The following is a 41,427-nucleotide window of genomic DNA, read 5'->3' as shown; positions in this document are numbered from 1 at the left end:
TGGATAAGAGCAGGGCGGCCTACTGGGACGGCAGGAACGAACAGGGAGAGAGGGTGGCGAGTGGCGTGTACATCTATCAGATGACGGCCGGTAAGGAGAGGTTCACCAAAAGGCTCGTGATATTGAAGTGAAAATAGAGGGCCGAACATGAGATGAATCTCACGCGGGGCGCAAAGGCAAGGATTTGCGCCCCGCTCATAAACCGTCTCCGAGTCTGCTTTATCTCCGTCTTAACGCCTCGGTCGGGTCGAGCTTCGCCGCCCTGTTGGCCGGATAGAGCCCGAAGAACAGCCCTATAAAGGCGGATGTGAGAAAGGCCGCTGCCACGGCCCGCATGGAGAGAACGGATGGATAGTTGCTCCCCTTGAAGACGAAGATCGAGACGAGCTTCGCCGCCCCGATCCCAAAAAGTGCCCCGGCCAGTATCCCGATCATACCGCCTGATATGCTCAAAACGGCCGATTCTATCAGAAATTGGAGCAGTATGTCCCTTCTTTTCGCCCCCACCGCCTTACGAAGCCCTATCTCCCAGGTCCGCTCGACGACCGAGACGAGCATTATGTTCATCACCCCTATACCGCCTACGATGAGGGCGATGCTGGCGATTCCACCCAGGAGCCCCTTGATTATGAGCGTAACCTTGCCCACCTCCTTGAGGGCGTCCTTGGCGGTCTCATATTTGAAGGCCACATCGGCGTTCTTATGCCTCCACTTGAGAACCCGCCTCACCTCCTCCAGAGCCTTTTCCACCGTCTCGAAGCTCTCGGCCTGGATGAACATGACCCCGACGTATGGAAAGCCGAACATCCTCTTCTGAACGGTCGTGATCGGCATCAGCACCCATTTGTCCCATCCCTGAGTCGCCATCGTATCCCCTTTCTCCTCCATAACCCCCACGATGGTGAACCTCTTTCCGTTTATCCTGATCTGAGCTCCCATCACATCTCCCCCCCTACAGAGCTCCTCCCACAGCTTGTATCCTATGACGCACACCATCGAGGTGTCCTCAACATCCCTCTCCGTGATAAACCTGCCCAACTGCACCGTCCATCTATGTCCCGGCTGATAGGCGGGGGTCACACCTACCCCTTTGGTTCGCATCGACTCTCCATGGTACTCCACCGTGATGGGGATATCGGTCAATTCAGGCGAGACGTTTATCACGTGGGGGCAGGTGGCCTGAATGAGCCGCGCATCCTCATACTCCAGGAAATCGGGAAGCCTGTTGGGTACGTATTTCCCATCCGGCTGCCTTATCCTATCCCTCCGATAGGCCCATAGCATGTTTGAACCGCCGATCCGCTCGAACTCATAGAGCACGAGCTTTTTGGCGCCGCTGCCGACCGAGACGATCCCCACCACGCCCGCTATGCCGATGATTATGCCGAGCATCGTCAGAAAGGTTCGGAGCCTGTTTTTTCTGAGCGACGAAAAGCCTATGAGTACGGCCTCCGAGATGTTCATTCGTACCTCAAAGCCTCCGCAGGCTCAAGCCTTGAAGCCTTATATGCCGGGTAGAGCCCGAAGAGAAGACCGACGAAAGCCGAAAACCCAACTCCCAGCATGACGGACTGGGGCGAGACTGTCGACGGCCAGCCTGAACCCTTGAATACGAAGAGGTTTATAACCCCTGACATCCCCATCCCTATGAAGACGCCGACCAGTATCCCGATCCCCCCGCCCACCAAACACATGACGAGGGATTCGATCAGGAACTGGAACATGATGTCCCTTCTCTTTGCCCCCACCGCCTTACGTAACCCGATCTCCCTGGTTCGCTCGGTGACCGAGACGAGCATTATGTTCATTATCCCCACGCCGCCCACGATCAGGGCTATGGCGGCGATCCCGCCGAGCATCGACTTTATGATGAGGCTCACCTTTTCGACCGCCTGGAGGAACTGTTTGGCGGAGTTGATCCGGAAGAACTCCTCGCCCTTATGTCTTCTCATCAGAAGCACCCGTGTCTCCTGAACCGCCTGATCCACGAGATCATAGCTTTTCGCCTTACACCAGAAGATATCGACCTGTCTGCCTCCCCTGAACCGCCTTTGAGCTGTGGTGAGCGGGATGAGGATCTCCTCGTCCCTGTCCCATCCGCCTCCGAAGAGCTTGCCCTTCTCTTCCATAACGCCCACCACTGTGAACCTCTGGAAGTTGACCTTTATCTCTCGACCGATCGGGTTGGACTCGCCGAAAAGGTCATGCCACACCTTAACCCCTATGACACAGATCCTCGCCCAGTTGTCCAGGTCGCCCATCGAGATGAAGCGTCCGAAGGCGGTATACCAGTCCTGGGCGGCGGTGAACATCGGGGTAGTCGCCTCGTAGAGCGAGACCCTGGATTTATCCCGATGGGCCAGATACGCACCGTCCATCACCTCCGGGTTAACGCTTTCGACTGAGGGGCAGTTCGCCAGCACGGCCCAGGCATCCTCGAGGGTGAGGTATTCGGTGCTGGGGTTGCGTATCCATCTCCCATCTTTCTGAATCCATCTGGGTTTCTGGACGATGAAGAGGTTCGTTCCGCCGAGCTTTTCTAGCTCGCGGATTATGAGCGTTCTGGCGCCCTCTCCCACCGCTATCATCCCTATCACGGCGGCTACACCTATGATTATCCCCAACATCGTTAGGAAGGATCGGAGCTTATTTCGGAATATTGAGCTTATACCCGCCGATAACCCCTCTGCGATCTTCATCTTCACCCCGAAAGCGCCGCATAATAGGCGGCGGCTACCGCTTGGCCCAGCTCCGCGTTCGTCTCGCCATCCATCCCCTCAGGTGTCCCCATGGGAAACCCCAGCTCAACCTCATCGGCGATCTCCGGCCTTCGCTTTTTCAATATCTCACGGGCTCTCCCGATTATGATCTGACCGAATCGGCCGCTGACGACCCTGCCGTATAGGACGATATGTCTTATGTCGGAGTCGCTGTAGATGTCCAGAAACTCCGGTACGCTTAAACCCAGATACTCGCCGATCTTAAGTGGTATCTCCCTAAAGCCCCGCTCACCCTTCGCCGCCTTGTCCTTGATCTCCTCGAGGAAGATCGCCCTTCGTGCCGGCTCATCGAGCCTCATCCCGAGCTCCTCGGCCATCCTGAAGGCCGCATTTTGTGAGAGGTAGAATATGGCCGCTCCTCTGAACCTATAGTTTCGATGAATGGGGGCGTTCGGATTGAGGTCCAGGACGGCCTTGCCGGTTTCATTCAGTCCTTCGAGTTCCCCTTTTGAGTTCACGCATCCGAACCCCACCCCCGATCCCATGGATATCCCCAGGATTCCCCCTCTATATCTTCCGTCAACCCTGGCCTGCAACATCGCCGCATCGCCGTCATGTATCACGTGAACGGGTTTTCCTCTCAATCTCATCGAGAGTATCTCGCCGAAGAGGGGTATCTTCTCCACGTCCGTAATCCCGCTGAACAGACCGCTTATCCTGATCCTACCTTCATATACCACGCCGGCCGTGCTGAGTCCCACACCGGCCAGAGGCGGCTCGCCGAGCCAGCTCATCAGCTCCTCGGCGGCGGTCAGGACGAAGTTCAGATGCATTTCGATCGATGAGAACTTCTCCGGAGCCCATCGTTTCTTGAACCCCTCCACGAACCGGCCGTTTCTGATATATGCCACCTTGACGTCGGATCTGCCCAGATCTATACCCAGAAATCCGCCCTTCCTAAGCTTCGTTCTGAGCTTAGGCAATGAGGGATCGGGCAGAGAATTGATCTCCTCCCTGTGGCTCATCATCAGGATGAAGGGCTCACCGTAAATCGACTCCATGAATTCGGGTAGATACCCAAATCCGCCTGAGGATGTTCCACCCTCGAACATATCCTTCAGCTTCCGGAAGATCTCTCTCGGACAATCGATCCACACCTGACCGGCTCCGAGGGCTACGGCACGGTTGTTTATGAACGTGGCAAGAGCGAAAGAGGGATCTATCTCCAGGTTCATAAACCTGAAAGACTTGAGGGGGATGGGAATCCTCCTTTTATAAGCTCCAACGCCGGGTTTGTGAAAGGCGAGGTTGACCTCATAGAAATCCGATGGATTCTCACTCGCCATTCGCCGAAAGGTCTCCCAGAGGTCGTAAACCGGAACGATCTGCCATTTCCTCCCCGCAGAAATCTGGCGGCGGAGGCTGTCGCATTCGGGCAACAAGGGAAACCGCCTCCTAACTGCGTTATAGGGCTTATTGCGCGCTCGGGTTTAACGCAACGAACGCTCAACGCGAGTAACACAATAAACTCAAGTAACTGGAACTGGGAGTCAGGAGAGAGCGTGGTCTCTCACTCCTGGCTCCAAATTTATAACGAAGGCTCACCTCTTTATCTCACCCCACGTGATGGGGAGTTTAGATCCCGGATCGACAGCGGCGGATTTCACCAGTGTCGCGCAGTAATATAGGCCATTTTCCAGTAGAGGCTTAGCGGCCTCGAGCTTTCCGGCATCTCTCGTGTCGTAGCATACCTCAACGTAAGCGCCTTTGCCGTAGTGGAGCACGAAAGCGGCAGGCTGATTGTTATCGGTTCTGGTTGCCAGGATCACGAAATCCTTGTCCACGCTGGCGAAGTTGTCGTCAAGCGTGATGGCGTTCATGTCCACCTTATTCGGCTTGGAGAACAGTCCTGACGAGTCACCATCGGAGGTGATCTTGACGGGAGCATCGCCCGTATCCATGATCGTAACGGGATGTTCATCGATCGGGAACCATCCTCCGACCTGATTGCCGTCGGGGTCCTTGAAGTTATTGTCGAAGGCTCCCATCCACACCACGCCGCCGTTTTTGACGAACTCCTTCACGGCGTCCTCTGCCCCTTCCATGAAGTAGCCGTTATCATGCCCCGGCCCGTTCCAGGTGAACCAGATTATCTGATAGTCGGAGAGCTTGATGTTCCCTTTCTCGATCTCCTTGCCGAAGTTCACCGCATCCTTGGTGCCTCTGTTGCCGGGATCTGAGTTGATATGCACCACCTCTAAGGTCACCTCCTCAATGTAGTAAGGGACGATCCCTATCGGACCGCCCCTTCCTGATCCGATCACCTCTTGATCTCCCCCCACGTGGTGGAGAGCTTATCGTTCGGATCGACGGCCGTCACCGCCGATGCCTTCAACGCCGCGCAGTAGTAGAGGGCGTTTTCGATCAGGGGCTTTGCGGGCTCAAGCTTTCCGGCATCCCTCGTGTCTATACACATCCCCACGTAGTATCCGGAGCCGTAGGGAAGCTGCATCGCCGCAGCACCCTTTCCATCCGCCCTGTTGGCCAGAATCTTGTATCCCTTGAGATCTCCGGCGAAGTTGTCGTCGAGCGTGATGGCGTTGACGTCAACCTTGTTGGGCTTGGAGAACAACCCTGAAGCCTCTCCCTCGGGGGTTATCTCCACGTCAGAATCGCCCGTGTTGGCGATCTGGGCCGGAAATTCGTCTACGGGGAACCACAACCCGATCTGATTGCCTTGATCATCCTTGAAGTTGTCGTCGAAGGCGTCCATCCAGATGACGCCTCCGTTTTTCACCCATTCCCTGACGGCGTTTTCCGCTCCCTTCATGAAATAGCCCTCGTCATGGCCCGGACCGTTCCAGGTGAAGTAAATGATATCGGTCTTAGAGAGCGTGTCCTTGATCTCAGCCTCGCTGAGCGTGGAAAGGTCCGTCGCATCCGCCCATCCGCGGTTTCCCTCATCCGTGTTGATCTTGAGCACATCATAAGAGAAGGTGTACCCCTCGATCTTGGTGAGGCTGGTGATGTAGTCGATCTCACCACCCGACTCCACGTAGTTATCGCTGGCTATCACCAGCACCTTATACTCGGCCGATGCAAGGCTCGCAAGGGCGAAGAACACGGCCAAAGCTAATATCAGCACACATCTCTTCATGGTGCCAAACCTCCTTATCGTTGGGACTGTGATTTACCTTAAAGTATAAGTTAAAACCAGTTCGGTTTCAAGTTGATACGAAATTAATAAAGTTGCCCGGAGCTGCCATTGCTGGTATAATAGCATTTAGGAAATTCGGAGGTACCTCAGTATGAGGCAAGGATACCAGGTGGAGTGAGATGGCAAGAAACCTGATTCTAGTCGTGGATGACGATGAGGCACAGAGGAATATTCTGGGTAAGATCCTCGTCAAAGCCGGATATGACGTGGAAAAAGCCTCATCCGCATATGAGGCCCTCGAGATCTTCAGATCCAAACCGATCGATCTGGTGATAACAGACATACGGATGCCGCGGATGACAGGGAGGGAGCTTTTGAGGAAGGCGAAGGAGATCGATCCGGACGTGCCGATCATCCTCATCACCGCCTACGCGGAGCTGGAGGACGCCATAGAGATGATCACGCGCGAAGGGGCCTTCTATTATCTCGTGAAACCCCTTGACGTGGGGAAAATGCTTGAGGAGATTGGCAGGGCCTTAAGCTTGAGAAACATAGAGAAGGGGGAGGAGAGGAAACAGGGGGAGACCCCTCGCTTTGAGGGGATAATCGGCGAAAGCCCGAGGATGGTGAAGCTATATCGCGAGATGGCAAAGGTCATCCTGCGCGGCCCCGATACCGTCCTCATAACGGGGGAAAGCGGCACGGGTAAAGAACTCGTCGCCAGAGCTATCCATCGCTACGGCAGGAGAAAATCGGGAAGGTTTGTTCCGGTAAATATCAGCGCCATCCCGGCCACCCTGCTTGAGAACGAATTGTTCGGGCATGAAAGGGGAGCCTTCACCGACGCCAAAACCAGAAAGATCGGCCTCTTCGAGGAGGCAAACGGCGGAACCATATTCCTGGACGAGATAGGCGAACTGGATGCCAACCTGCAGGTGAAATTGCTCAGGGTGATCGAAGAACGGGAGTTCCAAAGGGTGGGCGGCACAAAGCCGATAAAGGTCGATCTATGTGTGATAGCTGCTACAAACAAAAACCTCGAGCTGGAGGTCAAAGCCGGTAGGTTCAGAGAAGATCTCTACTATAGGCTGAACGTCATTCCCTTACATGTGCCCCCTCTGAGGGAGAGAAAAGAGGATATACCGCTCCTGGTCAACTATTTCCTCGATAGGTTCGCTAAGCAATACAAGGTGGAGCCCAAAACGTTCTCACCCAAGGCGATCTCAGTTCTGAGAAGGTATAACTGGCCGGGGAACGTCAGACAACTCGAAAACGTCGTACATCGCACCTTCATCATGGTCGATTCAAATATGATAGATGTGGACGACCTTCCGGAGGAAATCAAGTCCGAATCGCCATCCTTCAGGTTTGAAACCCAAATTGAGATACCTGAAGAGGGGATATCGCTTGAGGAGGTCGAAAGGCAGCTGATCCTCTCGGCCCTGAAAAAGGCAAAGGGAAACCAGGTGGAAGCCGCAAGACTCCTCGGGATATCACGGAGAAGGCTCCAGTATAGGATGGAGAAATACGGGATCAACGGCAAGCTCTTTAAAAGAGATAATCAGGACGGACGGTAGATCAACATCACCTTCCCCTCTTTCCCCTCCATCCATCCCATGATGAAATCCAACCGTGCCTCAATAAGATAGCTCAACACCCCCTCTCTGAAGGCCGATTCGAAGAATCTCCTCCTCGAGGGGGAAGAGGGAGACAGACTCAGGATATCCTGATAGGTCAGATCCTTTTTCAGTTTCACCCTCGCTCGAACGCCGCTCGCAAGGTAATTGATCGAGCCCAGCTTGCCGTGTCCGGATACGATCAGATCGCTCAGATCATAAGGTGAATCGTTCACAAGTTCCACCTCATCTCCGGCGATCCTTACGCTTATCCCACTGAACTCCCCAGTTGATTCGGCATGAAGCGAGACGCTTGAAAATGGATCAAGGCTCATCTCGATGATGTCCTCATCCGGGCGCAGGAGGAAGGAAGTTTGAGAACCCGCCGTCGGTGCGATCGCCCTACCCTTCAGCTTTAATCTCACCCTGGACTTGAAGCTCGACGAGAGGTTGATCCACTCCGATTTAAAGGCCACCTCTTCCCCCTTATACGCCCTGAGAAGCGCGAACCTTCGAAGTTCAACCCTGTTTCCGAAAATTATCTGGATTGCAAGGACGAGGGAGGTAAGAAGTGAGAGGATCAGGAAAGACCTTAATCCCCTGCCGAACAAGGCCAGAAGTGAGAGGATCACGACATACGCTCCCAGATACAATGAGAGGATCAGGAGAATACCTCGCCCTTTTCGACGGCTCAGGGTTGAGGTCACCTTCCGCTGGAACCTATGCTGTGGATCGTATACCCTGTAAAGTTTAACAGGTGGTCGGCCATATGCGATCAGCCTCTTCCAGAACCTCTCCCCCTCTTGGGGTGAAACGAAGGATGAGGAGAACGGGTCGAAGGCGACATACATAAGCACCCCGTCGCCGAACCCCTTTGAGATTATGAGGGGGTAAGGGCTCGGATGCAACGTCCTCAAAAGAGTCCCGCCTTTTGGCTCCACGTCGGCGATCTCCAATTCCCCGATGAAAAGGGACGGCATCCTTATAGTTATGGGTTTCGAGTCTCTCTTAACCCGTGCCGGCGTCAACCCTTCCGTTTCAAACCCCTTACATGTTATCAAAGTGCCGCCTGAGGCAACCCATCTTCTGAGTTCCCTGATCTTATCCTCGTCGGAAAGATAGGAATGGAGGAAGATCAGATCGACGTTGGCGAGCCCCATCGTCCCATCGATCCGTTCAGGCGGGATGGTCGCCGCCCTGACGATCTGATTCCTGGCGAGCGGCGATCTATCTATCGATATGACCTTACCATCTATGAAGCTCAGATCCTCACGCACATCCGAGACCAGGAGGATGATCAGATCCTGCTCCCTCAGCGGATAAAGATCGGCCTTACGGGTGATGAGCACCTCGCCGCTTTCATCCTCGATCTCCACCTGAAGCCGAGAGGGGAAGTTAGGGGACGGCAGGTTCAATCTGAGAGCGCGCCTGGCATAAGGTGGGATACGCACCTCGGTCAAAGCCGCTACGTTCTCCCCCTCGATCCTCGCCCTAATTCTCCCGTTAAGCGGTTCGTCGCCCGTTTCCACCAAGATCAGCGTTTCAACCCATCCACCCCGCTTGCACAGCCCATCGATCCCCGCCTCCAACTGAAGGTTCAGCTTCGACGGGGCACAGAGGATGCCCAGGAGCAGCATCCAAATCATCCCATCTCACCGATGAGTATCCTCTCCAGTATCTCTATATCCTCCTCTGCCTCCTCCTCATTCATGAACCCTATAACCGTCCCACAGACGCCCTTTTGTGAATACGTCCACCTGAGCCACTCCTCTATCCTGTTCTCATCAAATCTCCCCGAGGCAAGGGGTTTTATGGCGATAACCGGCTTTGTGCTCTGGGCCACCGCCTCCAGCACGACCTCCTTAGAGGGGTTCATCAGAAATCCCATCCTGTTGACCGGTATGACGAACAGTTGGAAGTCGTAACCGAGCTCCTGGGCCAGCCTCATCCTCTCCCCGTTGTGGCAGGCTGTTCCGGGGATCATTCCGGCATCTCGGATCACCTTGGGGTAATCCTCCAGCCCTTTGAACTTCCCCTCCTCGATCGGCCATCTGTCCAGCCATCCGCCGTGGAGACAACAGATGGGTGTGTTGACCTCCTAGGCCATCTTAAGCTGCTGAGCCGTTTCATCTTTAGGACCGATGGTGGTCGACACAAAGAGCATCCCCTCGCCCGATAGGTCCTCGGCGGCCTTTATGGCGTCGACCAATTTGCGCTGTATCGGTCCGAGCACCCCCTTCATCCCCCGCTCCATGCAGAAGGCGAAGAGCTTTCCGATCTTGACGGGCGTGTCGTAGTATCTGCGTATCCAGGCGTCTCTACCCCGGCTCGTGTGGGAATATCCTAACAGGCTGTTTATACCTATCAGAGCTTTGGGGATATGAGCGCCTTCAACCTGGAACGTCGGAAATGTCGAGCCCCCCATGATATCAACCCCTCTTCCAGAGATCTATCGGTTTCTCGGCGTCGGTGGTGAACGGGAATTCGACCTTCTCGCCGGTCCCCGCCGACTGATATGCCGCGAAGATCACCTCCAACACCGCCCTGCCGTCCTCGCCGGTCACGAGCGGCTCTTTATCGTTCAGCACGCAGTCCACGAAATGCTCCATCTCCTGAGGAAATCCGTAGTTCCACGCCTCCTCGTATATCGTGAAGGACCACCCTACCGTGGTCGACGCCTTTTCGACGGCGTAGCCGTAACCCCGTTCGCTGAAGGTTACGATGGAGTTGCCTCTCAACAGATCGGCGTAGGCCACCCCTTCCGATCCATAGACCTCGGCTTTATCGTCCATCCCTCCCTTTTTGGCCCAGCTCTCCTCCGCGAGACAGGTCACCACGCCCCAATCGGTTTCATAGTTGACTATCACAAGGCTGTTGTCGTCCCCCCGTGTTTTGTCCTTGTGGACATATATGTCCATCTCGGCGTAGACGCTGAGGGGCTTGGGGTTACCTCCGAGCATCCACCTGAAGAACTGTATCGCGTGACACCCCATATCCATCGTCACCCCGCCGCCTGAGAGGTCCACGTTCCAGAACCAGGGGGAATGCGGGCCGTCGTGTTTCTCGCTCTGCTTGATATGGTAGATTTTCCCCAAGGCGCCCTCATCCACGAGCTCTTTCAGGCGCACGTATTTCGGCGTGAAACACAGTTCCTCGGCGTACATCAGTTTGACGCCCGCCTTCTTGCAGGCATCTATCATCCGATCGGCCTCTTTCAAGTTCATACAGAGCGGCTTTTCGCACACGACATGCTTCCCGGCGGCCGCGGCGTCCTGGGTTATCTGCGCGTGGACGTAATTGGGGGCTCCTATGACGATCATATCCAGCTCGTCCATCTCCAGCATCTTGCGGTAATCGGTGAACCAGTTCGGTATGTTATGTCTTCGGGCGAAGGTTTTAACGTGTTCCTCTGTCGGTGAGGCGACCGCTATCACCTCGGCCGCGGCCACCCGCTTCAGAGATTCGATATGTATCTCGGAGACGAACCGTGAGCCCACAAGACCCACTTTAACCTTCCTCATGGATTCACCTCCTGAGAATTCGGCCTTCAACGGTCAGCCTTCGATATATAGACCGTTGACGGCGGACGTTATTGATCCATCGGCTGATATCTATCGTAGATCTCCTCCGGGCCGAACGTGCCCGGGAAGAAGGGTCTCAGGTATTTTCTGACCTCCCAACAGAGATTGCATTTTTGAGGATATCCCTTTCTGGGCTTATAGCCGAATTTGACGGCCAGCTTGAGCAGGCCGAAAGGGCCCTCCTCATATACGATCCTGATGATCTCGTTGTCGGTGAATCCCCTTTCCATCATATCGGGCAGCGGGATCTGATTGGCGTTGCCTATGATGATCCCGCAGCAGGTTTGGATGTTGCCGTAAGGATCGATATGTATCTCCCACATCTCCTGAGGGTCGAACTCTTTCCAACAACTTTTCTCACCTGAGGTTCCCCCATGCCATAGGGTGTCCTTCACGAGCTCTTCGATCGGCCTATCGGGGAGAAACCTAGCCAGCTCCTCGCCCGCCCTGCCGACAAGCCTTGGCGTGTGTTTGCGCGTGTATTCGGCGAGCAGAGCCTCGCTTCGCCCTATCTCAGCCATCCTCTCAAGCTCCTTTCTGGAGGGGGAGGCCACTATGACGTTCTCCTCGCCGAATATCTCCACCGCCCACCGATATGCCCTCTCAAATCGGTCGGGGAGCACGAAAGCCTGATGATACGGACTGCAGCTTATATACATCCCTCTTACCCCGGCCTCTTTCAGCTCCTCATATCGTTTTCTGGCCATATCATCGTTTACGCACCATGATGCGTTCGTCTCGATGAAATGCGGCGATACGCTCTCCTTTTGAGCTATCTGACATATCTTGAGCACCTCATCGTAATATATCATCGGCTCGCCCCCCGATATGTGAACCACCCTGTCCGTGGCGCGCAGCTGTCTTAGAAACTCAACGCCATCCTCAAGTGAGACCCGAATGGAGGGTTGATCCGGCGAGCAGTTGAAAAGACAATGCTTGCAGGAGATCGTGCATTTGTACGTGAAAAGCAGGCTCGCCACATGTTTTATCCCTATGGCGCGGGCGACTCCTACCTTCGAGATTACCTCATCAACGGGCAAACTCTTAAGCTCTTCCATCTGTTAAATCCCTCACTCTTGGCGGAATTCTTCGAAGAGATCTGCGAAACGGTCGGGGTCGGCCTTGCCCGAGTGGACGAAGATCCTGTATTTGACCTTAAGGCTTTCCTTCGTTCCGAGCTTCATGCCCTTCCTCAGGAAATGAGATGGGCACATCCATCCGTCGTTCCGAACGTGCCAGTGTGGAGGGTGATCGGGGTTGTCCGGGTGGTCGAACAGCGCCAGTCCGTTCCATTCATCGGGCGATATCGGCCCCGAATAATCGCACCACTCGGCCCGTTTCCAGAAGATCTCCTCCTCGTTTCTCATACCCTCAGAGTTGATTATCATCCCTCCGCCGTCGTTGACCGTCATGGTCTTGGCAACTCTGACCCCTAGAAACCCAAAGGGGGTTTCCCCGAAGGTCAACTCGACGGACGGTATAAACTCGTGCTCTAAATCGATAAAGAACTCCCGCGTGTCGGCCATGAACTCCACACCAACCGTCCGTGTTTCCCTCAAGACCACATCCCCGTCCGGATTCACCCAATCCACGTGAGCTGTGAGAAAGCTCATCAGACCCCCATCGAATATCTCTGAGACGTATCTGTGAACCTGTTTCCCGGCATCGGGCGAGTTCTGCTCCCAGAAGTTCACCCCGTTCACCTTCTGGTGTCCGAGCCAGATAGAGAGATGATGGTTGTGGCCGTGTGGGTCATGCGGATGGCCTATCCGGGTGACATATCTGCCTGAAGGACCCACGACGGGAAACAGAAACGGCCTTGAGCCAAATGGGTTGAAGACATATCCGACCAGCTCCTCGCCGTTAAAGGTGAATAAAACCTTATCCGGATGTGGAACAGCCTGTATCAGGGGAAAACCCTTCATATCATCACCTCTCCAGAACGGCCTTCTTCAGGCCCTTTGATCTCCCATCCACCTGAAGCGAATAGAAGTAAACCCCACAGGGCAGTTGCTCACCTCTATCGTCCCTCCCATCCCACATCGGTGCTCTGGACTTCTCGATATACCTCCCCGGCTCCAGGTACCCCATATCTATGTGCCTGATAGCTCTGCCGTTCAGATCATAGATGGTGATCGTCACCTTTCCGAACTCGCCGAGCGTAAACGGAAGCCATGTTTCGGGGTTAAACGGGTTGGGATAACATTGCAGAAGCTCCGTCAGCTCGACGACCGGCTTTGCCGGAGCGGCCTGTTCCGTTTGTTCGCCGAAATGTCTCCCCACGAGAACCAGATCCAGCACGTCCACCCTGCCGTCCCCGTTCAGATCGGCCTGAGCCGAAGCCCCGCCGAAATTCCTGGCGACCAACACCAAATCGAATATGTCCACCGTCCCATCGCCGTTGACATCCCACGGAACGACCTTTGGCGACTCAAAATCGGGCGAATAGCTCCATCCGCTCGAAAGCCCCGCTCCGTTCACCGCCCTGACGCGGGCGCGATATGTATGGCCCGGAGCGAGATCAAATTCCGCCTCAGTCCCGTTCACCCTCTCGTTCAGCACAAGTCCCCGCGAAAAATCGGTCGAATCAACTTCAACCTGCACGTCATAGCCGGATATGCCGCTCAGATCCTCGACCGGTTTCCAGGTGATCATTCCTCTCATCTCGCCCTTAACGGGTTGTATGCCGATCCCATCCGGAGACGGGGGAGGAGAGGAATCCACCCTGAAGCTGAAATGCGACGCTCCGCTCCAGTATCCCAAAGCGGAATACGCCCTGGCGTGAAACCACCATATGCCGTCCGGGAGGTTCAAATAGGCGATCGTATCCCTGTAGATATCCGCCTTCTCATCCGGCGTTGTATCGGGTGATCTGTCCAGCACGATGCTGAAGGTCTGAGAACGGGATTCCAGCTTCAACGTCACATTTCCCGTCGGATACCATCTGTCCCGATCCGGATGGGTTGGGGAGGTTATGAGAGGAGGTGGGAGCGGAGACCTATCGACTATGATCGGGATCGGCCCATATGATTGAGCTTTGGCTCCCTTCGGATCGGCGGCGACGGCATAGATGTAATACCTGCCATCGGGCAACCCCATCTTCACGGGCTTCCAATCGTAGCCTTCCCCGGTCAACCCTGATGCTATCAGCGTCCCGGGCGGCGTCCGGTCGGTATCATAGTAGAGAGCTACAGAGACGGGGTCTCCGTCCGGATCGGAAACCTCCCAGGAGATGTGAACCCCATCGGATGTCACGGTCAGCTGGGATGGGGAGGTTATTCGGATGGATGGAGGTTGATTTAGATCGAGCTGAACCCCGTTTGAGGCGAATATCTCGACCAGAGCGTCGTAGTTCTCAAACCCGTATTTACGCCATCCCTCGACTATATCCAGTATGCTTTTGGGATGATCCGCGGTGAATATCTGCCAGAGCTGCCCGAACATATCGCTTATCCGGTCGTCGTCCACACCGGGCGTGGTATCAATGCTTTGAGGTGTGTCGAAGATATCCCAGAGGATACTGGCCACCGATCCCTCAACTATCGCCCCGTTATCGTTGATCCCCTTGCCGTCAACCGCCCCTGTCCACCATCTGTTGGTCTCGATATTCGGGAGATCCGCGTTCACATATCCCCTGAGGTTAAAGGCGCTATCTTCGACGGCCGACTCCACGAACTCCGCCCATCCCTCGTTCATGGCAAATCGCTCGTCTGAGACGGTGTAAACCCAGTGTGGTCTATCGGCAAACCGCTCGGATATCGGAAGCTCGTAGAAGTTAAACCCATAGGCGGCGCTCATGACCGAATGGCCGTATTCGTGAAATAAACCCACCTTATGCCACTCCTCGCCGTAGGGGATGTTCATCCTCTCGGAAACTATCTGACCCGATAGCTGATTGTAGGAATACGAGTAGAAAAGGGTATCCCCCTCAGACGGATAAAGCACGGGCAGCTTCCTGCGCGACCATCCCACCTTCTCCAGGAAGAAGTCATGGACTTTTTGAACCTCATTGAATATCGCCCCTAGCCCTCTGTTGGGGTGGTTTTCGTCCAGGATGAGATTTATCTCCACATCGCCGTCGGGGGCGTTCCGAACCACCTCGGAGATGATCTGATAGATCTTGCCGGATCCGTCCTCGATCGAGAGGATCGCGTTGTCGAAGGTGGCGAGGATATAGACGTCAAGATGCGTCCCGTCCGCCTCGCGGTTGGAGACGGGTGGGAATTCAAACCTCCCATCCTTATCGGTGACGGTTTCACCCAGTTTCGTGTCGAGGAGCATGTTCGAATCGAAAAGCTCCAGTGGAAGCCCTTTTATCGGCATAAATTTGCGCTCGTTGTCGTCGTAATATGTCACCCTGCCGAATACCTTCAACGTGTCGGGCTGCTGGGGGGTGACGGAGGCCAGCTCGCTTCGCACGAGCGCCCTTTCGGGAAGATGTACGACGCGTGAGACGCTTGACCCCGAATCGTCAACGTGTAGAGATATCGAGAAATGCTGTCCGGATGGGTAGACGATCGCCTGAATGGGGTATTCGCCGGGACGCGATACGGCGATGACGGCGTTCAGCGAGGTTTCACCCCTAGGCGGGAGGTAAACCCGATCAAAACGGCTCCGCGAGAGGAACTTCACGCCGTCGGGAGCCACGAGGATCACCTCGGCGAAGATAGGATCGCTCAGGCTAGACCTCAGCTCAAGCGAGAGCGTCCCCTCTCCGCCGAGACGGGGCAGACGTGAGACGGTAAGCTCACCGTTAAAAGGCTTATGATAGACCCGGGTGGCGAACGACGTAGCCGACAGGATGAAAACCAGAAGGAGAAGAAGGGATAAAAATCGAAAATTTCGCATCTCATGGATTCCTTAAACCTTTTATATTCGCCCATACCGTCGCCACTTTGTCGCCCAATTGAACGGCAACCTCCTTGTTCAGGATTACGTATTTGACGAGCCGGAACTCGTCCGAACCGCCCTTTTCCATAACGATCCCGACCTCCGGGGCGAGCCACATATAACCGGTTGATATCTTGAGGAGGTTGATGTAGTAATCCTGTTTGATCCTCAGACAATCCCTGAAAAAGCCGGCCGGAACCTCGATGTTCTCCACCCCCTCAACCGTTGCCCTGCTGACGGAGTTTATCGCCAGATCGCCGAGTTTCGTCGTTCCGGAAATCATCCATGTCTGTCCCGGGAAGAGCTCCTTAGGGAAGAAGATCTGAGGCGGATCGTAGTTGAAATCCACATCGCCGAAGAAGGTCTTGACGTGGGATTCAAGGAGCTCTATTCCGGATTCCGCCTCTCTTATCACGAACGTGTCGGCCTCGTCGTTGGTCTGGCGGGTTAGAAGGTAGACCCCCTCCTCCTCTCCGTAGCGCTCCAGCTTGATCAACCTCGTCTTGGGGTTATCCGGATCGGTGTTTTTCAAAACCCAGCGGTTGCCATCGGCCAGGGGGTAATAGTCGTGCGATAGAGCGGGGACGGAGGGGAGGAGGATAACAAAGGTCATGAGGGTGAAGGACATGGCATATCGCATACATCACCTCACATGAAGATGGCGAGCAAATAGCCTATCAAAACGCCTATCGCTATGGACGTGATGAGGCCGCTCACCACCAGAACGATAACCCCTATCCCTGACCTATCCTCCCTCTCATCCTCCTCCTGCCAGAACTCCCTCTCGGACTTGGATCTTCTCTTCCTAACCGGTCTCGTCACAAGCGGTTCCGCCGGGGATTCACCCTCCTTTCCGAGGATCCTCCTTTTTATCTCCTTCTCCTTCCGGAGCCTTGCGTCGGCTACTTCGCCGAGCCATATCTTACGACGATGTTCCCTTATCTTCTCCAGAAGTTCCCTCTTTTCCTCATCTTCCAGCGGCATACCCCTCTCACCCCTCCGCTTTCTCAATTACGACTTTGGTGCCGCTTTTAACCTTTCTGAACTCGTCGGGATCTCCCAAGAGTTTGCCGATTATGTTAACCGGGCTGGCTGCCCTTATCTCATTCCCCCGGCTCGCAGGCGTTCTGCCGAAGAAGATGCAGAAGGCCGTTCCAGGAGGCCAATATCCGAGGGTTCCCTTTGAGACCACGTCGTTGGCGTCAGGCTCTAACCCGGCCTCAACCGGTATTGAGAAGTAGATCTCGTCACCCCATCTGCTCCCCCTGCCCTCTATCGGCAGAGCCTTCAGGATCTTCTGAGCGGTGGGGGAATCGTTCAGTTCGGCCTCCATCGACACGTCGCCGGCTTTTATCCTTACCCTGGCCATCTCTCATCCTCCCTCGGTTTTGTAATAGCAAGTATATCACAATGATATCCTCGATGCAAGTTGACTCGGGGAGGTTTTGATGCTAAACTTTTCACGTCCGAAAAACGATATGGAGGAACGATATGCCTTTCTGTCCGAAATGCAGATCTGAATACGTGGAGGGAATCAAGATCTGCCCCGAATGTAACGTGGAACTCGTGGAGAAGCTGCCCGAGGAGAAAATCGAATACATCCACTGGAAGGTCGTCAGAAAAGTGCCCAACGAGATGGTGGGGAATATGCTCAAGGCGCTTCTCGAACAGGAGGGGATAAGGGCCGAGGTGAAAGGACTGACGATCCCTTGGTTCGACGGCATAGAGGGATCATCATGGTCTGAATACCAGTGGGGGGAGCTCATCGTTCCCGAAGAGCAGCTCGAAAGAGCGAGGGAGATCGTGGAGGAATACATGCGAGGGGTAGAGGAAGGTTGATCATGCGTAGGGATCTCGCCCCCATCCTTTCATGTCTTATTATCCTCATGATGAGCTCAGCCGCGTTTGATGGTTTCGCCGAGGAGTATAGGATCAAAGCCGGGGACACCCTCTCCATCTTCGTGCTCGGCCATGAAGGATATAACCTGACCATACCCGTCAGGGCCGATGGGAAGATCTCCTATTTTTATGGCGATCTCCAGGCCGCCGGTCTAACGGTGGAGGAGCTTTCGGAGAGGATAAAGGGGAGACTGAGGTTCCTCAAAAACCCGGAGGTTCTGATCAGCGTTCAACCTGTGGGAAACGAGATCTTCGTCTTCGGGGCCGTGCGAGTGCCGAACAGATATATCCTCCGATCGGAGAGGATCTCCGCACTCAAAGCGATCGCCATGGCTGGGGGATATGATGAGGAGAAGGCTGAGCTCGAGTCGGCGCTGATCATAAGATCGAACGGCGATATTGAGAGGATCGACCTCAAAAGGATGCTCGCCGGGAAGGGTATGATGGCCTATCTCTCCCCCGGCGACAGCCTATATGTGCCCGAGATGAAACAGGTTAAGGTGAGCGGATATGTCATACAGCCCGGCTCGTATAGGGTCAAAGGCCCCATCCCACTAGCGTCGGCTCTCGCCATGGCGGGCGGACCGATCCAGGGCGAGGCGAACCTCAGAAAGGTGATCATCTTCAAACCGGATGGGAGCGAGGAGGAGGTGAGGATAACGGACGAGTTCTGGTCGAGCTCAAGCCCTAAACTTCACCCCGGCGAGACGCTATATGTGCCCAGCGCTTACAGATATGATGAGGTGAACATCCTGGGATACGTCAGAAATCCCGGATCATACAGGGTGAAGAGGGAGGTCACCCTCTTCGAGGCGCTCGCCCTCGCCGGCGGCGCCTTGGATAAGGCCGACCTCGGCGGCGCACGGATAATCCATCCCGACGGGAGGATAACCGAGGTGAACATCAAAAAACTCTACGAAAACCCCGACACATCGATCAAGCTGTATCCGGGCGATACGCTGTATATCCCAAGGGGGTTCGAGATCAACTGGGCTATGATCTTGACCCTTCTTTCGGTCATATCCACGACCATCACTCTTCTGAAAAGGTAAACTCATCACATCGAGAGGGCGTTACACGATTTTGGCTGTGGCCCTCGAAGAGGCCCACCGGATGAAAAAGGGTAAAAAGGAGAAACTTCTTCATATCGAGGAATTCCCGGAGGACGGGGAGCTCGTCGAGAGAATCAAGCAGGGCGATGAGAGGGCTTTTGAGATCCTGATGATGAAGCACAAGCGAAGGGTGTTCATGATCGCGTTTCACAGCACCAAAAACTACGAGGACGCAGAGGATATAACTCAGGAGGTTTTCTTCCGGGCCTACAGATCGATACCCAACTGGGAACCCAGAGCCAACTTCTCGACCTGGCTCTATAAGGTCACGACCAATCTGTGTATAGACTATCATAGGGCCAGGATACGACGGAGGATGGAGTCGGTGGATGATGAGGAGTCGAGGTTGCCCGAGCTGAGGGCTGAGGATCTGGCGAGCGATCCGGAAAGGGTGGCCGAGGAGAATGAGATCAGGAGGCTCATAAACAAGGCGATCGAGGAGAACCTGTCGGGCAGACAAAGGGACGCCTTCATCCTATACCACTACGGCGGGCTTCAGGTTAAAGAGGTGGCCGAGGTGCTCGGCGTCGCCGAGGGCACGGTTAAAATGCACCTCTTCAGGGCCATGACAAAACTGAGAAAAGCCCTTAAACCCCTGAGGGATAAGGGCGAGATTTGAAGGCGGGGGCCGAAATGAGCGATTGTCGAAGGATCAAGCCGCTCCTCATGCTTTACATATATGACGATCTCTCCCAGGAGGAGAGAAGAAGGGTCGAGGAGCATGTGAGGATATGTCCCAGATGCGCAGGGGAGCTTGAGGAGATGGAGGAAACCGCCTCTTTGATTCAACGGGCCGTCTCGATCGAGATGGACCTCGCATCGGATCGGCTTGAGGATCTGGAGATGAAGGTCTATCGAAAGGCGGCGTGGCAGGCGGTGAGGGAAAATGATAGGGTGAGCCGGTGGCGGGCGATATGGCGTCCATGGGCTCAGATCGCCTCCGCCGCTGCCGCTTTAGTGCTGGGGATCTACATCGGTTCCTCATATATCTCATCCTTACATCCGCCTCGAAATCGACCTCAGATCGTTCAGAGGCTTAACCCCGATGAGTGTATCCGCAGGAGGCTCCAGAGGTTCGCAGATGAAAGCGCGATGAGAAAACTCGAAAACGCGAGGGTGATAAACTACATCCGCGGCGACTCTTGGTCGGCATGGGGGGAATATCAACAGGTCATACATGAAAATCCCGATAGCTACCTCGCAACGGTGGCTATGGAGGAGTTGGCCCAGGCGGGATATAAGCCATGATACGTAGAACGACCTTGGCGCTGATCCTCATCTTGGCCGTTGGTTCCATCGCACGCTCAAGCGATGATACCTCTTTCGATGAGGGGATCGCCAACCTCATAGATTCCGGCCGATATGACGAGGCGATCTCCAGGCTCCAATCCCGCCTCAAATCGATCAAGGATAAGGAACTGGCCGCCGATACCCTGTTTCAGATCGGCGATATATACTATAAATACCTTCACGATTACCCCAAAGCTCTTGAGGTATATCGCAAAATCGAGAGGTTGAATGATGGGAAACCGGGGGAAACCTATGTGGCACTCGCCAGAATGCTCGAGGCGGAGGTTCTCTGCAGAACCGGCAGGTTTGAAGGGGCGATCAGCATCTATAGGGATATAGCACGAAGCTATCCCTCCGGAACCCTCTATCACAGGGTGGCCCGCCAGAAATATCTCAACATACAAAACGCCCTTAAAAACCTGAGGGAACAGCAGAAGATGATAGGGAAGGTTCAAGGCACACCCCTCGAGGTGCAGCTGCATCTCCAGATGGCGGAGCTGTTCAAATCCGACCTAAATCGTCCCGAGAGGGCAATCCAGGAATACAAGCTGATAGCCGAGAGATTCCCCACGAGCCCTGCCGCTCCGGAATCGCTGTGGTGGATCGGTTACCTCTACGCCTCGCTGAACATGCCCGATAAGGCGATCTCGGCCTACAGGGAGGTGACGAAGCGATATCCTGCCAGCAAGTTCGACGCTGAGGCCATCTTCCAGATGGGCAGGCTCTATATGTCCCTCGGCGACTACAGGGACGCAGCAGACGCCTTCGAGAGGCTTATAACGACCCGACCGGCCTTCTGGAAATTACCGGCAGCCTTCTATTGGCTCGGCCTGTGTTATGAGAAGATGGATGAATACGACGAGGCCATCGATTCGCTTAAGACCTTCACGAACGTCTACCTCAGCCGGCGGGAACATATCATCTGGGCCGGAGATATAGGCAAACACAGCGAACCCAAGCTCAAGATAGAGACCGAGGTGACGGCTAAGATCCGACAACTTGAGCTTAAGCTGCCGGAGTCCCTCTGGAGAAGGGCATCCACCGCCATGAAGGAGGGGAGGTTCTCACAGGCGGCGGAGCTGTTCAGAAGGCTGATCAGCCTCTTCCCGGATAGCTCCTACTCCGCCAATGCCCTCTCGATGCTGCCCAAAGCTGAGATGATGGCTGAGGTTCAGGAGTGCCGCAGGATAATAGATCGAAACCCGGATTCAATCGCCTCGGCCATAGCACATTTCAGGATAGCCGAGCTCTATGAAAACGACCTCTCGGATTACAAACAGGCTTTGAGGGAATACCAGGCGGTAACCCAAAGCGGGGATGACCTGTGGAGGGCAAAGGCGTTTTACAGGATGGGGATGATCTATCAGGAGAGGCTGAAGAGATACGAGGAGGCGGTCAAGATCTTCAAGAGGATCACGGATGAGTTCCCAAAGACCGAATACGCCATGATGGCTTACTACCAGATGGGAGAGCTCTATCGCAAACACCTCAACAGACACAGGGACGCTCTGGTGGCATACTCGGAGATAGCATCATATCCGCCGCATACCAGATACCTCGGAGACGGTTTCGTAGATAGCCTTGTGGACGCGGCCAACTTCAGGATCGGAAGAACCTACTTCGAGAACCTACATGATGTGAAGGACGCCCTCAAGGTCTTCCAGGAGCTTATCAGGTCCAACCCCAGATCCCCCAGGCTCGCCGCCGCATATGTGTTCATCGGGATGATATACGAACAGCAGGGGAAGATATCCGAGGCGATCGACGCCTATCAGAAGGCGGTCGATAAGATCCTGGAAAGCCCTATACAGGCGAGAATGCTCAGAGAGGAGACAACTGGGCTTAACCTCCAGACGGAGGATCAGGCCGAAATCGCCAGAAAGATCATGGACAGGATAAACACCCTCAAGGCAAAGCTCAATCGAAGAGAGCCTCCACGAACTCACGGGCGTTGAAATCCCTCAGATCCTCTATCCCTTCCCCCACGCCGATCAGCTTGACCGGTATCCCAAGCGTGTCCCTGACGGCCAGGACTATCCCCCCTTTGGCCGTTCCGTCCAGCTTCGTTAAGGCGATGCCTGTGACGGGAACCGCCTCGTTGAAGGTCTTGGCCTGCATGATGGCGTTCTGACCTGTGGTGGCGTCCAACACCAACAGAACCTCATGGGGCGCGCCGGGAAGCTCCCTTCCCATCACGCGCGCTATCTTCTGAAGCTCCATCATCAGCGGCTTTTTGGTGTGCAGCCTTCCGGCCGTATCGACGATCAGAACATCGGCGTTCCTCGCCTTTGCCGCCTGAATCGAATCGAAGACCACAGCGGCCGGATCGCCACCCTCGGCGCCCTTGATCAGCTCCACGCCGGCCCTCTGACACCATATCTCAAGCTGGTCGCTCGCCGCCGCCCTGAAGGTATCGCCGGCGGCGACCAGCGTCTTTAAACCCTGGCCCTTGAACCTTGCCGCCAGCTTGCCTATCGTGGTGGTCTTACCAACCCCGTTGACGCCGAGTATCATTATGGAGTAGGGTTTGGCCCCGCCGACGTCCAACGGCCTGTCCTCTCCGAATATCCGGAGCATCTCCTCCTTCAAAATCCCTATCAGCTGCGATGGCTCCTGGACACCTCTCTCCTGGACCGTCTCCCTGACCCTCTCCATCAGCTTCAACGTGGTCTCGACTCCGACATCGGCCTGGATGAGAACCTCCTCTATCTCCTCCATCAGCTCCTCATCTATCCTGGTCCTGCCCTGAATTATGGAGCTCATCCTGCCCAGTATGTTCTGCCTGGTTTTGGAAAGACCATCCCGAAGCCGATCGAAAAGCCCTTTTCTCCTTTCAGCCGCCTTCCGATCATCCCGTTCCCTCTTTCTGCCGAAAATTCCCCTTAACATGAAGGTCAACCTCCGGATTTTGACTTAGGATAATCTTATCGAGAACACCCTGTATCTTCCCGAATAGGGAAGCATCTTAACCTTCACATCCTCCACCCTGGCGGAGGAGGGACCGATCCTACACCAATCTACGAACTCCATAACCGCCCCCTTGTCGCCCTCCACCACCGCTTCGACGCTTCCATCGGGAAGGTTCCTCACCCATCCCTTAAGGCCGAGGAGATGGGCTTTGTTTCTCAGAAACCACCTGAACCCAACCCCCTGGACGATCCCTTTGATCGTTATATGTGCGCCGATCTTACCGGCGAAGGAGCTCATCGATCCCCCTCCCACATCCTTTCAGCCTCCTGAGGGGTCAGTCGAGGCAGCCTAGGCAACTTTCACCTCTACAAAGGTGGTTAGAATATCCCTGCTTAGGGTCTCTCTTATCTCCTCCTCAGATAGCGTCTCCAGATAAAGTTCTATAGCTTCCTTTATGTTATCCAGCACCTCTTCCAAGGAGTCCCCCTGGGAGTGACATCCTTCAAGTTCAGGGCAAAAGGCGTAATATCCATGTTCATCCCTTTCTATAACAACGGTAACTTTATAAGGCATAATCAAACCTCCCGGCAAACCTACAGCTCAATCCTCGATCACTCCCCAGTAGCTGAAGCTATCTCGCTCAGCGATAAAGCGGGATGGATTATACCATTTTCACCTCAGCTCGTCTATGTTATCCACCACCTTTTCAACCGCCCCGGCGATATCATCCATATCCTCTTTGCTCCCCAAAAGGACGCTCTGGAAGATCCATACCACATCCCTGCAGGCCCTTTCGACGTTGGGGAGATATACCTTCGAGTAATCCATCTCCTTCCCGTAATACGGACATCCCACCGGGCAGCGTCGGATATCGGATTGGAACATCTTCTCCCTGTAGAGCGGGTTATATCCGGATGAGCAAGGGATCCCCTCCGCCCTCAGGGCAGCTATGAACCTCTCGCGGGGCAGGTTGAAAAGCTCGGAGTCGAACTTAAATATGAAGAGATGACATCCATGTCTCGTTACCCTCTCATCCCGTTTCTGGGGCTTTATGCCCTCGATATTGGAGAGCTTCTCGGCGAGATAAAGGGCGTTTCGATTCCTGGTCTCGGTCTGTTCCTCCAGCTTCGGCAGTTGTGCCAGCAACACGGCGGCCTGCCACTCGGTCATCCTGTAGTTGCCGCCCATGACGTTATGTTCATACCATGCCCCCTCCTTACGTCTGCCGCAATTGTGGATCGACCAGACCTTCTCCTCCAGCTTCTTGTCGTTGGTTGTGATCAGGCCGCCCTCGCCTGCGGGCAGGTTTTTGCTCGACTGGAAGCTGAAACAGCCCATATCGCCTATCGAACCGACCCTTTTCCCCCTCCACTCAGCCCCATGTGCCTGGGCGCAATCCTCTATAACCACAAGGCCGTGTTTTCGGGCGATGGCGTTTATCGCGTCCATATCGGCCGGACATCCGCCTATGTGTACGGGGATCACCCCCTTCGTCCTCCCCGTTATGACGGCCTCAACGCTTGAGGGATCGATGTTGAAGGTGTCGGGATCTATGTCGGCGAACACAGGTATGGCGTTTGCCGCTATGACCGAACTGGCGGTGGCTATGAAGGTGTAGGGCGGGACGATCACCTCGTCGCCCGCTCCTATCCCGGCGGCCTGGACGGCCAGCTGGAGCGCTATCGTGCCGCTCGTAACCGCCACGCCGTACTGTGCCCCGACATATCGGGCGAACTCCCGTTCGAACTGCGGCACCTTGCTCCCCCCGATGCCCCAGACGCCGCTCTCCCATACCTCCCTGAGCGCCTGCAGCACCGCCTCATCCTTGGAAGGCCATCCCGGAAAGGGTTTCGTCCTCACCGGCATTCCACCGTTTATCGCCAATTTCGCCATGTTAACCTCCATAAATTTACCGATCTTTCTTGTTCTTCTCCTCCTTAAGGTGTAGCTCTGCCTCCTTGATGTCGGCTATCAGATAGGGATCTTTGGTGAGCTCATATGCCTTTTTGTAGGCCTTGAGAGCCCCTTCGTAATCGTTCAGGTAGTATCGGTTGATCTTACCGATCCACTCCCATGCGTCGGCGTCATTCGGATCGATCGATACGACCTTCTCGTAACACTGAAGGGATTTCGAGTAATCCCGATGTCCCGTCTGATAGGTCTGGGCTTTGACCTTGAGATAATCGACCAGCTGCGATTTGAGCTCCTGATAGTTCGGATCCAGCATGTAGCCCTCTTCGAGGACCGCCAGGGCTCCGTCGAGGTCGCCCTTGTTGTATAGGAGCCTTCCGAGCTGAAGCCTCGCCTTCAGACCGAAAGGGTGATCCTCCAGGATATGGGGCTTCAGAGTCGGATCGCATTCGATCGCCCTTCTCAGCTCCCTCTCCGCCGTTTTGGGATCAGAAGCCTGGAAGTTAACCCCCAGATAGTAATGCGCCTCAGCGTTATCGGGACCTATGTCGATCACGTTGAGATAGATCCCGTTCGCCTTTTCCACTTCGCCGTGCTCGCCCAGTATCCTGGCCTTCAAAAGCAGCGCATCGACGTTATTCGGATCGCGCCTTATTATCTCATTCAGATCGTCCATGGCCTCAAATGTCCACTGGTTTCTGTAGTAGATCACCGCTATATCGTATCTCGCCTTCAACAGATCGGGGTCCTTCAGTCTGGCATACCAACTCGCCACCATGGCGTCGGCCATTCGCCCCTGGGCGAGGAACCTATCGGCCCTCGTGAGATACTCCTCGCCGCTTAGCGGCAGCTCCCCTCCCGTTCTCCTCACCCATGAGCTGAGCGAGAGGAGAGCGATCATGATGAAAACAGCTATCAGGCCGAACTCAACCCAAAATCCCTTTCCGATCTTCGGCGGTCTCATCGGGCACCCCTAAAATTTGGGCTTCGGTTTCCGACAGTACCATAAACCGGCTATCAGGGCGGTCAACGGTATGGTTATGACCATCCCGATGCTTCCGGCCAGCATCCTGATCACCTCGGCCGAGATGACATCCACGCTCAGAAGCTGCATGCCCGTCTGTGCGAAGATCTTGGTGCCGAGGGAGGCCATCACCAGGAGAAGCCTCAGGCCGAAATAGGCGAAGACGAGCGTATTGGACATCGTCCCCAGAACGTCCGTCCCGACGTTCATCCCGGCTCTGATCAACCTCGGCGCCGTGATGTCAGGATCGGCCCGTTTGATCTCATCCATAGCGGAGGCCACATCTATCGAGGCATCCATTGCCACCCCTAAAACGCCGATGATCATGCCGCCTAGAAGCAGCTTCTCGAAATTGAAACCCATCTCCTTCACCCCGCTTGAGCCCAACGCCTCGATGATGGAAGCCACGTTGGCCGTGGCCATACCGGTCAGATGAAGCCTGTGCTGTGCGTAAGCAACCAGGCCGGTTGCTATTATCACTCCGCCTATCGTCCCAAGCACCGCCGAAAAGGTCTTTCGGTTGAACCCGACGATCGACATGAGCGAGAGTATAGCTATGATGGCGGAGACCAAACAGACGGAGAGAATCGGGTCGTGTCCGCCCCTCAAAAGCGGCATCATCACCAGATATATCGCCATCCCGGAAAGGATGAGGGCGAGGGCGTTCCGAACTCCCTGCACCCTTCCCACGACCACTATGAGAATTAGAAGCAAACCCACCAGGAAGATGATGAAGCTGTCCCTATCGTATTCCTGGATCAACCCTACGGCGTCCAGGTTATCGCCCGTGCCGGTCACACGACAGAGTATCGTATCCCCCACGGAGATATACCTGCTTATAAGCGGGAGAGCCAGAGGCTTGATGACGTTCCTCAACACGATATGCCTGCCCCTGTATCTGCCGCCGAGAAGCTCAACCTCGAGCACGTGGTTGACGCTCCCCCTCTCCTCGAACACCTTGGTGTCCAGAAGCCTGACCACCTTCCCCTTCACGTATTCGGTGATCGACGAGTCAGGTCCTTCGCCGGATCGGCTTATGACGGCGTTGTTATGCAGGTTCAGGTTGTAAGAGACATATGTGAGGAGCGTTATGAGGAATATCGCTATGGGGATCAGCCAGCGCCCTCTCATCTCAGATCTCCTCTTTCCGATAGACGATTCTGCCGCCCACTATGGTCGCCCATATAGAGAGATCGGGATCCAGTATAACCAGATCTCCATCCTTGCCTACTTCTATGCTTCCTTTTCTATCCTCCATTCCAATCGCCCTCGCTGGATTTTCCGTAACGGTCCTGATCGCCACATCGAGCGGACAGCCGGTGAACTCCATGAGCCGCTCGATCATCCGATTCAATCCCATCGAGGTACCGATCAGGGTGCCGTCGGCATATCTGGCCGTCCCATCCCTGGATTCGTATTCGATCCCGTTGTAGATATATCTTCCCTCCGGAAGACCCATCGCCTGCATTCCGTCCGTGATCGTTATGCTCCGTCGAGGGCCTATGAGGTTAAACGCCCACCTCAACACCTTGGGATGAAGGTGAACGCCGTCCGTTATGATCTGAACGTCTAGATCCTCCGACTCGAAGATAGCTAGCAGGGGGCCGGGGTTCCGATGATGAAATGAGGCCATGGCGTTGAAGAGATGCGTCACATGTGATATCCCGGCCTTTATGCCCTCCAGCGTCTCCTCATACGAGGCGCTGGTATGGCCGAGCGAGGGGACTATCCCCCGATCGCGAAGCTCCTCTATTATCCCCAGACTTCCCTTCAGCTCCGGCGCTATCGTCATGATCCTCAACGTTCCACCTGTCAGTTCCAATATCTCCCCAAGGATCTCCTTCGATGGCGAACATATACAATCGGGCCGGATCATCCCCCTCTTTTCGGGCGATATGAAGGGGCCTTCCAGATGGATCCCCAGGAGATCCGCGCCTCCCAGGTCCCTGCCGACGTTTTCCGCGGCGACGCCGATATGGCGGTTATCCCCTTTCGGGCGAAACACGGTGGTAGCGAGGAAAGAGGTGGTGCCGAACCGCGCGCAGGTTCGGGAGATGGCCTGAAGGGCTTCCGGGCTTCCATCCAGCACATCACCGCCTCCCGCGCCCTGAATGTGCACGTCTATAAAACCGGGGGCGACGACGCGACCTTCGGCGTCCAGGCTCCTGACCGAGCTCACCTCAGGATCGGGTTCGCCTATTCGGATTATAACCCCATCCCTGATCGATATCGAGACGAGCTCATCCCCGGATGAGTTGAAAAGCCTGCAGTTCCTCACGATCAATTCTTTACGATCCATCGCCCGGTATCCTCCACCCCGGCGATTCGGCCGTATTATCGCCGGTCGAAGATCAGATCGCCCTTTGGCCTATTTTATACTTAAAACCATATCGTGTCAAGAATTTCAGGAGGGGGGGCAGGGTATAACCCTGCCCATGGCGATAAGGTCAGAACGTCTTGACGGCGCCCCAGAAGGTGGCGAGACAGTTTTTGCCCGTCACGGCGGAGGGGATGGGGGGCCCGTTCTCCATGAGGCTCTTTATCTCATCCTGGGAAAGGGCCTTGCCGAACAGGACGAAATCGTCCATCAATCCGGTGAAGGGTCTAGCGTTATCTATGTTATATCCGACCCGTGCGCCCAATCCCCAGTCGCCGGCGATGTCCACATCCGCCATGGCGTCGACCGCCTGGAGCACCTCGCCGTTGATGTAGAGGATCGCCTTCTTGGCGGATCTATCGTAGGTTCCGGCATAGTGTATCCACTCGCCCCATGTCACCGTTCCGGCCTTGATATCGCAGATCTTGTTGGAGCCGTAGCCGCGGAGACAGAACCTGAATCTCCCGTCGCTGCGTAGTTCGGGGTGGATGAGCCAGGTTTCGTCAGACGCCCTCGCGTTAAATATGGCGTGGCTATCGCCGGTGTTCTCGCAGTTCACCCATGCGGCGATCGTGAAGGCGGAGGTTGGGATATCCTCTTTGGGGAAATTGGCCCCGTCCAGGTCGATATAGCTTCCCTTCTCGAACTTGGCCGCCTTCCCCCTTTTGCCGTCAACCTGCGTGATGTTGCCGACGATCTTGCCGTCATGGCCGTTGCCCGATTCGTCGACCACCGTATCGCCGACGATCTTATCGTAGCTGTAGTAGATCACTATCTCCGGGGCGGCCAGACTCCAAACGGCCATCCCGAGGGCGAAGGCCCAGATAAGCGCCAGCATCCCTAATCGCTTCATCTTTACCCTCCTCTTAGGTTAAGATTCGGGCGGTTGGACCGCCCGCGTTACACCTTAAAACCTCTTCAGATCTCCCCAGACTGTCGCTAATTTATCCTGAGCTGAGACGGCTTTGGGCAGAGGCCCGTTCTCCATCAAGTTCTTTATCTCGTCGGGCGTCAGCGCTTTAGCCCAGATGCAGAGATCATCCATTATGCCCGTGAAAGGTCTGGCGTTGTCTATGTTATATCCCACACGGGCTCCCTGGGTCCAATCCTTCATCAGCTTAAGCTTGGAGGTGTTCTGCTTTGCGACCTCCTTGCCGTTTATATAGAGGGCCGCATAACCCTGGATGGAACTGTATACCCCCGCATAATGGAGCCAGGTGTCCCATTCCACCGTCCCCGCTCTGATGTCGAATATGGTTGATCCTCCCTTCGTCCTCAACAGCCATCTGAACTGGCCGTTGCTGCGCAGCTCCGGATGAACTATCCATGTCCCATCGCCGCCTCGGACGTTGAAAATGGCGTGGTGATCTCCCGTCTTCTGACATTTCACCCATGCACAGACCGACATCTCGTCCTCGGGTATGTCATCGGCGGGGAAGTTAGCTCCATCCAGATCCAAATAGCTGCCCCTCTCGAATTGCGCTCCCATTCCCCGCTTGCCCGGAACCTGCGTGATGTTGCCGACGATCTTGCCGTCATGGCCATGTCCAGATTTGTCGATGACGAACCCGTTCTGGAAATCCTCGTAGTCGTAGTAGATTATAAGCTCTGGAACCGGTATAGCCGCCCAGGATAGAATTGCGCCGCTGAATACCAGGGCCAAAGCCACAACAAGCCTCCCCATCTTCCACCTTCCTCCTTCTCAGGTCTTCGAGTTCAAAGGGATCTTCGATAAGAAACCGGTTTCTATCTCTTATTATAAATTTAGGAGGGGCCTGTTGTCAATCGATCTATCACGTTCAACAGCTTTTTCAGCTTTACCGGATCACGCTTGCCCGGTCTGATCTCGACCCCGCTACAGAGATCTATCCCATAGGGATCGACAAGGCGAACGGCCTCTGACACGTTTTCAGGCGTTATACCACCTGATAGGAAGATAGGTGCTTCCACCCTTTTTATCAGCTCGGCGGTGATCCTCCAATCATGCCGTTTACCCGTCCCCCCGCGCCTCGTGGAAGTGGATGTGTCGATCAGGAAGGCCCTAACCCCCACCTTTATATATCTTAGCATAACCCCCGTCATTCTTTCAACTGCCTCATGAATAACGTCCGCTGTCGGCCGTCCGCAGTCCGCCGTTACGATGGGCGGCAGGAAGAGGGTTTTCCATATCTCTGCCCTTATCAGTCCCGCCAGAACACGTATCCTCCCAGGTGGAGAATCATCCATCAGCTGGACGGCATGTGGCCGAAGTTTACGATCGAGATCGATGATCCGATAGATCGGCATCCCATAGAGAACGGCGACGACGGGTGTATGAAGCCCTGCCGCGATATGCACCGCCTCTTCCAGAGATAGGGACCTCTCCGAAAAGGGAACATCGACCAATATCCCGATGAAATCAGCCCCGGCGCTTTGCGCCATAAGGGCATCCTCCAGGTTGGTCGTCCCGCATATCTTCACCTTCAACGCATTCCCCTCAGTTTCATCTCAGCCCAGGTGGTGGGAAGCTTCCACAACGGATGAACCGCCTTTGGAAGACCGCTCACCACAACGGATTGATCGACGACGTTGACCGGTTCCAGATAATCGCTTGTCCTGGCCACGTCTGTCCCCCCGTTTATGGGCACCTTGGGCTGATCTATGTAGATGTCAAGCAGCCTGTGCTCGCCGTCCGTTATCTGGATGTTATCGACGAAGAAGGAGACCTTCCCCGACGAGGGGTTATCTATGATCGAGCCGAGCATAACCCTCTTCAATGTCTCGCCCGCAAGCAGATCGAGCGATATCTTCCTATGATACCACCTGTTAAGCGCCGCATGCTTGAGATTTTCCACAGGCTGACTTAGATCCGTCGAGACATCGGCCTCCAATCCATACTGATCCTTCGCCGTCTTATCGCCCGAACGGACCATTCCCAGGGTGATCCCATCCGATGTCAGGAGATCAACCCCGCCGTTATAAGCCGCTCCCCCCGACAGGAAGATTATCTGATACTCCAGGAACTGGCCGCTTTTTATCTCGTATTCACCCTCCCATATGTCCACGAAACAGTGGGCGTGCTCGCCGGATTTAACCACCTTGAAGTTCATCATAAGGGAGGGGCTGTGTGCCTTGTGTTCCCTTATCGCCGGCTCCAACTTGGCCGAGATTCGGATCTCCCGAACGGTCTGTGCCGAAAGGCCCGCATCATCCTTGACGACGAGCTTAACCAGGTATTGCCCCGGCGAGAGGTAGGAATGAACCACGCGCTGGCCCGATAAGGTAACGCCGTCGCCGAAATCCCATTCGTATAAGACGATCTGCCCGTCGGGATCCGAAGAGCTCGAGGCGTCGAAGACGATCTCCTCGCCAGCCACAAGGCTCCCCTCGATCTTGAAGGAAGCGGTTGGAGGCCGCTTCGGTTTGCCGGATATGACGAGATCTTTACGCGCCGTGACCGAGCTCCCTTTGTCATCCGTGACGGTAAGCTTAACCGTATAGGTGCCCTCCGATGTATAGATATGGCTTATGACCTTCTTATCCGAGCTACCGCCGTCGCCGAAATCCCATTCGTATAAGACGATCTGCCCGTCGGGATCCGAGGAGCTCGAGGCGTCGAAATTAATCGACTCCCCAACAACCTGGTTGCCCGCTATAACCATGACCGGTATGGGAGGAAGGTTCTGTACCTCGACCTTTTCGATCTCGATCGTCCTGGACAAAGGGGATGAGGCGCCCTTATCATCCGTTACGGTCAAAAGAACTGTATAGGTTCCGCCCTTGGAATATACATGTTGAACCACCACCCCATCACCCTTTTCCCCGTCGCCGAAATCCCATTCGTATGAGACGATTTGACCGTCAGGATCGGTCGAGGCTGAGGCGTCAAAGGTGATGGACCGGTTCGCCTTGAGATCACCCGATATCTGAAACGAGGGTTGAGGAGGTTGATTGGCCGCGGGAGGGATCAGGGTGGCGTTTTGGACGATCATGGAGATCTCGTTAGCGTTCGGATCGGAGGCCAGCACATTGGCCAGCTCGATCGAGGATCGGAGATGGGATTTGACCTTAAACGTCACTTTGGCTATCGTTCCCTCACCGGAAAGGCCTGATACGTTTCCAAGCCTGGAGACGGCCAGCCCTGAAGCCGTCCCCATCCCATCATCGGCCGGAGGGTTGAAAAAGGTCGGGGCACCATCGGAGGATAGAAAATCACCCTCCTCGGCGGAGACGAAACTCAATACCTTCGGATCATACCGCACGTCGAGCTGGATGCCGAAGAGGTTCTGGACATCCTTCACCTTGATCTCGACCGTGACGAGCTCACCTATGGAAGGAAGCTGGATCTCGTCCGGCGATATATACAGAACTTCGCAGAACGCGGGAGACGATATGATGAGAAATAGAAACAAACATATCTCTCTCTTCATCTTCTCACCTCATCAGGCGTTTAAAGGCAAAAGAGGTATGAGGCACAGGACGCCGATCCACGCCCACTCCACGCCTATCGGCGAAAATCCGAGAAGATTTGCCAGGGGGGTGAGATATATGGAGGTGATATGCGCCGCCATGGCTAAAAGCACAAGGGCGAGCAAAGGCCTGTTGGCCACAATCCTTTCGAGCAGCCCCTCCCTTCGACCGCGATGACACTGAAAGATGAAGAGAAGCTGGGCCAAAAGCAGGATCGTCACTACGGTCGTGCGAAACCTGAGCTCTAGGGATTCGTCATATCTCGAGAATTCAAGCGTCAAAACCCCGCCTAACAGAGCCATGAGCGCCAATACAACCCCGCGAAGCAAGATGTCAACCTTATATCCCTCGTTGATCCTCACCTTCCTGATCGAGGACACACACCGGTCGGAGGATAGCCCGACCTCGGCCATCAGGCCGATCGAGGGAAGCATCACGGCCCAAAAATTGAGCCACAGTATCTGTCTCAGTCTCATCGGCAGTGGGAAACCATCCGCCCAAAAGGTCAAGAGCAGAAATGAGATCAGAAGGGTCAACCCCTGACCGAGGTGTGATGAGAGAAGCCACTTGATGGCGTTGTAAACCGAGAGGAAGGTCGATCTGACGAGGTTGAACGCCTTTGCAAACCCATCCAGCCCCCCCTGACTTAAGGCGATATCCGATTCCTCCACCAGCAGATCGCTCCCACGATGTAAGGATGTGATCTTCACGTCCGAGGCCTTGAAAGGCGACCAATCCTCATGTCTGATACTCATAAATCCCACTTTATGTTTCTTGGACTGCGAAACCCTTATCACCTTCTCCTTGTTCCGCGGCGAAAGGGAGAGGTATAACGAAACGCGATCTATCTGCTCCTCCAACTGCTGATCGGTCATCTCCCCTATCTCCTCATCCGCCAGCATGGAGGTTCTTGAGTCGATCAGACCTATATCTCTCGCGAGGTCACACGCGAACTCCGGATCATCATCGCTCATTATTACCACCCTCATTCCCGACTCCCTGCAGGATGAGATCGCGCCCGCGATCCCATCCCTTACCGGATTCTTCAACCCCAACAGACCGACCAGCGTGAGGCCGAATTCGGCCTTCTCGGGGTTATACTCCCCCTCCTCCACCTCCTCGGGCTGACCGTATGCCAGGGCGATGACCTTCAGCCCCTCCCTCTCCATATGCGCCGCCACATTTCTGAGCGCCTCTTTTCTCTCGCCGTCCATCCCACCCTGTGAACCGAACACGAGGATGTGGGAGCATTTGCTGAGCATCTCCCCGACGTATCCGGCCATGAAGGTGAAACAGGTTCCACCGGGATCTCGCATGACAACCGCCCGAAAGGAACCGTCCTCGCCATTCCGCTCCGATATCTTTTCCAGCGTGGCCAGATACTCCGTCAACGGGAGATCAAGCTCCCTGCAAAATCCCTCCAGCTCCTCATCGAACGAGTATTCGTCCAACAGCCGTAGTGCTCTGCCCTCGTTCCAACGGGAATTCAACGAGAAATAGGCCGTCGTAGCGAGCAGTTTCAGATCATCCGCGAGCTCCTTCTCATCCTCCTCATCACCCTTCTCCTCCTCGCCTTCCTCTCCCCCCTGGTCGTTCTCCTTTTTCGCATCTCCCAAGGATATGATCTCCCTCATCTCCTCCCTCGTCATTAGCCTGCCATCCAGGAAGACCATATCCACCAGATATCTGTCCTCGGTTATCCCCCACTCCCTTTCCACACATAGGATCGATAGATCGTCGATATCATCCATTCCGATCAGACGCTTCATCAGCGCATATCGCTGATTTATCATCCCGAAGGAACGCAGGATCATGCCCGATGTCAGCAGTGAGAGCGTCCACGGGAAGGAGGCGACGATAAAGCCCGAGCCGAAGCTCAAGCTATAGGCGAAATTCCTCCTAAACGCCCATAGGGTGACGAAGGTTATCAATCCGAATATCAGCGATGCTAGGAGCGCCCTGACGGATATATCATTGGCGATCAACTGCGGCTCGGTCTCCTCATAATGTCGCCCGATCCTCCGTCTCCCCGGGAGGGAAACCTCGTCGTCCACCGCCACCACCACCCCCATCCCTTTCCCCTCCAGGACGAATGAACCTCTATAGATCATGTTGTGCCTCTCAGGAGGGGAGACGTCCGGCTGACAGACATCCGCTCTCTTCTCGGCGATAGGGTTATCGGGCCAGATCCGGTTTTGATCGACCTTTAACCCCTCGGATTTCACGATCCTCACATCGGCGGGGACCCTATCGCCGGCTTCAAAGACGATCAGATCCCCGGGCACGATCGCCGTCTCTCTCGCCTCTATGAGCTCGCCTTCCCTGACAACCTTGACCTTGCCTTCGGGAATAGGGACCTTATCCATTGCCCTGGAGGAGATACGGCGGGCGAGAAGGAGGATGAGGGACCCCAGAGCGGCGAACGAGAGAAGGGCTATCGCCTCGCCCCTTTCACCCGTGAGCATCAGGGCGATGAAGGAAAGGATTAAAATCGCGAGGTAGATCACAAGATATCGCTGAATCGGAGGGGTATACCGGAAGACCTCCGCGCGAGGAGGGGCGCGCTTGATCAGCCTGGATGGAACCTCATCGTTTTTCAGCCCTTTTGTCAGATCGGTGTTAAGCTCCTGAGCGAGCTGAGATATATCGATGGCGTGCCATTCCGATTCCATCAGTTGACTCCCCCGGAAATCACCCCGCGCCGTTTAACGTGAGGGCGGTTGAAACCGCCCGCATGGGAGAGCTGTGGTTGACCTCAAGGCTTATATCTGAGGACGAATCCCCATTCTCCTGTGATCCAACAGTGCTTGGGATCGAGAACGGAGAGGCCACGGAACTCGTAGTTTTTGCTCCTGGTCGGGCTCGTCCAGTCCTCCTTCGTCCAGGTTTTGCCTCCATCGGTGGTATGTAGGATCGTTCCCATCGCTCCGACCGCCCAGCCCTCTTTGCCGTTCGGCAGGAAGTAGACGTCCTTTAGATTCTCCTCGACGGGGCTTTTCTGTCGCTTCCAGGTTTTACCGCCGTCCTCGGTGTGGATTATTATACCGTAATCTCCCACAGCCCATCCTTTCAGCTCGTTGATGAAATGAACGCCCCATAGCACGAGGTTATACTCCTGCGCCATCTGCTCCAGACCGCTGGTCTGAGGTTTCCACGTCCTGCCGCCGTCCTCGGTGTGGAGTATCTCGCCGTTCTGTCCCACCGTCCATCCCTTCTTCTCGTTGACGAAACAGACATCGGATAACATCACCTCGCCTTCACCCACGCCGGAAGGAGGCTTGCCGCCCTTGAGGATCTTCCAGGTCCTTCCATCCCGTGTCCGCAGTATCGTCTCACCCATTCCGACGGCATATCCGAGCTTGGGGGTGAGGAAGGTCACACCATAAAGCCAGTTCTGAACCTTGCTTATCTGCGCCTTCCACGTTTTCCCGCCATCCTTGGTCATGATTATAGTTCCATCGGCCCCGACGGCCCATCCGAGGCTGTTGTTGAGGAAACAAAGATCCCAAAGCGTATGTCCCGCCGGGTTCTCCTGCGCCTCCCAGGTCTTCCCGCCATCGGTCGTATGGAGGACTATCCCCTTGTCCTCCGTGAATTTACCGCCAACCGCCCATCCTTCCTTCGGGCTGACGAATTGAATGGCATAGAGATCGATATCCGAGTTCGGATCGGACTTGTAGATAAGCTCCCAGGAACCACCGAAGGCGAGGGAGCTCAGGCAGACCAGAACTACGCCCACGACGACAGAGGTCCAGTTACGGATGAACATGGCAAATTCCTCCTCCTTCGCTTTCAACTCTTCATAGACGCCCTTTAGTATAGCACCGCTTCCCGACCATGTCAAGCGATTCCTCCGCAGTCTAGGGCTTAAGTCAAAGGATGAAATCCCCCGGATCATCCTGCGAGAAGGTCGTCAACAGGTCAGGTTCATCGACGCTCAGCCCCGCCACATATCCGAACATCTCCTCGGCGATCCTCTCGATCTTGCGCGTCAGGAGGTGGAGCCTTATGTCCATCGGACAGGCCCTCTCACACGCCCCGCATCCGACGCACCGACCGGCCAGATGCATCATCCTGATCAGATGAAAGGTGATGTTTTCCTTAACCTGCACCCCTCTGCCGACCCATTTCGGCCGAAGGCTTTCCGCGAAACACTCCTCACAGAAACAGAGGGGACACGCGTTTCGGCAGGCGTAACATCTGATACACCGCTCGAACTCCCTCCTGAAGAGCTCCCATCTCTCCTCACCGCTCAGCCTCTCTATCCCCTCGATCTCATCGTAGGGATTCCGGCTCTGATCCACCTCCACGGGCTCCTCGATCAGCTCGTCGTATATGACGGGATTGGGATATCTGCATGAACGGCAGGCCTCGAAGGATATCTCCTCACCCTCAAACCTCCTCCGTGTCCCATTGAGATGAACGGCTATCCCGTCCGGCTCCCATTCGGCATCCTCCGGAGGGGTGGGAAACCTCCTGCGGTCGATGATCCCGCGACACGGCGCCCCCAGTATGAAGAGGTTCTCGCGCCTGAGCTGATTGGCCTTCAACAGCTCGACGACCGCCCTCGAGTCGCAGCCTTTGAGGATGACGGCCACCCTCCTATCGCACAGGTCACGGAGATATCTGGCCAGATTGACATCACAGAGCGGATTCCAGACGAGACGATCCACCCCGTCGGGCTCCTCGATAAACTCCGGTCCGATCCTGCCCGAGGGACGTCGCGCGTATCCCAGGACGACCTCCACCCTCCCCTCGTCCAGCAGTTCCCTGAACCTCGCCCGCATTCTCTCCTCAGCTCTCATCGATCGACGCCTCCGCGTTCACGTTCAGCTTCTCAAAACGCCCTATCTCCCTCACCCTATCGGAGATCCGCCTGATGATCTCGGCGAATTTCCCCCCCTCTGAGGCGGAGATCCAGGCGAAGAAAACCCGCCCTTCCTCTATGCCGACGTAATCCAGCAGGCTTTTGAGGAAGGCGAATCTGCGTCTGGCTATCAGGTTGCCGCTCGTGTAATGACAGTCCCCGGGATGACATCCCGATACCAACACGGCATCCGCGCCGTCGTGAAGCGCCTTGATCACAAGCATCGGGTCGACCCTGCCCGAACAGGGAACCCTGACGATGCGCACCTCCGTCGGATATTGAAGCCGGCTTACGCCGGCGAGGTCCGCGCCCGCATAACTGCACCAGTTACACAGAAAGGCCACGATCTTCAGCCTCTCCTTCACCTCGCCTCCTCCTCGACGGATATGTATGCAGGTAAAGTATATCACAACCTCGAAGGCCGAGTCAAAACCTTACGCTGGGTGGTTGCCGGTGAGACGGCGAGACGGTATAATCTTGAGGATATCTCATCCTCAGCGAGGTGAAGGATGCTCAACAGACCGATAGTGATCAGCCACAGGGGCAACTCGGGCGAGGCGCCGATGAACACCCTGATCGCCATTGAAGAGGCCATCCGATTGGGCGCCGATATGGTGGAGGTGGATGTCAACCTGACCGCCGACGGGGTCCCCATATTGATCCATAACCCAACCGTCGATGAGACCACCGACGGCACGGGACCGGTATCCGGCTATACCTTCGATGAGATCAGAAAGCTGGACGCGGGCTCGTGGAAGGGGAGAAAGTACGCCGGGGAGAGGATACCATCTCTGATGGAGGCCCTCGAGCTGGGAAAGGGTAAAATAGGGTTCTCGCTCGACCTTAAGACCGAAAAGGCCATCCCGGCACTCCTCAAAGCCGTAACCGATGCGGGGATGAGAGACGAGGTGGTGATATGCGGATGCTACGTCCCGACGGCGAGGATGATAAAGGAGATGGACCCCAACCTGACCGTCCTCCTCAACCTCCATCCCGACGTGGAGAAACTCGCCAGGAACGGACGGACGGATGAGTTCATCTCAACCTATATATCTCAGGCCAGAACGGCGGGACTGCCCGCCCTGAACCTCAACCACAGATATCTCACCCCGAAGCTCCTCCGCAGGGCACATATGCAGGCGCTCTCGGTCTGGACCTTCACCGTCGACGATGAGCCGACGATGCGCGAGCTTATCGAGATGGGGGTCGACGCGATCTACACCAACTACCCGCGAAGGCTGATAAACCTCCTTAATCCCTGAGCTTCCATATGGGTAGCCAGCTCCCGCCCGTCATCAGGGCGATCGATCTCTGAAACGGATCGGGCAGGCCTATGACGTCGACCCTGATCCGCTTTCGCCTGATCAGGTCCATCACCTCATTCGAGCTGTGCTTCCCCGAGACATACTCGTCCGTGATGAACACGAACCGCCGATCGGCGCCGGGACGGAACTCTATCTCATTGGCCGCCTTCCATAGGGCGTCCAGCGCCCTCTCATCCGCCCGACACCTTATCCCTCTGAGCAGCCTTTTCACATCGTCGATCCGCCTCATCGGCCTGGATATCAGGACATCCCTGCCTATGATCGAATACGCGAGGCTGTGCCTGAACTGAACGACGATGATCCTGTAATCCACCCCGCCCCCCCTCAGCTTCTCCAGCATATCCTCCAGATGCATCTCCACATAGAATATATCGTTCGCCATGCTCTCGCTCGTGTCTATCACCAGGACGAGATCCAGCTTGTCGCCGCCCTGCCGCGCCATCCTCTCACCGAGATATGCCAGAGGGGAATCGGGCACATCGAGCTCGACCGTCGGATCGAGCAAGGGCCTGAAATCGTGAAGAGCATCGATGTGAGGGGACACGCGGGGAACGACCGGCCTCTTAGGCTTGAACTTCAACGCAAAGATCTTCCCCTCCCCGCCGCCTCCGCCATAGGACAGGGGAACGGAGCCGGAATCCGATATACGGGGCTCCGCCGGCGTATACGTCGGCGACATCGCACTCATCCGAATTTGAACGGGATGAGGGGAAGGATGAAACGAAAGGGCGGGGGAACGCACCTCGACCGATCCCGAATCGAGGGATAGCACAGGAAGACGATGGGTCATAGGACGACGAGGTCTCCTGTAAATCCGAATCAAGGAGACCTCGGTGGTCGATCCGATCCTCCCGGACGAGTTGGGACGAATGAGGAGATAGATCGATACCAGCCCGATGAGATGCAACAGAACCGATATTAAGAGGGCATGTAAGGAGAAAAGGTTCCTGGACATCCCCCACCTCCCTTTGCCTGCAGATCGGGAAAACGCCCCTTGAGGATCGAGGGTTTACGGCTTTCATCCCCTATCTCGCCCCGCTACAATATACCCCATCGTCGCGGCGAGCTGGTCTAAATTCTAGATTAAGGTTCAGGTTCAGGTTGAGAAGATTATGTACCTTTGCCTCTTAAGAGAAGTTGCGTTTTCTGGTCGGTAAAGCTATAATAATCCAGTCCGGCTACAGATATCCCGTCGTGCGTTAGCACGTCTAACGTTCAACGTTCTAACGTTTAACGCTTTAAGACCTTTGTGGGGAGTAGCGTAATGGGCATAACCTATATTGAGGGAACGGTGCGGGGTCCTAAAGGGGAGGAGCAGGTTAGGTTTCTTGTGGACAGTGGAGCCACCTATACTTTGCTCTCCGAACCCGTGTGGCGAAAAATCGGGCTTTCCCCGAAGCGGGAACATGTCTTTGTTTTGGCAGATGGGCGCACAGTCACGCGGAAGGTTTCTGAATGCTATATCGTTCTGCCCCAGGGGGAGGGGCACACACCTGTGATCCTGGGCGAACCAGGGGATGATGAGGCGCTTTTGGGCGTGGTGACCCTCGAGGTCCTGGGCCTGGTGTTTGACCCCTTCAGGCGCACCTTGGAGCCGATGCGCATGCTTCTTGTCTGACGAATGGAGGCCGAGCCGAGATATCGCTCTATCGGGGAAAATATCGGCATCGTGCTGGCCCGGCTTTTGGGCATGCGTATGATTTATGACCTTATGATTAATGGGGGTGCAGGATGCCGTTGAGTGGTAAAGTTCTACGTTCCTTAAGAGGGATCCAAAAGACTTCGGACCTTGGATCTCGGACTTTGGACAAAAACTGTAATCCAGATGCAGGAGCTTTAACTTGAAGCTTAGAAGGATTGAGTTTCGCCTTCACGCTATCAGGCGGATGTTCGAAAGGGAGATATCCGATGAGGAGGTTCTCAAAGTGATCCAGGAAGGCGAGATAATTAGAGGAATATCCAAATGATGAACCGTATCCAAGCATGCTCATCTTGGGCTTCGTAAATGATCGTCCTATTCATGTAGTGCTTGCTGTAAATGAGGAGGAAAGCATGGGGATTGTAGTTACCGCCTACCAGCCCGACCCTTCACTCTGGAGAGATAACTTCCGCAGGAGGAGAAAACCATGAGATGTGTCATCTGCAAGAAGGGGGAAACCCGTAAAGGCTATACTACCGTTACCTTGGAACGGAAGGGAGTGACGATCGTTTTTCAGAACGTCCCCGCTCAAATCTGTGGAAATTGCGGAGAGGAATATGTATCGGCTGAGGTGACAAATCATCTGATGAGGATGGCCGA

General features: G+C 55.2%; 40 protein-coding genes and 1 pseudogene. 10 read left to right on the top strand and 31 right to left on the bottom strand.

Annotated features, from left to right (window positions below; genetic code table 11):
- Window positions 1-219: 219 nt before the first annotated feature.
- From J7M22_05360 to J7M22_05340, 5 genes are all read right to left on the bottom strand, one after another.
- Complete coding sequence (locus tag J7M22_05360; GenBank protein MCD6506037.1) at window positions 220-1,464, bottom strand: ABC transporter permease; 1,245 nt, start codon at window positions 1,462-1,464, stop codon at window positions 220-222.
- The gene (locus J7M22_05355) at window positions 1,461-2,699 is read right to left on the bottom strand and encodes an ABC transporter permease (protein MCD6506036.1); all 1,239 of its coding nucleotides are present in this window, start codon (window positions 2,697-2,699) and stop codon (window positions 1,461-1,463) included. Before J7M22_05355 ends, J7M22_05360 begins: the two co-directional genes overlap by 4 nt.
- 2 nt (window positions 2,700-2,701) lie before the next feature.
- Window positions 2,702-4,159: an ROK family protein gene (locus J7M22_05350; protein ID MCD6506035.1), complete on the bottom strand. Its 1,458-nt coding sequence runs from the start codon at window positions 4,157-4,159 to the stop codon at window positions 2,702-2,704.
- Between the two features lie 162 nt (window positions 4,160-4,321).
- A complete protein-coding gene (locus tag J7M22_05345; GenBank protein MCD6506034.1) occupies window positions 4,322-5,044 on the bottom strand; it encodes a hypothetical protein in 723 nt (240 codons plus the stop codon).
- Window positions 5,041-5,877 (bottom strand): hypothetical protein, encoded by an 837-nt coding sequence (locus J7M22_05340; GenBank protein MCD6506033.1) that lies wholly within the window; start codon window positions 5,875-5,877, stop codon window positions 5,041-5,043. The genes J7M22_05345 and J7M22_05340 overlap by 4 nt, the downstream gene beginning before the upstream one ends.
- Window positions 5,878-6,056: 179 nt before the next feature.
- Between J7M22_05340 and J7M22_05335 the strand changes: the two genes are divergently transcribed.
- On the top strand, window positions 6,057-7,454 hold the full coding sequence (locus J7M22_05335) for a sigma-54-dependent Fis family transcriptional regulator (protein ID MCD6506032.1): 1,398 nt from the start codon (window positions 6,057-6,059) through the stop codon (window positions 7,452-7,454).
- On the opposite strand, the gene J7M22_05330 is transcribed toward J7M22_05335, so the two are convergent.
- From J7M22_05330 to J7M22_05285, 10 genes are all read right to left on the bottom strand, one after another.
- Window positions 7,439-9,130 (bottom strand): hypothetical protein, encoded by a 1,692-nt coding sequence (locus J7M22_05330; GenBank protein MCD6506031.1) that lies wholly within the window; start codon window positions 9,128-9,130, stop codon window positions 7,439-7,441. The genes J7M22_05335 and J7M22_05330 overlap by 16 nt on opposite strands.
- Window positions 9,131-9,135: 5 nt before the next feature.
- Window positions 9,136-9,495, bottom strand: coding sequence for a hypothetical protein (locus J7M22_05325; GenBank protein MCD6506030.1), 360 nt, complete (start codon window positions 9,493-9,495; stop codon window positions 9,136-9,138).
- Between the two features lie 96 nt (window positions 9,496-9,591).
- Window positions 9,592-9,918 (bottom strand): hypothetical protein, encoded by a 327-nt coding sequence (locus J7M22_05320; protein MCD6506029.1) that lies wholly within the window; start codon window positions 9,916-9,918, stop codon window positions 9,592-9,594.
- 4 nt (window positions 9,919-9,922) lie between these two features.
- Entirely contained in the window at window positions 9,923-11,014 is a 1,092-nt protein-coding gene (locus J7M22_05315) for a Gfo/Idh/MocA family oxidoreductase (protein MCD6506028.1), read from the bottom strand.
- A 68-nt stretch (window positions 11,015-11,082) separates the two neighbouring features.
- Window positions 11,083-12,132 carry a radical SAM protein gene (locus tag J7M22_05310; GenBank protein ID MCD6506027.1) on the bottom strand — a complete coding sequence of 350 codons (1,050 nt, stop codon included), beginning with the start codon at window positions 12,130-12,132 and terminating at the stop codon, window positions 11,083-11,085.
- A 12-nt stretch (window positions 12,133-12,144) separates the two neighbouring features.
- Window positions 12,145-12,999: a PmoA family protein gene (locus tag J7M22_05305; protein MCD6506026.1), complete on the bottom strand. Its 855-nt coding sequence runs from the start codon at window positions 12,997-12,999 to the stop codon at window positions 12,145-12,147.
- A 4-nt stretch (window positions 13,000-13,003) separates the two neighbouring features.
- Window positions 13,004-15,922 carry a hypothetical protein gene (locus J7M22_05300; protein MCD6506025.1) on the bottom strand — a complete coding sequence of 973 codons (2,919 nt, stop codon included), beginning with the start codon at window positions 15,920-15,922 and terminating at the stop codon, window positions 13,004-13,006.
- 1 nt (window position 15,923) lies between these two features.
- Window positions 15,924-16,604 (bottom strand): hypothetical protein, encoded by a 681-nt coding sequence (locus J7M22_05295; GenBank protein ID MCD6506024.1) that lies wholly within the window; start codon window positions 16,602-16,604, stop codon window positions 15,924-15,926.
- 8 nt (window positions 16,605-16,612) lie between these two features.
- On the bottom strand, window positions 16,613-16,948 hold the full coding sequence (locus tag J7M22_05290) for a hypothetical protein (protein ID MCD6506023.1): 336 nt from the start codon (window positions 16,946-16,948) through the stop codon (window positions 16,613-16,615).
- A gap of 7 nt (window positions 16,949-16,955) precedes the next feature.
- Window positions 16,956-17,333 (bottom strand): hypothetical protein, encoded by a 378-nt coding sequence (locus J7M22_05285; protein ID MCD6506022.1) that lies wholly within the window; start codon window positions 17,331-17,333, stop codon window positions 16,956-16,958.
- A gap of 122 nt (window positions 17,334-17,455) precedes the next feature.
- Between J7M22_05285 and J7M22_05280 the strand changes: the two genes are divergently transcribed.
- The 5 genes from J7M22_05280 to J7M22_05260 all read left to right on the top strand — a co-directional run bounded on the left by J7M22_05280 (window position 17,456) and on the right by J7M22_05260 (window position 22,220).
- Complete coding sequence (locus tag J7M22_05280) at window positions 17,456-17,803, top strand: DUF2007 domain-containing protein (GenBank protein ID MCD6506021.1); 348 nt, start codon at window positions 17,456-17,458, stop codon at window positions 17,801-17,803.
- Between the two features lie 2 nt (window positions 17,804-17,805).
- On the top strand, window positions 17,806-18,915 hold the full coding sequence (locus tag J7M22_05275; GenBank protein ID MCD6506020.1) for an SLBB domain-containing protein: 1,110 nt from the start codon (window positions 17,806-17,808) through the stop codon (window positions 18,913-18,915).
- 61 nt (window positions 18,916-18,976) lie between these two features.
- Window positions 18,977-19,594: an RNA polymerase sigma factor gene (locus tag J7M22_05270; protein MCD6506019.1), complete on the top strand. Its 618-nt coding sequence runs from the start codon at window positions 18,977-18,979 to the stop codon at window positions 19,592-19,594.
- A gap of 14 nt (window positions 19,595-19,608) precedes the next feature.
- Window positions 19,609-20,223, top strand: coding sequence for a zf-HC2 domain-containing protein (locus J7M22_05265; protein ID MCD6506018.1), 615 nt, complete (start codon window positions 19,609-19,611; stop codon window positions 20,221-20,223).
- The gene (locus J7M22_05260; GenBank protein MCD6506017.1) at window positions 20,220-22,220 is read left to right on the top strand and encodes a tetratricopeptide repeat protein; all 2,001 of its coding nucleotides are present in this window, start codon (window positions 20,220-20,222) and stop codon (window positions 22,218-22,220) included. The genes J7M22_05265 and J7M22_05260 overlap by 4 nt, the downstream gene beginning before the upstream one ends.
- Here J7M22_05260 and ftsY read toward each other — a convergent pair.
- The 15 genes from ftsY to J7M22_05185 form a co-directional block, all read right to left on the bottom strand.
- Entirely contained in the window at window positions 22,183-23,154 is a 972-nt protein-coding gene (gene ftsY / locus J7M22_05255; GenBank protein ID MCD6506016.1) for a signal recognition particle-docking protein FtsY, read from the bottom strand. The genes J7M22_05260 and ftsY overlap by 38 nt on opposite strands.
- A gap of 24 nt (window positions 23,155-23,178) precedes the next feature.
- Complete coding sequence (locus tag J7M22_05250) at window positions 23,179-23,472, bottom strand: acylphosphatase (GenBank protein ID MCD6506015.1); 294 nt, start codon at window positions 23,470-23,472, stop codon at window positions 23,179-23,181.
- Between the two features lie 51 nt (window positions 23,473-23,523).
- On the bottom strand, window positions 23,524-23,748 hold the full coding sequence (locus tag J7M22_05245; protein MCD6506014.1) for a type II toxin-antitoxin system HicB family antitoxin: 225 nt from the start codon (window positions 23,746-23,748) through the stop codon (window positions 23,524-23,526).
- A gap of 99 nt (window positions 23,749-23,847) precedes the next feature.
- Window positions 23,848-25,068, bottom strand: a complete 1,221-nt coding sequence (locus tag J7M22_05240; GenBank protein MCD6506013.1) for a DegT/DnrJ/EryC1/StrS family aminotransferase — start codon at window positions 25,066-25,068, stop codon at window positions 23,848-23,850.
- 16 nt (window positions 25,069-25,084) lie between these two features.
- Window positions 25,085-26,050 (bottom strand): tetratricopeptide repeat protein, encoded by a 966-nt coding sequence (locus J7M22_05235; GenBank protein MCD6506012.1) that lies wholly within the window; start codon window positions 26,048-26,050, stop codon window positions 25,085-25,087.
- 9 nt (window positions 26,051-26,059) lie between these two features.
- Window positions 26,060-27,241: a YibE/F family protein gene (locus J7M22_05230; protein MCD6506011.1), complete on the bottom strand. Its 1,182-nt coding sequence runs from the start codon at window positions 27,239-27,241 to the stop codon at window positions 26,060-26,062.
- Window position 27,242: 1 nt separating this feature from the next.
- The gene (nagA, locus tag J7M22_05225) at window positions 27,243-28,409 is read right to left on the bottom strand and encodes an N-acetylglucosamine-6-phosphate deacetylase (protein ID MCD6506010.1); all 1,167 of its coding nucleotides are present in this window, start codon (window positions 28,407-28,409) and stop codon (window positions 27,243-27,245) included.
- 148 nt (window positions 28,410-28,557) lie between these two features.
- The gene (locus J7M22_05220) at window positions 28,558-29,340 is read right to left on the bottom strand and encodes a LamG domain-containing protein (GenBank protein ID MCD6506009.1); all 783 of its coding nucleotides are present in this window, start codon (window positions 29,338-29,340) and stop codon (window positions 28,558-28,560) included.
- A gap of 54 nt (window positions 29,341-29,394) precedes the next feature.
- Window positions 29,395-30,171 carry a LamG domain-containing protein gene (locus J7M22_05215; protein MCD6506008.1) on the bottom strand — a complete coding sequence of 259 codons (777 nt, stop codon included), beginning with the start codon at window positions 30,169-30,171 and terminating at the stop codon, window positions 29,395-29,397.
- Window positions 30,172-30,251: 80 nt separating this feature from the next.
- Complete coding sequence (locus J7M22_05210; protein MCD6506007.1) at window positions 30,252-30,953, bottom strand: phosphoribosylanthranilate isomerase; 702 nt, start codon at window positions 30,951-30,953, stop codon at window positions 30,252-30,254.
- Window positions 30,950-32,896, bottom strand: coding sequence for a PKD domain-containing protein (locus tag J7M22_05205; protein ID MCD6506006.1), 1,947 nt, complete (start codon window positions 32,894-32,896; stop codon window positions 30,950-30,952). Before J7M22_05205 ends, J7M22_05210 begins: the two co-directional genes overlap by 4 nt.
- A gap of 12 nt (window positions 32,897-32,908) precedes the next feature.
- Window positions 32,909-35,608, bottom strand: coding sequence for a cation-transporting P-type ATPase (locus tag J7M22_05200; GenBank protein MCD6506005.1), 2,700 nt, complete (start codon window positions 35,606-35,608; stop codon window positions 32,909-32,911).
- A gap of 83 nt (window positions 35,609-35,691) precedes the next feature.
- Window positions 35,692-36,780, bottom strand: a complete 1,089-nt coding sequence (locus tag J7M22_05195) for a hypothetical protein (protein ID MCD6506004.1) — start codon at window positions 36,778-36,780, stop codon at window positions 35,692-35,694.
- A 28-nt stretch (window positions 36,781-36,808) separates the two neighbouring features.
- Window positions 36,809-37,741, bottom strand: a complete 933-nt coding sequence (locus J7M22_05190; GenBank protein ID MCD6506003.1) for a 4Fe-4S dicluster domain-containing protein — start codon at window positions 37,739-37,741, stop codon at window positions 36,809-36,811.
- Window positions 37,731-38,168, bottom strand: a complete 438-nt coding sequence (locus J7M22_05185; protein ID MCD6506002.1) for a hydrogenase iron-sulfur subunit — start codon at window positions 38,166-38,168, stop codon at window positions 37,731-37,733. The genes J7M22_05190 and J7M22_05185 overlap by 11 nt, the downstream gene beginning before the upstream one ends.
- A gap of 144 nt (window positions 38,169-38,312) precedes the next feature.
- Here J7M22_05185 and J7M22_05180 point away from each other — a divergent pair, with 144 nt between their 5' ends.
- Entirely contained in the window at window positions 38,313-39,065 is a 753-nt protein-coding gene (locus J7M22_05180; protein ID MCD6506001.1) for a hypothetical protein, read from the top strand.
- Here J7M22_05180 and J7M22_05175 read toward each other — a convergent pair.
- Entirely contained in the window at window positions 39,055-40,083 is a 1,029-nt protein-coding gene (locus tag J7M22_05175; protein ID MCD6506000.1) for a VWA domain-containing protein, read from the bottom strand. The genes J7M22_05180 and J7M22_05175 overlap by 11 nt on opposite strands.
- A 309-nt stretch (window positions 40,084-40,392) precedes the next feature.
- On the opposite strand from J7M22_05175, the gene J7M22_05170 reads away from it, so the two are divergent.
- The 3 genes and pseudogenes from J7M22_05170 to J7M22_05160 all read left to right on the top strand — a co-directional run.
- On the top strand, window positions 40,393-40,746 hold the full coding sequence (locus J7M22_05170; protein MCD6505999.1) for an aspartyl protease family protein: 354 nt from the start codon (window positions 40,393-40,395) through the stop codon (window positions 40,744-40,746).
- A gap of 268 nt (window positions 40,747-41,014) precedes the next feature.
- Window positions 41,015-41,258: pseudogene (locus J7M22_05165) on the top strand (DUF4258 domain-containing protein).
- Window positions 41,255-41,427: type II toxin-antitoxin system MqsA family antitoxin (locus tag J7M22_05160; GenBank protein ID MCD6505998.1), on the top strand; the 173-nt coding region annotated here is incomplete at its 3' end. The pseudogene J7M22_05165 and the gene J7M22_05160, both read left to right, overlap by 4 nt.

The sequence above is a fragment of the Candidatus Poribacteria bacterium genome (assembly GCA_021162805.1).
In the GTDB taxonomy this organism is placed as follows: Bacteria; Poribacteria; WGA-4E; order B28-G17; family B28-G17; genus JAGGXZ01.
This window is presented reverse-complemented; position numbering and strand designations above follow the sequence as displayed.

Excerpts from the sequence above, each read along its gene's own strand:
- J7M22_05360 (MCD6506037.1), bottom strand. The coding sequence starts at position 1,464 with ATGAACATCTCGGAGGCCGTACTCATAGGCTTTTCGTCGCTCAGAAAA.
- J7M22_05355 (MCD6506036.1), bottom strand. The coding sequence starts at position 2,699 with ATGAAGATCGCAGAGGGGTTATCGGCGGGTATAAGCTCAATATTCCGA.
- J7M22_05340 (MCD6506033.1), bottom strand. The coding sequence starts at position 5,877 with ATGAAGAGATGTGTGCTGATATTAGCTTTGGCCGTGTTCTTCGCCCTT.
- J7M22_05335 (MCD6506032.1), top strand. The coding sequence starts at position 6,057 with ATGGCAAGAAACCTGATTCTAGTCGTGGATGACGATGAGGCACAGAGG.
- J7M22_05330 (MCD6506031.1), bottom strand. The coding sequence starts at position 9,130 with ATGCTGCTCCTGGGCATCCTCTGTGCCCCGTCGAAGCTGAACCTTCAG.
- J7M22_05320 (MCD6506029.1), bottom strand. The coding sequence starts at position 9,918 with ATGGGGGGCTCGACATTTCCGACGTTCCAGGTTGAAGGCGCTCATATC.
- J7M22_05315 (MCD6506028.1), bottom strand. The coding sequence starts at position 11,014 with ATGAGGAAGGTTAAAGTGGGTCTTGTGGGCTCACGGTTCGTCTCCGAG.
- J7M22_05310 (MCD6506027.1), bottom strand. The coding sequence starts at position 12,132 with ATGGAAGAGCTTAAGAGTTTGCCCGTTGATGAGGTAATCTCGAAGGTA.
- J7M22_05305 (MCD6506026.1), bottom strand. The coding sequence starts at position 12,999 with ATGAAGGGTTTTCCCCTGATACAGGCTGTTCCACATCCGGATAAGGTT.
- J7M22_05300 (MCD6506025.1), bottom strand. The coding sequence starts at position 15,922 with ATGCGAAATTTTCGATTTTTATCCCTTCTTCTCCTTCTGGTTTTCATC.
- J7M22_05295 (MCD6506024.1), bottom strand. The coding sequence starts at position 16,604 with ATGCGATATGCCATGTCCTTCACCCTCATGACCTTTGTTATCCTCCTC.
- J7M22_05290 (MCD6506023.1), bottom strand. The coding sequence starts at position 16,948 with ATGCCGCTGGAAGATGAGGAAAAGAGGGAACTTCTGGAGAAGATAAGG.
- J7M22_05285 (MCD6506022.1), bottom strand. The coding sequence starts at position 17,333 with ATGGCCAGGGTAAGGATAAAAGCCGGCGACGTGTCGATGGAGGCCGAA.
- J7M22_05280 (MCD6506021.1), top strand. The coding sequence starts at position 17,456 with ATGCCTTTCTGTCCGAAATGCAGATCTGAATACGTGGAGGGAATCAAG.
- J7M22_05275 (MCD6506020.1), top strand. The coding sequence starts at position 17,806 with ATGCGTAGGGATCTCGCCCCCATCCTTTCATGTCTTATTATCCTCATG.
- J7M22_05270 (MCD6506019.1), top strand. The coding sequence starts at position 18,977 with ATGAAAAAGGGTAAAAAGGAGAAACTTCTTCATATCGAGGAATTCCCG.
- J7M22_05265 (MCD6506018.1), top strand. The coding sequence starts at position 19,609 with ATGAGCGATTGTCGAAGGATCAAGCCGCTCCTCATGCTTTACATATAT.
- J7M22_05260 (MCD6506017.1), top strand. The coding sequence starts at position 20,220 with ATGATACGTAGAACGACCTTGGCGCTGATCCTCATCTTGGCCGTTGGT.
- ftsY (MCD6506016.1), bottom strand. The coding sequence starts at position 23,154 with ATGTTAAGGGGAATTTTCGGCAGAAAGAGGGAACGGGATGATCGGAAG.
- J7M22_05250 (MCD6506015.1), bottom strand. The coding sequence starts at position 23,472 with ATGAGCTCCTTCGCCGGTAAGATCGGCGCACATATAACGATCAAAGGG.
- J7M22_05245 (MCD6506014.1), bottom strand. The coding sequence starts at position 23,748 with ATGCCTTATAAAGTTACCGTTGTTATAGAAAGGGATGAACATGGATAT.
- J7M22_05240 (MCD6506013.1), bottom strand. The coding sequence starts at position 25,068 with ATGGCGAAATTGGCGATAAACGGTGGAATGCCGGTGAGGACGAAACCC.
- J7M22_05235 (MCD6506012.1), bottom strand. The coding sequence starts at position 26,050 with ATGAGACCGCCGAAGATCGGAAAGGGATTTTGGGTTGAGTTCGGCCTG.
- J7M22_05230 (MCD6506011.1), bottom strand. The coding sequence starts at position 27,241 with ATGAGAGGGCGCTGGCTGATCCCCATAGCGATATTCCTCATAACGCTC.
- nagA (MCD6506010.1), bottom strand. The coding sequence starts at position 28,409 with ATGGATCGTAAAGAATTGATCGTGAGGAACTGCAGGCTTTTCAACTCA.
- J7M22_05220 (MCD6506009.1), bottom strand. The coding sequence starts at position 29,340 with ATGAAGCGATTAGGGATGCTGGCGCTTATCTGGGCCTTCGCCCTCGGG.
- J7M22_05215 (MCD6506008.1), bottom strand. The coding sequence starts at position 30,171 with ATGGGGAGGCTTGTTGTGGCTTTGGCCCTGGTATTCAGCGGCGCAATT.
- J7M22_05205 (MCD6506006.1), bottom strand. The coding sequence starts at position 32,896 with ATGAAGAGAGAGATATGTTTGTTTCTATTTCTCATCATATCGTCTCCC.
- J7M22_05200 (MCD6506005.1), bottom strand. The coding sequence starts at position 35,608 with ATGGAATCGGAATGGCACGCCATCGATATATCTCAGCTCGCTCAGGAG.
- J7M22_05190 (MCD6506003.1), bottom strand. The coding sequence starts at position 37,741 with ATGAGAGCTGAGGAGAGAATGCGGGCGAGGTTCAGGGAACTGCTGGAC.
- J7M22_05180 (MCD6506001.1), top strand. The coding sequence starts at position 38,313 with ATGCTCAACAGACCGATAGTGATCAGCCACAGGGGCAACTCGGGCGAG.
- J7M22_05175 (MCD6506000.1), bottom strand. The coding sequence starts at position 40,083 with ATGTCCAGGAACCTTTTCTCCTTACATGCCCTCTTAATATCGGTTCTG.
- J7M22_05170 (MCD6505999.1), top strand. The coding sequence starts at position 40,393 with ATGGGCATAACCTATATTGAGGGAACGGTGCGGGGTCCTAAAGGGGAG.